38 protein-coding genes and 1 tRNA gene are annotated in these 56,431 nt (G+C 63.6%); 23 read left to right on the forward strand and 16 right to left on the reverse strand.

Translation table 11 applies throughout. The annotated features are described in order from the left end of the window. Window positions 1-117: 117 nt before the first annotated feature. Window positions 118-193: transfer RNA gene (locus GXY35_01200), tRNA-Asn, on the reverse strand. A 352-nt stretch (window positions 194-545) separates the two neighbouring features. Here GXY35_01200 and GXY35_01205 point away from each other — a divergent pair. The 3 genes from GXY35_01205 (at window position 546) to GXY35_01215 (ending at window position 3,329) form a co-directional block, all read left to right on the forward strand. Then, the gene (locus GXY35_01205) at window positions 546-929 is read left to right on the forward strand and encodes an acyl-CoA thioesterase (protein ID NLW93216.1); all 384 of its coding nucleotides are present in this window, start codon (window positions 546-548) and stop codon (window positions 927-929) included. A gap of 223 nt (window positions 930-1,152) precedes the next feature. After that, on the forward strand, window positions 1,153-1,827 hold the full coding sequence (locus tag GXY35_01210) for a flavodoxin family protein (GenBank protein ID NLW93217.1): 675 nt from the start codon (window positions 1,153-1,155) through the stop codon (window positions 1,825-1,827). Window positions 1,828-2,090: 263 nt separating this feature from the next. Then, entirely contained in the window at window positions 2,091-3,329 is a 1,239-nt protein-coding gene (locus GXY35_01215) for a glycoside hydrolase family 18 protein (GenBank protein ID NLW93218.1), read from the forward strand. A gap of 18 nt (window positions 3,330-3,347) precedes the next feature. Here the strand turns inward: GXY35_01215 and GXY35_01220 are convergent, their stop codons facing one another. Next, on the reverse strand, window positions 3,348-3,959 hold the full coding sequence (locus GXY35_01220; GenBank protein NLW93219.1) for a LysE family transporter: 612 nt from the start codon (window positions 3,957-3,959) through the stop codon (window positions 3,348-3,350). Window positions 3,960-4,082: 123 nt separating this feature from the next. On the opposite strand from GXY35_01220, the gene GXY35_01225 reads away from it, so the two are divergent. The 3 genes from GXY35_01225 (at window position 4,083) to GXY35_01235 (ending at window position 5,855) form a co-directional block, all read left to right on the forward strand. Next, on the forward strand, window positions 4,083-4,640 hold the full coding sequence (locus tag GXY35_01225) for a sigma-70 family RNA polymerase sigma factor (protein ID NLW93220.1): 558 nt from the start codon (window positions 4,083-4,085) through the stop codon (window positions 4,638-4,640). Then, complete coding sequence (locus GXY35_01230; protein NLW93221.1) at window positions 4,637-5,149, forward strand: hypothetical protein; 513 nt, start codon at window positions 4,637-4,639, stop codon at window positions 5,147-5,149. Before GXY35_01225 ends, GXY35_01230 begins: the two co-directional genes overlap by 4 nt. A gap of 124 nt (window positions 5,150-5,273) precedes the next feature. Beyond that, window positions 5,274-5,855, forward strand: coding sequence for a periplasmic heavy metal sensor (locus tag GXY35_01235; protein ID NLW93222.1), 582 nt, complete (start codon window positions 5,274-5,276; stop codon window positions 5,853-5,855). A gap of 189 nt (window positions 5,856-6,044) precedes the next feature. Here the strand turns inward: GXY35_01235 and GXY35_01240 are convergent, their stop codons facing one another. After that, window positions 6,045-6,887, reverse strand: a complete 843-nt coding sequence (locus tag GXY35_01240; protein ID NLW93223.1) for a mechanosensitive ion channel family protein — start codon at window positions 6,885-6,887, stop codon at window positions 6,045-6,047. Further along, entirely contained in the window at window positions 6,871-7,701 is an 831-nt protein-coding gene (locus tag GXY35_01245) for a hypothetical protein (protein ID NLW93224.1), read from the reverse strand. Before GXY35_01245 ends, GXY35_01240 begins: the two co-directional genes overlap by 17 nt. A gap of 237 nt (window positions 7,702-7,938) precedes the next feature. Here GXY35_01245 and GXY35_01250 point away from each other — a divergent pair, with 237 nt between their 5' ends. Beyond that, window positions 7,939-8,343 carry a GIY-YIG nuclease family protein gene (locus GXY35_01250; GenBank protein NLW93225.1) on the forward strand — a complete coding sequence of 135 codons (405 nt, stop codon included), beginning with the start codon at window positions 7,939-7,941 and terminating at the stop codon, window positions 8,341-8,343. Here GXY35_01250 and GXY35_01255 read toward each other — a convergent pair. The 4 genes from GXY35_01255 to GXY35_01270 are packed head-to-tail and all read right to left on the reverse strand — an operon-like array spanning window position 8,297 to window position 12,483. Continuing rightward, window positions 8,297-9,520, reverse strand: a complete 1,224-nt coding sequence (locus tag GXY35_01255; protein ID NLW93226.1) for a glycosyltransferase — start codon at window positions 9,518-9,520, stop codon at window positions 8,297-8,299. The genes GXY35_01250 and GXY35_01255 overlap by 47 nt on opposite strands. Next, complete coding sequence (locus GXY35_01260) at window positions 9,495-10,193, reverse strand: hypothetical protein (protein ID NLW93227.1); 699 nt, start codon at window positions 10,191-10,193, stop codon at window positions 9,495-9,497. Before GXY35_01260 ends, GXY35_01255 begins: the two co-directional genes overlap by 26 nt. Next, window positions 10,190-10,993 carry a trehalose-phosphatase gene (gene otsB, locus GXY35_01265; GenBank protein NLW93228.1) on the reverse strand — a complete coding sequence of 268 codons (804 nt, stop codon included), beginning with the start codon at window positions 10,991-10,993 and terminating at the stop codon, window positions 10,190-10,192. The genes GXY35_01260 and otsB overlap by 4 nt, the downstream gene beginning before the upstream one ends. An 11-nt stretch (window positions 10,994-11,004) precedes the next feature. Beyond that, a complete protein-coding gene (locus GXY35_01270; protein ID NLW93229.1) occupies window positions 11,005-12,483 on the reverse strand; it encodes a trehalose-6-phosphate synthase in 1,479 nt (492 codons plus the stop codon). A gap of 197 nt (window positions 12,484-12,680) precedes the next feature. Here GXY35_01270 and GXY35_01275 point away from each other — a divergent pair, with 197 nt between their 5' ends. The 4 genes from GXY35_01275 (at window position 12,681) to GXY35_01290 (ending at window position 16,652) form a co-directional block, all read left to right on the forward strand. Next, complete coding sequence (locus GXY35_01275; protein ID NLW93230.1) at window positions 12,681-13,436, forward strand: class I SAM-dependent methyltransferase; 756 nt, start codon at window positions 12,681-12,683, stop codon at window positions 13,434-13,436. Continuing rightward, window positions 13,433-15,403, forward strand: a complete 1,971-nt coding sequence (locus tag GXY35_01280) for a SpoIIE family protein phosphatase (GenBank protein NLW93231.1) — start codon at window positions 13,433-13,435, stop codon at window positions 15,401-15,403. Before GXY35_01275 ends, GXY35_01280 begins: the two co-directional genes overlap by 4 nt. Before the next feature lie 81 nt (window positions 15,404-15,484). Beyond that, a complete protein-coding gene (locus GXY35_01285; GenBank protein NLW93232.1) occupies window positions 15,485-16,297 on the forward strand; it encodes a hypothetical protein in 813 nt (270 codons plus the stop codon). 181 nt (window positions 16,298-16,478) lie between these two features. Beyond that, complete coding sequence (locus tag GXY35_01290; GenBank protein NLW93233.1) at window positions 16,479-16,652, forward strand: hypothetical protein; 174 nt, start codon at window positions 16,479-16,481, stop codon at window positions 16,650-16,652. A 23-nt stretch (window positions 16,653-16,675) separates the two neighbouring features. Here GXY35_01290 and GXY35_01295 read toward each other — a convergent pair whose 3' ends face one another. Continuing rightward, the gene (locus GXY35_01295; protein NLW93234.1) at window positions 16,676-18,616 is read right to left on the reverse strand and encodes a hypothetical protein; all 1,941 of its coding nucleotides are present in this window, start codon (window positions 18,614-18,616) and stop codon (window positions 16,676-16,678) included. A gap of 226 nt (window positions 18,617-18,842) precedes the next feature. Here GXY35_01295 and GXY35_01300 point away from each other — a divergent pair, with 226 nt between their 5' ends. Further along, a complete protein-coding gene (locus tag GXY35_01300; GenBank protein ID NLW93235.1) occupies window positions 18,843-21,119 on the forward strand; it encodes a hypothetical protein in 2,277 nt (758 codons plus the stop codon). Here the strand turns inward: GXY35_01300 and GXY35_01305 are convergent. Then, window positions 21,086-22,030 carry a proline iminopeptidase-family hydrolase gene (locus GXY35_01305; GenBank protein NLW93236.1) on the reverse strand — a complete coding sequence of 315 codons (945 nt, stop codon included), beginning with the start codon at window positions 22,028-22,030 and terminating at the stop codon, window positions 21,086-21,088. The two genes, GXY35_01300 and GXY35_01305, sit on opposite strands and share 34 nt — an antisense overlap. A 323-nt stretch (window positions 22,031-22,353) precedes the next feature. Between GXY35_01305 and GXY35_01310 the strand changes: the two genes are divergently transcribed. After that, a complete protein-coding gene (locus GXY35_01310) occupies window positions 22,354-22,560 on the forward strand; it encodes a cold shock domain-containing protein (GenBank protein NLW93237.1) in 207 nt (68 codons plus the stop codon). A gap of 72 nt (window positions 22,561-22,632) precedes the next feature. Here GXY35_01310 and cysK read toward each other — a convergent pair whose 3' ends face one another. The 4 genes from cysK to GXY35_01330 form a co-directional block, all read right to left on the reverse strand. Next, complete coding sequence (gene cysK, locus GXY35_01315; protein ID NLW93238.1) at window positions 22,633-23,565, reverse strand: cysteine synthase A; 933 nt, start codon at window positions 23,563-23,565, stop codon at window positions 22,633-22,635. Between the two features lie 35 nt (window positions 23,566-23,600). After that, a complete protein-coding gene (locus tag GXY35_01320) occupies window positions 23,601-24,899 on the reverse strand; it encodes an aminotransferase class I/II-fold pyridoxal phosphate-dependent enzyme (GenBank protein ID NLW93239.1) in 1,299 nt (432 codons plus the stop codon). An 89-nt stretch (window positions 24,900-24,988) separates the two neighbouring features. Further along, window positions 24,989-25,363 (reverse strand): Rrf2 family transcriptional regulator, encoded by a 375-nt coding sequence (locus tag GXY35_01325; GenBank protein NLW93240.1) that lies wholly within the window; start codon window positions 25,361-25,363, stop codon window positions 24,989-24,991. A 183-nt stretch (window positions 25,364-25,546) separates the two neighbouring features. Further along, a complete protein-coding gene (locus GXY35_01330; protein NLW93241.1) occupies window positions 25,547-30,382 on the reverse strand; it encodes a hypothetical protein in 4,836 nt (1,611 codons plus the stop codon). 336 nt (window positions 30,383-30,718) lie between these two features. Here GXY35_01330 and folP point away from each other — a divergent pair, with 336 nt between their 5' ends. Next, on the forward strand, window positions 30,719-31,525 hold the full coding sequence (gene folP, locus GXY35_01335) for a dihydropteroate synthase (GenBank protein NLW93242.1): 807 nt from the start codon (window positions 30,719-30,721) through the stop codon (window positions 31,523-31,525). A gap of 121 nt (window positions 31,526-31,646) precedes the next feature. Further along, window positions 31,647-33,260, forward strand: coding sequence for a radical SAM protein (locus GXY35_01340; GenBank protein NLW93243.1), 1,614 nt, complete (start codon window positions 31,647-31,649; stop codon window positions 33,258-33,260). A 73-nt stretch (window positions 33,261-33,333) separates the two neighbouring features. On the opposite strand, the gene GXY35_01345 is transcribed toward GXY35_01340, so the two are convergent. Further along, a complete protein-coding gene (locus GXY35_01345) occupies window positions 33,334-33,546 on the reverse strand; it encodes a hypothetical protein (GenBank protein ID NLW93244.1) in 213 nt (70 codons plus the stop codon). 197 nt (window positions 33,547-33,743) lie between these two features. Then, complete coding sequence (locus GXY35_01350) at window positions 33,744-34,151, reverse strand: pyridoxamine 5'-phosphate oxidase family protein (protein NLW93245.1); 408 nt, start codon at window positions 34,149-34,151, stop codon at window positions 33,744-33,746. Window positions 34,152-34,923: 772 nt separating this feature from the next. On the opposite strand from GXY35_01350, the gene GXY35_01355 reads away from it, so the two are divergent. The 8 genes from GXY35_01355 to GXY35_01390 all read left to right on the forward strand — a co-directional run. After that, window positions 34,924-37,509 (forward strand): PAS domain S-box protein, encoded by a 2,586-nt coding sequence (locus tag GXY35_01355; GenBank protein ID NLW93246.1) that lies wholly within the window; start codon window positions 34,924-34,926, stop codon window positions 37,507-37,509. A gap of 36 nt (window positions 37,510-37,545) precedes the next feature. Next, entirely contained in the window at window positions 37,546-38,949 is a 1,404-nt protein-coding gene (locus tag GXY35_01360; protein NLW93247.1) for a sigma-54-dependent Fis family transcriptional regulator, read from the forward strand. A 1,360-nt stretch (window positions 38,950-40,309) separates the two neighbouring features. Next, window positions 40,310-51,697, forward strand: a complete 11,388-nt coding sequence (locus GXY35_01365; GenBank protein ID NLW93248.1) for a hypothetical protein — start codon at window positions 40,310-40,312, stop codon at window positions 51,695-51,697. A 59-nt stretch (window positions 51,698-51,756) separates the two neighbouring features. Beyond that, the gene (locus GXY35_01370; GenBank protein NLW93249.1) at window positions 51,757-52,131 is read left to right on the forward strand and encodes a hypothetical protein; all 375 of its coding nucleotides are present in this window, start codon (window positions 51,757-51,759) and stop codon (window positions 52,129-52,131) included. A 99-nt stretch (window positions 52,132-52,230) separates the two neighbouring features. After that, on the forward strand, window positions 52,231-53,103 hold the full coding sequence (locus GXY35_01375; GenBank protein NLW93250.1) for a hypothetical protein: 873 nt from the start codon (window positions 52,231-52,233) through the stop codon (window positions 53,101-53,103). A 107-nt stretch (window positions 53,104-53,210) separates the two neighbouring features. Further along, window positions 53,211-53,942, forward strand: coding sequence for a DUF1566 domain-containing protein (locus GXY35_01380; protein ID NLW93251.1), 732 nt, complete (start codon window positions 53,211-53,213; stop codon window positions 53,940-53,942). A gap of 105 nt (window positions 53,943-54,047) precedes the next feature. Next, window positions 54,048-54,431: a hypothetical protein gene (locus GXY35_01385; GenBank protein NLW93252.1), complete on the forward strand. Its 384-nt coding sequence runs from the start codon at window positions 54,048-54,050 to the stop codon at window positions 54,429-54,431. Window positions 54,432-55,221: 790 nt separating this feature from the next. Then, window positions 55,222-56,431 (forward strand): DUF2341 domain-containing protein (locus tag GXY35_01390; GenBank protein NLW93253.1); only part of this gene is annotated, 1,210 nt, incomplete at its 3' end.

A 56,431-nucleotide genomic window follows, 5' to 3' on the forward strand; every position in this document is an offset into this window, starting at 1 on the left:
GCGGTCGTGTCCGGTAACCGCATCGAGCTCGCCCTGCGGGGAAATCCGCCGGGATTCCTTGCAACGGAGCCGGAAAAAGCGATGGCGCAGAGAATGGTGTTCTCTGCGCCATCAAAGTGGCTCCCCGGGCAGGACTCGAACCTGCGGCACGGTGGTTAACAGCCACCTGCTCTACCGACTGAGCTACCGGGGAATGCAGCCGTCGCTCGTTACTGGTTTCTCTTGTCTAGGGAAAACGGATGTCAGAGAACGGACAGAGTATAACAAAGGGGGCGGGGGGATGGGAAATCAATGCTATCATTTGGCGCGTGGGGTTTGAACAGCGCCCCGCAAAGGAGGGGGATCGAGGGGGAAGACGCCCCTGATGAATTGGAACAGGACCAGCGGGCGGACTGAGGTCAGCCCTGTAACAAGGGGCAGGAAAACACATCGGCGGACTCGAGACCGCCCCGCGGGGGACAAGGAAGGATAGGCGGCCTCGCGGCCGCCTTGCAGATGCGTTGTATTCGGGGGGCCCGGAGGGGCGTGGAGAAGGGGCACGCACGATGTACGTCACGACGATAGAACCGCGGTTCGGCGACGCGGACGGGATGGGGCACATCACCAACACGGCGCTCCCGCTCTGGTTCGAGCGGGCGCGGAACAGGGTCTACCGGGTCTTCAACCCGACACTCGACCTGACGAGGTGGAACCTCGTGATGGCGCGCCTCGAGGTCGAGTACAAGGGGGAACTGTTCTACGGGCGGGACGTTGAGGTGAGGAGTTCGGTCTCCCGCATCGGGGAGACGTCGTTCGACGTGGCGCAGGAGGCGTGGCAGGACGGCGCGCTGCGGGCGACCGGGAAGGTCGTTCTCGTGCAGGTCGATCCCGCCGAGAGGAGGCCATCGCCTCTCCCGCCCGACATACGCGAGGCGCTGCAGTCGCTCTGAAATGCCCCGGTCATCCGCCGCAGTTCCGGCTCATCAGGCGCGAACCCGGAGGCGGCGTCGACGCACGGGGCCCGGGGCCGGGCTTTCCGTTTGCCGTTTGCGGGCAGGTTGCCGGGATGGCTTTTAAAATGCAGCGAATCTCCGGGCGCTTTTCAGCCGGCCGAGAGATGGTTCAGCCCAAATGTCCGCGCGTTCGCCCGGCGGTTCGGACAGGAGGACCGCGATGAAGATCGTTCTGATCCACGGGAATCCCAGGGCGGGCGGCTTCGTCCACGGGTGCATCGACCTCGTCGCGGGGGAACTGGCTCGGGCGGGCGCGGAGGTGACGGTTGTGCGCCTCGCCGAGAAGCGGATCGCGGAGTGCACCGGCTGCTTCGCCTGCCTGCGGGAGGGGGCGTGCATCCACGAGGATGACATGGGCGGCATCATCGCCCTGCTCAGGGAAGCGGACGGCATCGTCACGGGGGCATCCGTCAGGAACGGCTATTTCCCCGCACTCTACAAGCGCTTTTTGGAGCGCATCACCTACCTCGTCGGCTTCCGCCGCGACCTGAAGGGGAAGCCGGTTCTCGCGATCGGCGCCGTGGGGATGGCGGGGGGGAAGAAGCATTTGGGGAGGGTGCTCACCCTCCGAGACTTCCATGCACTGCCCGCCGGATACCTCTTCTTCCGCACGGGGATACCGGGGACGTTGAAGGCGGAAGATGCCGGCGAAACGCTCCGCCTCGCCGCAGCGCGCTTCCTGCGCACGGTCGAGACGCGACCGAGGCCGAATATCCTCCGGCGCGCCGGATGGGCGCTGGACGACGCCGTGATGCGCCGGTTCATGTTCCGGAACGACCCGGACGGGGTCTACGCACACGTGGTTCGCGTCTGGCGGGAAAAGGGCCTGATGTAGCGGCGGGCGGCGCACCGTTCTCCTCCGTCGCGCCTGGTTCGTTTCCCGCGCCCGAAAAGCCGCGGCCCCGGGGGATCCTCGCCGCACTCGGGCCGCGGCGGCGAGGGCGCCGGCGATGGCGGTCCGTTCTCCCGCGCACGGAGACGGGAAAACCGGGGGAGCGAGAGGCGCGGAACGAACAGGCGCCCCTGACCGCCAATGCACCGGAGCCATTGCCGAGGGATGGATTTTATGCTACTCTTATCATTGAGAGGGCGCTTGCTGTGGATGCCTCCCGGGCATCGCCGATCAAGGCGGCATATGTCCCGATTTTCATGAAAGGGACTAGCGGCTTCCTTTCGCTCCTCTCCATCCTGCTCCTCGCCGCACCGGTATCCTTTTCGCACGCCGAGTTCGCGCGCGTCGGGTATATCAACAGCGCCTCGTCAGCGTGGGAGAATTACACCCAGTTGTTCGATCACACCTACACGCACATCATCACTACGTTCCTGATCCCAGACGGCACCGGTGCGATCGACCCGTACGATGCCGCCAAGCCTGTTGTGGTCGAGGAAGGCGATAATCCTTTCGGCATCGTGCTCATCAATAGGGCGCAGGCGCAAGGATCCAAAGTCCTCGTCTCGATCGGCGGCTCCACGGTGTCGTACAAGGTATATACGGATATCGCATCCGATCCGAATGCAAAGGCGAACTTCATCGCCAACGTAATCGACTTCGTTTCGACGTATGACTATGACGGCGTCGACGCGAATTTTGAAGGGTGGGGGGGGGGAACAAAGGCCGCGGATCGGGACATCGTGGACCAGTTGATCCTGGACCTCGCCCAAAACGTGAAGGATGCATGCCCCGGCGCGCTGTTCACCGTCACCCTCGCGCCGCTCTATTATCTCCCGGCGAGCCCGAGCGCCACGGTGGTCAACTCCGATCTCATAGACATGGCCCATCACATGAGCTACGACTTCATGAGCCAAAAGTACCCGCCCAACGGGCCTTTTCGGATGCCCGGGAGTGTGCTGTGGCTCGCGTGGGACGAGGGGACGGTGGAAAGGTCGGTGTGGGGGGCGTTCAGCTATCTCTATGCAAAGGGGTATAATCTATCGAAGATTACGGGCGGCATCCCGTTCTACCTGACAGATCACTCCTCATGGGACAGTGTGCGCAACGACACCGACTGGTCCCTCGTCAGTCTGCACGCCTCCTATCTGGAGAAACAACACCCTGCCGACAGCCGCTGGGTCAACGATCCGGAGGCAATCGAGGCGAAGATCGCGGAGTACAAGAAGATCGGGCTTTCGGGCGTGATGGAGTGGCAGGTGGGCAAGGAGGGGACGACGGGCGACCTCAGCCAGGCGCTCTACGACGCCGCCACGAAACAGGATCCCCTGGTAATGCCCCTGACAATCAACTTCATGCCGCCCCTTGCCGATTGCCCCGGCTCGTACAGGCGCGACAGCGGCGGCGCGTACGGGTTGAGGGGCGACTACGGCTGGCAATCGCACTGAGCGCCACACCGGCTTGCCTCAGCCGCGCAGGACACCGAGGAGCGTCAACCCTTCCCTGATCAACACGAATCCGAAGATCGCGAGCAGCGCCCCGAGTCCGCGCATCAGCCAGCGGTAGGCGCGGCCGCCGAACCAGCGTTCCACGCCTCCCGCGGCCGCCGCCGCGGCCGCCTGCGCCCCCACGAGACAGACGTAGAAACCTCCCGCGAAGGCGAGCGCCGCGGCCGGCCGGCGCTCCCACCCGCTGCGCATCGCCGGCGCGCCGACCGTCATCCAGAATAGGTACGGGTTGGGGCTGAGCAGATTCACGATGACGCCTTTCCGCAGCGACTGCGGGGCGGCGCGGAGGAGCCGTTCGGCGCGCGGCGGCGTCCGGAGATTGCGGCAGCCGAGACGGAGCAGGTAGGTCCCCCCCGCGGCGGAGATCAGGCCGAGGATGAGGCGCGACTCCGAGAAACGCGAGAGGACGAACAGAGAGGCGAGGACGATTGGGATGTCGGTGAGGATCGGCACGAACGCGACCTTCAGCCCCTCGCGGACGCCGTGGGCGAGGGCCTGGGAGACGACGAGCGCCAGGAGAGGTCCCGGTGTGAGGCCCGCGGAGAGACCGAGCGCCGCGCCGATGCCCAGTGACGCCGCCAAGCCCTGTCCCAACGCCCGTCCTCCCCGGGATGGTATACTGAAAGTCGGAATTAACGGGATGCCCGGGGAACTCTTCTTCCCCGCGGCGCGTCAAAGATAGCAAAGGGAGCGATGCAGCCGCCACCGAAAGAACTCCTCATACGGGCGTCGGAGGGCGACGCGGAGGCGTTCGAGCAGATCTACCGTGCGACAGCGGACTACGTCTACACCATCGCCGTCGGGATCACCGGCAACCGGGCCGACGCGGAGGAGGTCGCGCAGGACGTCTTCGTGAAGGTCCACCGGGGACTCGGGAGGTTCCGTTTCGAGGCGTCGTTCACGACGTGGCTATACCGGATCACTGTCAACCGCGCCCTCACGGAGGCGAAAAGGTCCGGGCGGCGGCGCGCGCGGCGGGCCGAGTTCGACGACGGGATGGCGGTCGAGGATCCGCGCAACGCGACGCGCGAGACGGTCGAACGCGAGGAGAACGAAACGCGGGTGCGGTTTCTCCTGAAGGGGCTCAGGCCCGAACAGCGCGCGTGCATCGTGATGCGGGAGATGGACGGGATGCGGTACGGGGAGATCGCGCGGGCGCTGGGCGTGAAGCTCAATACGGTCCGATCGAGGATACGGAGGGCGCGGGAGGCGCTGTGCGCCCGCGCGCGGGCGGGGGGGGGGATGGAATGAACTGCGAAAAGGCGCGGGGGCTTCTCGCGGCGGACTACACGGACGGGGAACTAGACGCGGCGGCGCGGGCGGAGGTCGAGCGGCATCTCGAAGCCTGCGCGAAGTGCCGTCTGTTCGAGGAGGAGCTGCGCCGGCTGGCCGTCGAGCCGCTGAGGAGCGCCACGCGAATCGCCGCGCCCGCCTCGCTCTGGCCGAGGGTGCTGCGGGCGATCCGGCGGGAAGAGGAACGGGGGGTGCGCGCAACGCTCCGCCGCGCATGGCGCGTGCTCCGTCTCCCGGCCACCGCCTACACCGCGGCGTCCGCGGCGGCCGCGGTCATCGTCGCCGCCGCGGTCTTCCGGGGTCTGTACGCCCCGCCGAACGGTTCGCGCGCGGCGGCGATCGACGCGGAGGAGCTGCATGCCTACCTCGATGAGCAGTATTCGATCCTCGCCTGCGAAAGCCGGGGCGGGTCTGCGGAGAGCGGCGAGGCGGGGTTCGGCACGCTCGTGGAGGAGTACCTGATGTGACGCGGAACTTTCCGCTGCCCCGGTTCGTCAAAGGGGTATAATGGGGCGGCGCCTGGCCGCGCCGTCCGTGCTGATGGGACCGCGCCGCGGCTTCACAAAAGCGGCACAACGAGAGGGGGCAGAGATGAAGGCACGACTGATCGGTACACTGTTGTCGATTGCGGCGGTTCTGCCGCTCGCGGCGGCGACGGCGTACACGCAGCCTGTGCCGCCGCCGGAAAAGGACGCGCCGGCGGTGGCCCCGGCGACCGGGGAGGAGACGCCGCCGCTTCCCCCCCCGGAAAAGGAGGGCGGATGGAGGATGGGGAGACGACTCGGCAGGCAGCAGTTGAAGGAGCTCAATCTGACCGCCGAGCAGCAGGAGAAGATCGACGCGCAGCGCAAGGAGCAGAAGGCCGTGATGCGGGTGGTGCGCGACGCGCTCAAGGCCAAGCACGAAGAGCTCCGCGCCGAGATCGACAAGGAGAAGTCGGATCCGGCGAAGATCGAGGGTATCGCCGCCGAGCTGAAGAAACTCGAGGCCCAGCGCATTGACCAGGAAGTCAAGGGGATCCTCAGGGTGAAGGAGACGCTGACCCCCGAGCAGTTTAAGAAGCTCAGCTCGATGCGCGAGGAGCGCAGGGCGGGGAGGCGTGGCCGCATGGGCAGGGGGCCTCGCGGCCGCGAAAAGGGCGAGCGGCCCGACGAGGCGCCCGTGGCCGATTGACCGGGTGCCGGGGGCGCACCCGATAGCCGAGAGCACTGAAGCAGACGGGGGATACCGTACCCGGACGCGGGTATCGTATCCCCTGTCTCGTTCCTGAACCGTTCATCGCGATCGGGTCGTCGAATTCGGGCGCGGCGCCCCGGCGGATCGGGCACCGTGCGTCGTTCCGGCTGCCCGAGGGGGGAGCGGTCAGGCGCCGAGAGGGATCCCGACGGATGCCAGGCGCTCATGAACCAGGGCGAGGAGGCGGGGGCGCATCGTGGCGGCTTTCCCGAACCGGGCCCGCGCGAGTAACGTCAGCTCGGTGTTCCGACCCACGACGCCGGTGCCGGCGATGATCTGCCACGGCTCGACCAGGTTCGGCAACAGGGCGACGGCGTCCCGTCCCAGTCCATCGAGGATCTCCAGCGCGCGCGGGAGATCCCCGGTGGCGACCGTCATCGTCACGGTCAGGGTCGAGAACCTCCCGCGGCTGAAGTTGCGCACGGTGCGGATCTCCCCGTTGGGGATCACGTACATCTCCCCCGACGGGGCGCGGAGCAGCGTCGCCCGCAGGGTGATGGATTCGATCATCCCCTCGACGCCCGCGATCTCGACCTTTTCCCCGACGGCGTAGGTGTCGGCGAAGATGAATCCGACGCCGGTCAGCACGTCCCGTATCACCGGCGCAGCCGAGAGGCCGAACGCCGCGCTGAAGAGACCGATGACCCAGACGAGCGTGTCCACGCGGATGAAATGCGAGGCGGTGATGAAGGTGGCGATGCCGAAGGCGAGAAAGCTGATGAGGCCCGAGATGAGCGCCTCGAGCGTCCGCTGCCGCTCGGGCGTCGCGGCGCGCACGCGGGGGGTGAGACTCCGGAGACGCACCATGTGCGCGGCGAGGCGACCGGAGAGCCGATGGGCGAGCCATGCGCACAGGTAGATGACGAGGATCGCCGCCCACGGCTGCACGCGGGGGAAGGACGACGCGACCGCCGCGCCTTCAGCGGCGGCGGCGCGGCGTATGAACAGAGCCTCAAGGAACGCCGTCATCGTCGTCGTTTGTTGCCGGTGCGAAGGCGCCGGCCGCGGGTGACATATCCCGATTGGCTTCCCATCCGCCCCCGAACGGGCTTATCTTGTCGGAGACCCAGGTCCCTGAAAGCGTCCCGTCGACGGCTCTCCCCTTGAGGATCAGGTCCTGGGCGCCGGGCGTGGAGGGGGAGTCGAGGAACAGGGTGACGGTATCGAGGTCTATGAAGCCGAGGATCGAGGCCTCCTCGAGCTCGTCCTTGCCCGAGAAGGTCCCCTCGACGATGAAGTTGTCCGGGTAGCGCGCGAGCGTCATCGTGCCCGAGCCCAGCTCATCGAGCGTGACGTTCCAGGTGCCGTCGATCAGTATCGAAACCAGTCCCGAGGCGAGGTAGAAGCGGGCGCGGGCGAAGCATCCGTCGATGGCCTTCGCCTCGGCATCCGCGACGTTCGTCACCGCGGTTCCCGCGGGGAGAAGCGCGAGCAGCGCCTGATACTCCCCCCGGGCCAGCCCCCAGGGGATGTCGATCGAGAGAAGCGTCGCGTCCACGGCCCCGGGAAGGCCCGGGACCGCGAGGGCCAGGGGGAACGGCCCCGGCGCCGGCGTCCCGGCAAGCGACATGAAGTAGAGCCCCCCGCCGGGGGCGAGGACGACCGCCCAGGCGTCGAAAGCGCCGGGGATGGCGTCGGCGTGGCCGGTCACCCGCAGCCCTTCACCGGCGCGGTAGACGGTGTAGTTGGTTGCGACCCAGACCGTCGCCTCGCCGGGGGCGGCGCCGCACAGGGTCGCGAGCAGCAGGGCGGTTCTGCAAAGAGCGGCGACGGGCGTTTTCACGGTTCTCCCTCCGATATGGATTTCGCCACTGCGTGGAGTCTCAGGGATCCGATCACGCACAAGCATACCGCATATGCGGTTCGGACGCGAGCGTTTCCACACAGGCGGTCCCTCCCGGCCGGCGCCAAGCGGATACCCGGCGCAGGCGCCTGCTCGGGATCCGATCTGAACGTTCCGGCGCGAACGTTTTGTGGAATCCGGTGGCGTGTGGCACCATATTGAAAGGGGAGGGAAAGGGTGAAAACCGGATGGTGCGTGTATATCCTCAGGTGCCGCGACGGGACGCTGTACACCGGCGTCACGAACGACCTCGACCGGAGGCTGCGGGCGCACGAAAAGGGAACGGCTTCCCGCTACACGCGTTCCCGCGGGCCGGTGGCGCTGGTCTATCGCGAGGCATCGCGCGGCAGGTCCCGCGCCCTGCGGCGGGAGGCGCGGATCAAGCGGCTGAACCGGGTGGAGAAGCTGCTCCTGATCCACGCGGGACGCGGCGCGCTCCCGTGCAGGCACGAATCCGCGGGGGAGGATGCGCACCGCGCGCGCGGGGGTCTCACGAGAACTCCCCGCGCGCGCCCGCCCGCCCGCGGCGGGGAGGCTACAGGTAGACGACGTCGCCGGGGGAGAAGAACGAAAGGAAGGTGAGCAGGTAGTCCCGCACGTGCCGGGTGATGAGGAAGTTGTTCTTCACGTGCTCCCGCCCGTTCGCCCCCATCTTCACCGCGAATTCCGGGTTGTTCAGCATCTGCTTGATCGCGTAGGCCGCCCCCTCGATCGAGCGGCTGAGCAGGCCCGAGTATTTGTGCGTGACCTGGAGCGGGATCCCCCCCACGTGCGAGGCGACCACGGGCTTTCCCTTCCAGAGCGCCTCCGACACCGTGAGCCCGAACCCCTCCCTGATCGACTTCTGGACGAGCACGGTGGAGGCCCGCTGGAGGGCGTTCACCTCGATGTCGTTGTGGGGAAGCAGGAGGATGCGGATGTCCGGGTCGTTCGCCGCGCGCTCGCACACCTCGCGGTAGACCGTCATCCCCTCCGGGTCGTCCACGGCGGTGCCCCCCGCGAGGACGAGCCGGCAGTCCGTGTACGGCTTCACCAGCCGGTACGCCTCGATCACCCCCAGCGGGTCCTTTAAACGGTCGAAACGGGAGATCTGGGTGACGAGCGGCTTGTCGGCGGGGATCTCGTACTTGGCCAATACGGCATCGATGGTTTCCCGCGGAAGTTCCCGGTTCTTGTCGCTCAACGGGTCGATGGAGGGGGAGATAAGGAACTGGCGGATCGGGAGCGGGTGGGCGAAGCGCGGGGCCGAGAAGATGGCGGCGTCGTAGCCGACGATGAAGTCGTGGAGGAAACCCCAGAGCTTCGGATCGGGGGCGGAGACGTCGACGTGGCAACGCCAGATCCATCGGTTCCCCCCCTTCTTCCTGATCAGGGCGATCGGCTGCGGATCGTGGATGAAGACGATGTCGCCGCGGATCTCCATCGTCTCGATGTTCCGGCGGCTGGTCTCCATGAAGATCTCGAAGTCGGTCTGGGTGATCTCGACCCCTTTCCCGTGGAGCGAGTTGTGGAACTTCTTCGTCACGTCGAAGAACTGGTTCCCCCCCGTGATGACGTCCCAGCGCGCCTGCACGCCGAGTTCCGTGAGGATCGGCAGCATCCGGTTGAGGATCTCGGCGACGCCGCCCCCCATCGCGGTCGAGTTGACGAACTGGACGCTCCTTCCCTCCAGCCGGCTCGCGAGGAAGCGCAGCTCGTCGATGGTGGAATCACCGACGATCGGGGCGTAGTCGTCAATGTGCGGCGTGGTCGGTGTCATCGTGTTCCGCGATCCTCCTGGAGACGAGGGCGACGAGTTTCTTGCGCAGCTCCTCGAGCGTGTAGGTGTACGGGTCGAGCGCGGCGATCCGCTTCGCCAGCTCCGGCTCCCCGAGCGAATCCTCGAGCCAGTGGGAGAAGTCGTTGGTCTTCTTGGCGAGCCGCAGGCGGGCCTCGAAGATATGGAAGTAGATCGAGTGGATGCCGACGCGCCGGAGCGCCTCGGCGAACTCGCGGAGGTTCCAGACGACATACGGGGCGGGGAAGACGAAGCTGACGGCCTTTATGAAATAGAACTCCTCGCCCGGCGCCGCGCGCCGGAGGGCGGCGTTGGGCGTCCGGGCGAGGTGCTCCTCGACGACGGCGACGATCCTGTCGCGGAGGGCGGGGAGGTTCGAGAAGCGGATCGTGTCGATGCTCGCCAGCTTCTCCGCCAGCTCGTCGTCCCCCATCGACTCGGCCGCCCAGTAGGCGAAGTCGTTGGGCGGCTCGGGCGAGAGGTGCTGGTGCTGCTGGAGGAACCGGTGCGTGTGGTGGTAGACGCAGGAGTCCGAGGCGTTTTTGAGGATCTCGAGGAAACGGGGGAAGGTCGACGCCGAGAGGCCCGTCAGCTCCGAGAGGTGGAGACGCGTGTAGAACCTGAACGGCTGCGCGGCGCGCGCGGGTTCATTCATCGGCTGCAGCTCCTTTCCGCGAGGAACAGATCGAGAAACCGCCTGACCTCCCGCGTGTCACGGAGGCGGTAGCGGGCGTCCGACCGCCGGGCGTTCCCGACGCGCGCGGTGATCCTGCGGCGCCGGAACGACCGGAACGCGGCCTCGTCGGTGAGGTCGTCGCCGATGTAGACCGGGACAAGACCCCGCGCACCGCTGCGCCGCCGCAGGCGCTCCTCGATCCAGAGCACGGCCGAGCCCTTGTCCCAGTCCGCGGGGGGGAGGATTTCCAGGACCATCTTTCCCCGCTTCAGGCGCACGGCGCCGCGCCTAACGGCACCGGCCGTGGCGTCGCGCAGCAGCGCCTTCACGCGCGGCCGGTTCCCGGCCGCGACGAGGCGGTAGTGGAGGGCGCACGAGCAGCCCTTGTCCTCGATCAGCGCCCCGGGGATCCGCCCCGCCGCGCGCGACAGCGCCCGACGGACCTTCGCCACCGCCGCGCGTCCCTCCCGGGACGCGAAGACGGCGCGCCGCATCCCCGGCCCCTCGATCTCAAGCCCGTGGCAGCCGACGTAGACGATCCCGCGGAGGCCGACGCGCCTCCGCACGTCCCGGAGGGCGCGCCCGCTGACGATCGCGACCGTCACGCCGGGCGCGGCCGCGAGGCGCCGCAGGAGCGCCCGGGTCTCCGCCGGGCACGACGCCCCCGCGGGGGTGCGGGCGATCGGGGCGAGCGTCCCGTCGAAGTCGAGGAAGAGCGCCGCGTCGCGCCCGGCGATCCGCCTCCGCACCTCCCCCCATGACCGCAGCAGGTGGCGCACGGGATCTCTCCTCACTCGGTGAAGTCGAAGCGGAGGAGTTCCGAGATGATCTTGCCCGCCCAGCGGAAGATGTTGTTGACCTGGACGGTCCCGCGCAGGCGCGCCATCCTCCGCTGCCGTTCCGCCGGGGGCATCGTCAACGCCTCGTGGAGCGCGTCGCTCGTCTGCTCCCGGTCGTACGGGTTGATCAGGACCGCGTCGACGAGCTCGCGCGCCGCGCCGGTGAAGGTGCTCAAGACGAGGACGCCCTGCTCGTCGGTGCGGCTGGAGACGAACTCCTTGGCGACGAGGTTCATCCCGTCGTGCAGCGAGCTCACCAGGCAGACATCGGCGACCCGGTAGAGCGCGAGCGCCTCCTTCAGCGACAGGTGCCGCCGCGCCAACCGGATGGGGCTCCATCCCTCCGTGGAGTGTTTCCAGTTGATCTCCTCGATGCGCGCGTTGATCTCGTCGTTCAGGTCCTTGTATCTCTGGATGTGGATCCGGCTGAGGTGCCCCATCTGGAGGAAGACGACCTTCTCCTTCAGCTCGGGGTGCTTCTCGAGGAGCCGGTCGACGGCGAGAAGCCGTTCGGGGATCCCCTTCGTGTAGTCGATGCGGTCGAGACCCGCGATCACCGCGCAGCCGTCGAGCCCGAACTCCTCCCGGAGCGAGTCCCTGAGCGCGGCGCAGTCGGAGGAATCCGCGAGGCGGCCCAGGCCCTCGAAGTCGACGCTGATCGGGTAGGGACGGATGAGCGTCTCGTGCCCGCCGCGGGTGACCGACTGCCGCTCCCGGTCCAGCTTGCACTCGATTTCGCGGTCCAGGACCTCCATGAAGTTGTTGCAGTGGTAGCGGGTGTGGAAGCCGATCAGGTCGTTTGCGAGCAGCCCCTCGATGATCTCCCTGCGCTGCGGGCAGATGCGGAACGTCTCGTGCGCGGGCCATGGGATGTGCCAGAAGTGCGCGACGATGAGCCGGCTGCCGGCGCGCTCCTTGAGGTACCGGGGGAGGAGGCAGAGATGGTAGTCCTGTATCCAGACGAACGCCTTCCGGTCCCCCACCTCTTCCATCACGGCATCCGCGAACCTGCGGTTCACCTGCTTGTAGTAGTCCCAGTCCTCCTTCCGGAACTCCGGCCGGTTGAAGACCATGTGGCAGAGCGGCCAGAGGGCCTCGTTCGAGTAGCCGTAGTAGTAGGCGTCCTCCTCCTCCTTCGTGAGCCAGACCCGCCGCAGGGTGTAGCGGGGCTCCTCGGGGGGGACGGCCAGCGTGCCGTCCGGCCCGGTCACCCGGCGGTCCGCGTCGCCGTCGCCGACCGCCACCCACGTCCCGCCGCAGGCCTTCATCACCGGGTCGAGGGCGGTGATGACGCCCCCCGCGCCGCGCCGGCACTCGACCTTGCCCCGCGCGAGGACGTGGACGTACGGCTGCCGGTTCGAGGCGACCACGAGGAGGTAGTCGCCCAGCTTCTCACGCACCAGCCGCTCGATGCTTTCCTTGGTCCACATCGGACGTCTCCCCTCGGGCACCTCGGCCCCGCACCTATCCCGTCCGGGTACAGACGGATGATAGCATCATCCGAAGATGCGCGCAAGCCGCTGGTCGGATAGTGCTTGCTTTTGAAGACGCCTGCGCTACCATGTGAAACGCCTTGCGCGACGCGGGCGCGCGGCGTATGTCCCCGCGCGCCGGGGGAGGGAACGGGATGAGTCCGCGCGGGAGCCACTGGAAGGCGGCGAGGAACGCGGAGGCTTTCGTGAAGGGGCGGTCGGCGGCGATCCCCGGCGCCGCCCTCCAGGCCGAGATCATCGCCCGGCTGATCGAAACGTGGCGCCCCGGGGCGGAGAGGGTCCTCGACCTCGGTTGCGGGGACGGGATACTCGGCGAATTGGCGCTCAGGCGCTGTCCCCGCGCCTGCGTCTGGTTCGCGGACTTCTCCGAGCCGATGCTGGCCGCGGCGCGCCGGAGGCTCAAAGGGGAGCGGCGCGCCCGGGTCGTCGCCGCGGACTTCGGGACGCGGGCCTGGATCGCGGCGGTGGGGGAGGGAAGACCGTTCGACGTGGTGCTCTCCGGTTTCGCGATCCACCACCAGCCGCACCGGCGGAAGCGCGCCCTCTACGGCGAGATCTTCGACCTCCTCGCCGGGGGCGGCCTCTTCCTGAACCTCGACCACGTCAAGCCGCCGACGGAGGCGGTCGAGGAGCTGTTCACCGGTCTCTTCGTGGACCGCCTGTTCCGCCTCTCCGGCTCCGGGAGATCGCGCGCGGAGATCGACGCGGAGTACCGTTCCCGCTCCGACAAGAAGGAACGGCTCCTCGCCCCGCTCGAGGCGCAGTGCCGCTGGCTCCGGGAGGCCGGCTTCAGGGATGTGGACTGCTACCTCAGGGTGCTGGAGCTGGCCCTGTTCGGCGGCAGGAAGCCCGCCCGGCGCGCCGGCGCGCCGCGGGGGCGGCGCCCGTGAACCGGTCCGGGGGGATCGCCCTCAGGCTCGCCCTCTCCATCCTTTCGAGCTGCGCCTTCATATTCGCCGTCATCTTCTCCTACCAGTACGTCGTCTCGCGCCGCCTCATCCCCTGCAAGATCGAGGAGAACGCGAAGAACCTCGCCCTCCGCACCGCCCAGAGGATCGAGACGGTGATCCAGTCGGTGGAGAAGGTGCCGAACACGCTCGCCCTGTCGCTGGAGCACGCCGCCTACACGCGCGACGAGCTCCTCGGCCTCGTGCGCGGCGTGGTCGAGACGACCCCCGAGATCTACGGCTCGACCGTCTCCTTCGAGCCGCACCTGTTCGAGCGCGGGGCGCGCTGTTTCGGCCCGTACTACTACAAGCGCAACGGGGAGATCGCCTTCGCGTGGCTCGACGACAAGTACGACTACTTCAGATGGGACTGGTACGCGGAGCCGAAGAGGACGGGGCGGCCGGTCTGGACCGGCCCGTACTACGACGAGGGCGGAGGCAACATCATCATGGCCACCTACAGCGTTCCGTTCCACCGGAGCGCGGGGGGCGGGCGGAGGTTCGCCGGCGTCGTGACCGCGGACGTCTACCTCTCCTGGCTGGAAGAGATCGTCTCGGGGATCAGGATCGGGGAGACCGGGTACGCGTTCCTGATCTCCAGGGACTCGACCGTCGTGACGCACCCGAGGCGCGAGCTGATCATGAAGGAGAAGCTCCTGGATCTCGCCGCGGAACGGGGCGACGCGCAGATGGAGAGGATCGCGCGTGAGATGATGCGCGGGGCGAGCGGCTTCCTCCCCGCCCGCAGCATCGTCACGCGGCGGCCGGTCTGGATCGGCTTCGAGCCGATCCGTTCCACCGGCTGGTCGCTGGGGCTGAGCTTTCCGCGCGGCGAACTGATGGCGGACGTCACCCGGCTCAGCGCCGCGGTCCTGCTCCTCGGCCTGGCGGGGTTCGCGGCGCTCCTGGCGGTGATCGCCGCCCTCGCGGGCACCATCACGCGCCCGCTCAGGGAACTCGCCGCCGCAACCCGCGGCGTCTCCGGGGGCACGCTGGACTTCGCCCTTCCCCCGGTGCGACGCGGCGACGAGGTGGGAGGTCTCGCCGCCGCCTTGGCGTACATGCGGGACTCCCTCAAGACCCACATCCGGGAACTGACCGAGGCGACCGCGGCGAGGGAACGATTGGAGAGCGAGCTCGCCGTCGCCAGGAGGATCCAGGCCGGGATGGTGCCGGCCGAGGTCCCGCCGTTCCCGGGAGGGGAGCGCCTGGATCTGCGCGCGATCCTCGAGCCCGCGCGGCAGGTGGGAGGGGACCTGTACGATTTCTTCGTCCTCGACGACGGGCGCCTGTGCATCGTCGTCGGCGACGTGTCCGGCAAGGGGATTCCCGCCGCCCTCTTCATGGCCAGGACCATCACGCTCGTCAAGGCGGCGGCCCGCGAGGAGCGGAGCCCGGACGGGATTGTGGCGAAGGTCAACGTCGAGCTCTGCCGCCGCAACGAATCGTGTCTCTTCGTCACGCTCTTCTGCGCCATCGTGGACGCCGTGCGCGGGGAGCTCTGCTATGCCAACGCGGGGCACAACCCCCCGCTTCTCGCCCGCCGCGGTGAGAGGGCCGTCTTCCTGAGGGGCGGCGAGTGCATCGCGCTGGGGGTCGAGGAGGAGGCGGCGTTCAAGGAGGCAACGGTTTCGCTCTCCGACGGCGACACGCTCTTTCTCTACACCGACGGGGTCACCGAGGCGTTCGATCCCGAGAGGCGGATGTTCTCCGAGCCGCGGCTGGTCGAGGAGGTGTCGGCCCGCGCCGGGGATTCGGCGGCGGAGCTCGCGGAGGGGATCCTGCAAAGGATCAGGGAGCACGCCGGGGACGCGCCCCAGTCGGACGACATCACCATGGTTGTGCTAAAATACGGTGTGTGCGCGGCGCGGGGATCCTCCCCCGACGGGGGGGCGCCGCCGCCCGGCTAGGCGGGGGGGGGACCGGGCGCCGCGCGGGGTGCCCGGCGAGCGTTTGAGAGAACGCCGTCGCGGAGGAAGGAGGATGCGGCGATGAGCGGGGCGCGGTTGAAGCGGCTGGGCGTCACGGTGGGGATCGTTGTGCTCGCGGTGCTGCTGGTGCTCCTGTTCGCGCCGGGGCTGCTCATCTGCCCGGCGGTCGGGAAGGCCGGATCGCTGGCACTCGGGGTGCCGGTGCGGCTGAAGGGCGCGGGGCTGAGGATCTTCTCGAGCTCGGTGGATCTGAGGGGGTTCGAGGTGGGCAACCCGGAGGGGTACACGACGAAGAACGCGATCGAGGTGGGGCAGATCAACGTGCGCGCTCCGCTGACCCGCCTCCTCCGCAAGGTGCCCCGGATCGAGTCGGTCGTCATCAAGGAGCCGGCCATCACCCTCGAGCAGGGCCTCACCAGCTCAAACCTGTACGAGCTCCTCAACCGCACGTCGAACGTGCAGGAGGCGGGCCCCGAGATGAAGGTCGTGATCGGCAGCCTGCGCATCGACGGGGCGAAGGTGAGGGTCGTCCCCAGGATCGCGGGGATGCCCGCCGCGTTCGTGCCGCTGCCGCCGCTGGAGCTGAAGGAGCTCGGGGGCGAGGGGAACCAGGGGGTGACGATGGCGCAGACGCTGGCGTTCTCCCTCCAGGAGATCATCCGCTCGACGGTCGCCAACGGGGGCGGCCTGATCTCGCCGGAGCTCGGCGCTTCGCTCACCTCCGGCCTCGACGCGGTCAGCGGCGCCGGCCAGCAGATCACCGGGGCGGTTTCGGAGGCGGGGACGCAGGCGGTCGGGGCTGCGCGCGGCGCCGTGAAGGGTTTGTTGGAGAAGGCGGTCGGGATCACGGGGGCCGCGGGCGACGGGAAATGAGCGGTGTGCGGCTTTGTACCGTGTGACGTTGCTCCTCCTGCCGCCGTATCCACCCGCGCCGGCCGCGCCCGGCGAATGAATCCGGCAGAGAACCGGGAATGAGGGGCCGCAGGGGACCTGAGCGAACACCGCGGGACGGCGCCTCGCCTCCCTCACCCCCCGGGAGCGGCAGGTCCTCGCCCTGGTCGTCTCCGGGAATCTCAACAAGCAGACCGCCGGCGAACTCGGGATAGCCGAAAAGACGGTCAAGGTCCATCGCGCCAGGGTCATGCGGAAGATGAAGGCGTCCTCCCTCGCCGCGCTCGTCCTCCTCGCGACGAAGAGAACGGCTTTTCAGGCCGCCGACGAGAAGTAGCCGGCCGGCCGATCGCCGCAGGGTCACTGTTCGCCGGCTTCGATCTTGACGAAGCTGATGCGCCCCGGATGGACGGCGCACCGGAGGGGCGCCTCCCCGCCGCCCGGCAGCCGCACGCTGAAGTCCACCAGCCCCCCCGCCTCCTCCGTCTCCTCCGGCACAAGGCCGGTCCAGCTGAAGATCTCGTCGTGGTTCGGGATGAGGGGGGCGGGGTTCAGGAGCTGGACGCGCCCGCGCAGGTTTTCGAGAAGCCGGGGCCTCTCGGCGTGCGAACTCCCGAGGAGATCCCGGACGCCCGGCACCATGTCGGTCACGTCCAGCAGCCGCGCCTTCTCCCGGAGTTCCGCGACCACGCCGGTGTCCTTGAAATGCCCGGTCCAGATGATCGTGCGGCTGCCCTCGTTATAGTAGCGGCCGCGGATCACCAGGTCGTCGGAGGCGTCCTTCCATCGGACGTCGGACGCCTTCAGACGCGCGTCGCCCAGCACCACCTCGACCATGAACTGCCGGAACAGGTCGCCGTCGCGGGCGAGGTCCCTTTCCAGCGATGCCCAATCGCCCCTGATGAAGTTCAAAACGAAAGGCCAGGCGGGATTGTCCTCCACCATGTACGCCGCCCCATGGCGTCTCCCCGCGAGCCCCCAGAACGACTTCTCGGGGAGATGCATCAGCTCGAGCGGCGCCACCGGCAGCTTGGGGAGGGTGGCGCGCCTGACCTCGTCGAGACGGGCTTTCCCGTCCGCATCGTGCGCCGTTTTGAAGGCGGCGAAGGTGTGGAGGCTCAGGTGCGCCGCCGGCTGGTCCACGAGCCCGTCCCCCTGCGCTCCGTTGGCGCCCACGATGGAGAGGATCTCCGTCGGGGCGAACGGGTAGCGTTTCCGGTGCGCGTCGGCGGAGAGCCTCTCCACCCGTTTGAGGTGCTCCTCCGTGCCGAGCTCCGTCTGCAGTATCTGCCGGTACTCCCTCCCGATGACGCGGCGCACGAACGGCAGCCACTTCGCGAGGTTGACGGTGTCGTTGGCCTGCGGGGAGCCGAAGAGAGAGCCGGCGCAGCTGATGAAACGCGCCTCGACGTCGAGGAGGGAGCGGTACTGCGCGTAGGTGACGAAGAACTGGCGGTTCTTCTCCTTCTCCTCCGCCGTCCGGGATGCGCGCTCGGCGGCGTAGGCCCTGATCCTGCGGTAGCGCTTCGGGTAGTAGGGGCTCTCGACCCCCTCGAACCTCTGCACGCCCGGGTACTTGCCGGACGGGTCCGTGAGGTAGCCGAGGAACTCCTCGTACTGCGTGACGAGCTTCTTCTGCGCGCGCTCGTACAACCGCCTGAGCGGGGGGCTCGACTTGAAGAGCTGTTCGTTCTGCGACCTGATGTTCTGGATCGCGATGAAGTCGTCGAGGGCGTTGATGAACAGCAGAAACTCCGGGTCCTTCCGGAGCGCCTCCCACTCGTCGCCGAACGCCGTCACGGTTTCGCGGTACTCCTCCTTGAACGAGTGGAAGAGGCGGTTGGCGAGCTGGGCGAGGAGGACGCTCCCCTGGCTGTAGCCGATGAGCACCAGCCGTTTCACCGGCGGGGCGCCGCGCGCGAGGCGCCGCTCGTTTTCCGCCTCGAACTCCCGCGCCAACGCGGGGCCGACGCGCGTCCACGCGAGGCCGTGCTCGGAAGAGTAGAGGGCGGCGTGCTGCGCAACCGGATCCCCGGAGGTGTCGTAGGCGAGGATGCGGCAGGGGATCCCCTGCTCCGCGAGGAGCTCCACCAGGCGCCCGAAGTGCTCCTCCTGCCTGATCCGAAGCCCGGGGATGCGCAGGCCGGGGATGGCGAGGACCAGCGGCGCATCGGGGGCGGGGGCCGCCGGGTACAAATCGATCCGGGGGGGCGGGCTGACGAGGTCGAGCGTCGTGCAGCCGGCGCCGAAGGCGAGACAGGCGGCGGCCCCCAAACGGCGGAGAAGAGGCGGCGTGTCCACGGTGCGGTTCTCCGAGCCGGATGAAAGAACGATAGCTCTCCGCGCGGGTGCAGTATACTATGGGCTGCGGCGCGGGGCACTTCTTTTCGCGCCCTGTCGCGGACACTGCGGGCACCCGGCACGGCGCACGGGCGCCGCGGCGTGGCTCGCCCCCGGCGAGGCGGCCGGACGCGCATCGTGTCCGGCACGAACGAAGCGTTCAAAGGGTGACGCGCGGAGGAGGAAGATGAGACGGTGCGCCCTGGTCTGTTGCGCGGCGGCGGTGTCGGCATGGGCGGCGATCGGGCTCGCGGAGGAACCCGCCGCAGCTCCCGGAGCGGATGAACCCCCGGCCGCGGCCGCGCTCGCGTGGCCGCGCGAGATCGACGCCCCCAACGCGACGATCGTCGTCTATCAGCCCCAGCCCGAGACGTTCAAGGGCGACAGATTGACCGGCCGGGCGGCGGTCTCCGTGACGCCGAAGGGATCGACGGAACCGGTCTTCGGCGCGGTCTGGTTCGGCGCGCGCGTCTCCACGGACCGGCACGCGCGCACGGCGACGATCCTCGCGATGGAGGTCGCGCGCGTGCGGTTCCCCGGCGCGAGCGCCGCGCAGGAGGAGAGACTGGCCGGGATCCTGAAGGACCGTCTCCCCACCGCGCCCCTCGCGTTCCCGCTCGACAATCTGCTCGCGGGCATCGCGCTCGCCGAGAGGGAAGAGGCCGCAACCGCCGCCCTGTCGACCGCCCCCCCGAAGATCATCTTCTCCTCCGTGCCCGCGGTCCTCGTCGTTCTCGACGGGCAGCCCCGGCTGAGACCGGTTGAAAACGGCCGGTTGATGCGCGTGGTGAACACCCCGTTCACCATCCTTCTCGACCCCGACACAAAGGCGTACTACCTGCGGGGGGGTGATCGCTGGTACACCGCCGCCGACATCGCGGGCCCGTGGGCCGAGTCCGTGCACGCCCCGGAGGCGATCGTCGCCGCTGTCCCCGGGACCGCCGCTTCAGCCGGCTCCGCCGCGCCCCCCGCCCCGCATATCGTCGTCGCGACGGAGCCGACGGAGCTGATCGTCACAGACGGCCCGCCTGAATGGACGCCGATCGGCGGGAACGAGCTCCTGTATCTCGGCAACACCGGGAGCGACGTGTTCATGGAGATCGGGTCGCGGCGCTGCTATCTCCTTCTCGCCGGGAGGTGGTACCGCGCGGCGTCCCTGGACGGGCCGTGGGCGTATGTCGCCTCCGACGCGCTCCCGGAGGCGTTCGCGAAGATCCCGTGCGACTCCCCGAAAGGGGGCGTCCTCGTCCATGTCGCGGGGACCGCGCAGGCGAACGAGGCGGTCCTCGACGCACAGATCCCGCAGACGACGACGGTGCAGCCGGGCCCCGCGGAGCTGACGATCTCCTACGACGGCGCGCCGCGGTTCAAGGGGATCGAGGGGACGGAGATGCGCTACGCCGTGAACACGGCGGACGCGGTCATCCAGGTGCACGACGGGTACTACTGTTGCCGGGACGCGGTCTGGTACGCGGCGATGAGCCCGACGGGGCCGTGGGCGGTCTGCACGAAGGTGCCGAAGGAGATCTACACGATACCCCCGAGCTGCCCCTTGTACCACGTCCGCTATGTCAACGTCTACGGCGCGACGTCCGATGGGGTGTCCGTGGGCTACCTTCCCGGCTACACAGGCAGCTATGTCTACAACAACACGGTGGTCTACGGCACCGGATACGCCTATCCGCCGTGGAGCGGCGCGGTCTACATCCCCGCCCCTATGACGTGGGGGTTCCACCCGGTTTACACCCCGTGGTACGGCGAATGGGGCTATGGCTGGGGGCCCTGGCACGGCGAGAGCAGGGGATGGGTGAAGTGGGGGGACGGAGAGGGCGGCTGGTGGGGGCCGAGCGGCTACCACCCGGTGAGCTGGAGCGCGCACGACGGCCAGCTCACCGTGAACGGAAAGACCTACAACGTCAGCGGGTTGCGGGACGGCAACATCTATCGTCGAAACGAGCGTCCGGCGCCCCCCGCCCACCCAGAAGGGAAGGCGGCGCCCGGGGGCGCAAAGGTCGCCGAGGGTCTTGCGAACGATCTCTTCGCGGACAAACACGGCGACGTGTTTCGGAAGACCGGGGATGGATGGGAGCGGCGAGGGCGGGATGGGTGGACGAAGAGTTTCGCCCCCACGGCCGACACGGCCGGCGGGAAGCCCGGCGGGGTTGTCCGGGGGGAGCTGACGCAGACCGGCGAGCGGGGTTCCGCCCGATCGTCCGCTCCGGGGGGCCGCGGCCGCTCACAGCCCCCGGCGGATTTCAGCAAAGGCGATTTTTCACGGACCGGGCGAAGCCTCGACCGCCCGGAGCTCGATGCGCACCGCTACGCGCGCCAGAGGGGAACGGAGAGGGCGGCGGAGTTCGACCGGCATTGCGCGCATTTCAACAGGGGCGGTTCCGGGCGAAGCCTCGGCGGGCGGGGCGGAGGCGGTGTTCACGGAAGAGGCGGGCGCGGCCGGAGGCGCTGACCGCGGATGAGGGGCGGGTCGACGCGGTCGAGGAGGCCCCGCACGAGGGCGAGATATTCGCCGGTCTTTTCGAGGTGGTGGTTGTGCGAGGCCTCCTCGAGAACGGCGAGTTCCGACCCCGGGAGCATCCGGTGGTAGAACGCGGTCGTCGCGGGCGCCGCCTCGTCGAAGCGGCCGCAGGTGAAGAGCGCGGGAAGCCGGAGTTCCCCGAGCCGCTCCGCCCCCTCGAACCGTTTCAGCGAGCCCCGGATCGTGAATTCGCTCGGCCCCCACATATGCTCGTATACCCCGCGGCCCATCCTCTCGAAGGTCCGGTTCAAGCATTCCGGCCATGGCTCCATCCGGCAGAGGTGGCGCCGATAGAAGGCCATCATCGCATCCAGATACCGCGGGGAGGAAAAATCCTCCGCGTCCTCGCACTCCGCGATGTCCGCCTGTGTCTGTTCGGGAAGGAGGGACAGGTACCGCCGCTGGTCCGCCGCCCACCTCGACGCGCTCAGGCAGGGGCCGGACAGGATCAGGCAGGCCACGCCTTCCGGTCTCCGCGAAAGAAGGTAGTCGACCGCCAGCATCGCCCCCCACGACTGGCCGAGGAGGCAGACGCGCAGGAGGCCGAGAGACCGGCGCACCGTCGCGAGCTCCTCCACGAAACGCTCGAGCGTCCACAGCGACCGGTCCTCCGGCCTGTCCGAATTGCCGCCCCCGAGCTGGTCGTACAGGACGACGGGTCTTCTGTCGGCCAGCGTCTCCAGCGGCTCGAGGTAGTCATGCGTGGCGCCGGGGCCTCCGTGGAGCGCGAGCAGCGGGATCCCCGGCGCTTCGGGGTTCACGATCCGGTACCAGACCTTCCCGCCCGGAACTGGGATCGTGCCCTCCCGGATCGTCCTGTTCCCGTCCACCGCATCCCCCATTCGCCGTCATCTCCGCGCGCGCGGAGAGACCCGTACATTGTAGGACACCCGGCGGGCGGGGGCAAAAGGGATTCCGGCGGCGGACAAGGATCGCAGAAATTAGCTGCAGAAATTAGTTGTTGACGCCCCGGAGGCGTGTGCTAGACTGTGGACGGTCAGAATGAAGCTTGGGTATTATAGGTTGAGTAATCTATGAACCGCGAGCCGGCTACTTGACTCGCGGTTTTTCCACACCCAGGGCGGTTCTGACCGGCAGGGAGGCTGCGGCGCGTGCGCCGCAGGAAAACGGTGCCTCCCCCGTGCAGAGAAGGAGTTTAGGTACAATGGCACGAGGCACAGTGAAGTGGTTCGACGAGCGGAAGGGCTTCGGTTTCATCACGCCCGAGAGCGGTGAGGATCTTTTCGTCCATCACAGCTCGATCCTGATGGAGGGGTTCAAGACCCTCGAGGATGGCGAGGCGGTGGAGTTCGACGTCGCCCCCGGTCGCAAGGGCCAGCAGGCCATCAATGTGCGGCGGCAGTCTGCCTGACCGCGTGCGTTGACAATCACAAGCCCCGTCTCCCCGAAAGGGGGGACGGGGCTTTGTCGTTTCTGCGTCCGTTCAATCGCGTTCCTGGAAAAGCCAGGTGGAGAGGTACCGCTCCCCCGTGTCGGCGAGGAGCGTGACGATCGTCTTCCCCGCCGATTCGGGACGCTTCGCGACCTCGATCGCCCCCCAGATCGCCCCGCCGCCCGAAATCCCGGTCAAAATCCCCTCCTCGCGGGCGAGCCGGCGGGCCATCGCCCCCGCGTCGAGGTGGCCGACGCGCACGACCTCGTCGATGACGGCACGGTCGAGCACGCCGGGCACGAACCCCGGCCCCCATCCCTGTATCTTGTGCGGGCCGGGCGCGCCACCGGACAGCACGGGCGAGTCCGCGGGCTCGAGCGCGATCACCTTCACCCCCGGTTTCCGCTCCTTCAGCACTGTGCCGACCCCCGTGATGGTCCCCCCCGTGCCGGTCGCCGCGACGAAGATGTCCACGCCGCCGTTCGTGTCCGCCCAGATCTCCTCGGCGGTGGTTTGCCGGTGGATCTCGGGATTGGCGGGGTTCTCGAACTGCTGGGGGACGAAACTCCCGGGCGTCGCCTTGTGGATCTCCTCCGCCTTCGCCAGCGCGCCCTTCATCCCCTTGGCCCCCTCCGTCAGCACCACCTCCGCGCCCAGTATCTTCAAGAGCTGCCGGCGTTCGACGCTCATCGTGTCGGGCATCGTGAGGACGAGCCGGTAGCCCCGCGCCGCGCAGACAAACGCGAGGGCGATCCCCGTGTTGCCGCTCGTCGGCTCGATGACGACCGTCCCCTCGCGGATCGCCCCGCGCTTCTCCGCGTCGTCGATCATCGCCACCCCGATCCGGTCCTTCACGCTCCCGAGCGGGTTGAACGACTCGAGCTTCGCCAGCACCGTCGCGCCCGTCCCCCGTGCGATCCGGTTGATCCTCACCAGCGGCGTCCTGCCCACCGTTTTCGTGACGTCGTCGAATATCCCGCCCATGGCCGGTTCCTTCCTCGCGGCCGTTCCGCCGCCGTTCACGCCGTCGCCTTCTTCAATGCCCCGTCGATATCCCGGATGATATCGTCCGCGTGCTCGAGGCCCACCGAGAGCCGGACGAAATCCGGCGTCACCCCGGTCGCGCGCTGCTCCTTCTCGGAGAGCTGGGAGTGCGTCGTGCTCGCCGGATGGATCGCGAGGGTCTTCGCGTCGCCGATGTTGGCCAGGTGCGATACGAGCTCGAGCGAGTCGATGAACCGCCTCCCCGCCGCGAGCCCGCCTTTGATCCCGAAACCGACGATCCCCCCCGCTCCGCCGGGGAGGTACCGGGCCGCGCGCTCCTTCTCCGGGCTCGAGTCGAGGCCGGGGTAGTGCACCCAGGCCACCGCGGGGTGCCTCTCGAGATGGCGCGCGACGGCGAGGGCGTTCTCGGAGTGGCGCGGCATGCGCAGGTGGATGGTCTCGAAACCCTGAAGGAGAAGGAAGGCATTGAACGGGGAGAGTGCGGCCCCGAGGTCGCGCAGGAGCACCACGCGCGCCTTGGTGATGTAGGCGATGTTCCCGAGGGGCTTCAACGCCTGCGCGAAGTCGAGGCCGTGGTAGCTCGGCTCCGGCCCGGAGACGAGGGGGAATTTCCCGTTCGTCCAGTCGAACCCCCCCGAATCGACGATGAGCCCCCCGATCGAGGTGCCGTGCCCCCCGATGAATTTGGTGGCGGAGTAGACGGCGATGTCCACCCCGAATTCGAACGGCCTCAGGAGATACGGGGAGACGGTGTTGTCGAGGATGAACGGAATCCGATGCTCGTGCGCGATGCCGGCGATCGCCTCCAGGTCCGCGATATCGAGCTTTGGGTTCCCGATCGATTCGGCGTACACCGCCTTCGTCTTCGGGCCGATCGCCGCGCGGAGGGCGCCGAGGTCGTTGGATCCGACGAAGCGGACCGCGATCCCCATGCGGGGGAGGGTGTAGTGGAACAGGGTGTAGGTGCCCCCGTACAGGTTGTCGGCGGAGACGATCTCGTCTCCCGCCCGGGCGAGCGTGAGGATCGAGAGGGCGATCGCGGACTGGCCGCTCGCCACTGCCAAGGCGCCCACGCCCCCGTCGAGGGCGGCGATCCTCTTCTCGAGCACCTCGGTCGTGGGATTCGTGATCCGCGTGTAGATGTTGCCGAACTCCTTGAGCGCGAACAGATCCGCCGCGTGCGTGGTGTCGCGGAACTGGAACGAGGTGGTCTGGTAGATGGGCACCGCGCGCGCGCCGGTCGTCGGGTCCGATACCTGTCCGCCGTGCAGGGCGAGGGTCTCCGGCTTCAGTTTCGGGTCGAGCGTGCGCATTGTCCGATCCTCCCTGGTGACGTCCTATATCCGGCACATCGGCGCATCTTCGGTGCAATCCCCGCCCCGCGCGACCAGGTCCTTGAGCGTCACGAACCCGGGGAACGAGGATAAGCGTTCCCGAATCCCTTCCAGACGGTTCCGGTCGCGCAGCGGGAGACCCCCGCGCGCGAATCGGGGTCCCGCACGCAGTCGGGGGGTCGCATATCCCCGTCGAGCAGCTCCACGATATTCTCGAGGGCGATGTCGGCGGCCTGTCTCCCGAAACGATAGCCCCCGTGCGCGCCGCGGCGGGTGCGCACGAGGCCCGCGGCCTTGCGCGGGATGATGATCCAGCCGAGCTGTTGTCCGGAGATTCCCTGGTTCCGCGACATATCCTTCAGGAGGACCGGATCGTCGTTCCGGTGAAGCCCGAGTTCGGCCATCAGCCGCACCCCGTAACGCACGCGCGTTGAGAGCGTCATCCCGCCTCCCGACAATACACTACAAAGTCGATGGCGACAATAAAGACTATCGCTGCACGGGTGGGCAACGCAAAGGAATAGACGCGGGTTCCCGGACAAGATTCGACGGCGCGGATCGGGAACGGGTCCCGGTATCCGGCTCTGCGGCAGTCGCCGGGCCGTGCGGGGCGCAGTCGGTACGGGTCAGTGCCAGCCGTAGATCAGCACGCCCTCCGGCCCGATGTGTCCCTCGGGCGCCGCTCCCCGGTCGTTGTAGCCGAATGACACGGGGAGGGGAACGGAAGAGGGCTGGAAATTGATCCGGAGGCCAGATGGGCCGGGATACGCGAGCTGCGCGTCTATCGCCGCAGCGGGCGCGGGCACCGCGTCTGCGAGCGCCCTCACCGCCTTGTCGTCGTACCACTCGGACGCGTATATCGAGTGGCTGAAGGAGACGGCGTAGCTCGTCCCCGCCTTCAACCCCGAAAGCGCGTACCTGCCCAGCGCGTCTGTCGAGACGCCGAAAAGCGAGATCTCCTGCGCCGTGTCGTAGGCATAGACCCAGGCCCCCTCCAGCGGCGTCCCGCTCCCTTCCTCCGTCACCGTCCCGGCGATGCTGACGCCAACCTCCAGCACCGCGTCGATCCCGGTCGAGGACGCGTTCACCTCCGTCGCACCCGTCCAGTCGCCGGCGTCGTTGTACCACTCCGCCGCGTACGCCCCCGCGTGGTCGATGAAGACGACCTTGTAGGCGCTTCCTTCGTCCAGCGCGGTGATGCGGTACGCCCCCGTCGCGTCGGTATCCGCGGAACCGCCCCACTCGCCCGTGGCGCTCTCGTAGGCCTCCACACGGATGTCGGCCAGCGGATACGTCCCGTCTGTCACGACGCCCTCGATCGTCCCCCCGAACCCGAGCGCCGCGTCTATCGCCGTGGCGGGCGCGGCCACCCCGTCGGCGATCGCCCACTCCGCCTTGTCGTCGTACCACTCCTCCTTGTGCGGCGAGTGGCTGTAGGAGAGCTTGTAGCTCACCCCCGCCTTGAGGCCCGCAAGCACGTACCCGCCCAGCGCGTCGGTTGAGGTGTAGCACACGTACGCATTGTGCGCCGCGTCATAGGCCTGGACCGAGCACCCCTCGATCGGCGTCCCGGTTCCCTCCTCCGTCACCGTGCCGGCGATGGTGACGCCCCCTTCCAGCACCGCGTCGATCCCGGTCGAGGACGCGTTCACCACCGTCGCGCCCGTCCAGTCGCCGGCATCGTCGTACCACTCCGCCGCGTACGTCCCCGTGTAGTCGGTGAACAGGACCTTGTAGCTCATACCCTCGTTCAGGCCGGCGATGCGGTACGCGCCCGTCCCCCAGTCGGTCCACACGCTGCCCGCCTGGTTCCCCGTGCTGATCTCGTAGGCGGCCACCAGGATGTTGCCCAGCGGGGCCGTTCCGTTCGTCACGACGCCCTCGATGGCCCCCCCCAGCCATAATGCGGCGTCAATACCCGTCGCCGGCGCCGCCACCGCGTCGGCGAAGACCCAGTCGCTCTTGTTGTTGTACCACTCGTATCCGTGCGGCGAGTGACTGTAGGAGAGCTTGTAGCTCACCCCCGCCTTGAGGCCCGACAACACGTATTCGCCCAGCGCGTCGGTTGAGGCATAGCACACGTACGCATTGATCGCCGTCGTGTCGCAGGCCTGAATCGAGCACCCCGCGAGCGGTATCCCGGTTCCCTCCTCCCTCACCGTCCCGGCGATGCTGACGCCCGCCTCCATCACCGCGTTGATCCCGGTCGAGGACGCGTTCACCACCGTCGCACCCGTCCATCCGCCGGCGTTGTTGTACCACTCCGCCGCGTACGTCCCCGTGTAGTCGGTGAACAGGACCTTGTATCCCTTGCCTTCCGTCAGACCGGCGATGCGGTAGGCGCCCGTCGCCCCGTCGGTGGAGACGCTGCCCACACTGTACCCCGTGCCGCTCTCGTAGGCGGCCACCTGGATGTTGCCCAGCGGGGCCGTCCCGTTCGTCACGACGCCCTCGATGGTCGCCCCAAGCCACAACGCGGCGTCGATACCCGTCGCCGGCGCCGCCACCGCGTCGGCGATATTCCAGTCGTCCTTGTCGTTGTACCACTCGTACCTGTGCGGCCAGTGGCTGTAGGAGAGCTTGTAGTTCACCCCCGCCTTGAGGCCCGATAACACGTATCCGCCCAGCGCGTCGGTTGTGGTATACCCCACATTCATCTGCCGCGCCGTGTCGTGGGCATAGACCGAGCACCCCCCGAGCGGTATCCCGGTTCCCTCCTCCGTCACCGTCCCGGTGATGCTGACGCCCCCTTCCAGCACCGCGTCGATCCCGGTCGAGGACGCGTTCACCACCGTCGCGCCCGCCCATCCGTCGGCGTCGTTGTACCACTCCGCCGCGTAGGTCCCCGTGCTGTCGCTGAACTGGACCTTGTATCCCCTGCCCGCGATCAGACCGTTGATGACGTACGCCCCCGCGGCGTCGGTGTACGCGCTGCCGCCCCAGTTCCCCCCGCCCTCGTAGGCGACCACCTGGATGTTGGCCAGCGGGGCCGTCCCGTTCGTCACGATGCCCGCGATGCTCGCGGGCGTCGGCGTGGGCGTCACCGTCGGCGTGGGGGTCACCGTCGGCGTGGGTGTCACCGTCGGCGTGGGGGTCACCGTCGCCGTGGGCGTCACCGTCGGCGTGGGCGTGGGCGGAGAGCCAAGCTGCGCGTCTATCGCCGCGGAGGGCGCGGCCACCCCGTCGGCGAGCGCCCACTCCGCCTTGTCGTCGTACCACTCGGACGCGTGCGGCCAGTGGCTGAAGGAGACGGCGTAGCTCGTCCCCGCCTTCAACCCCGAAAGCGCGTACCCGCCCAGCGCGTCTGTCGAGACGCCGAAAAGCGAGATCTCCTGCGCCGTGTCGTAGGCGGAGACCCAGGCCCCCTCCAGCGGCGTCCCGCTCCCTTCCTCCGTCACCGTCCCGGCGATGGTGACGCCAACCTCCAGCACCGCGTCGATCCCGGTCGAGGACGCGTTCACCTCCGTCGCACCCGTCCAGTCGCCGGCGTCGTCGTACCACTCCGCCGCGTACGCCCCCGCGTGGTCGATGAAGACGACCTTGTAGGCGCTTCCTTCGTCCAGCGCGGTGATGCGGTACGCCCCCATCGCATCGGTATCCGCGGAACCGCCCCACTCGCCCGTGGCGCTCTCGTAGGCCTCCACACGGATGTCGGCCAGCGGATACGTCCCGTCCGTCACGACGCCCTCGATCGTCCCCCCGAAGCCGAGCGCCGCGTCTATCGACGCGGCGGGCGCGGCCACCCCGTCGGCGACCGCCCACTCCGCCTTGTCGTCGTACCACTCCCCCTTGTGCGGCGAGTGGCTGTAGGAGAGCTTGTAGCTCACCCCCGCCTTGAGGCCCGCAAGCACGTACCCGCCCAGCGCGTCGGTCGAGGTGTAGCACACGTTCGCATTGTGCGCCGCGTCATAGGCCTGGACCGAGCACCCCTCCAGCGGCGTCCCGGTCCCTTCCTCCGTCACCGTCCCGGCGATGCTGACGCCCCCTCCCATCACCGCGTCGATCCCCGTCGAGGACGCGTTCACCACCGTCGCACCCGTCCAGTCGCCGGCGTCGTCGTACCACTCCGCCGCGCACGTCCCCGTGTAGTCGGTGAACAGGATCTTGTAGGCACTCCCTTCGCTCAGGCCGGCGATGCGGTACGCGCCCGTCCCCCAGTCGGTCCACACGCTGCCCACACTATACCCCGTGCTGATCTCGTAGGCGGCCACCAGTATGTTGCCCAGCGGATCCGTCCCGTCCGTCACGACGCCCTCGATGGTCCCCCCCAGCCACAGTGCGGCGTCGATGCCCGTCGCCGGCGCCGCCACCGTGTCGGCGAAGTGCCATTCGATCTTGTTGTTGTACCACTCCCCCTTGTGCGGCGAGTGGTTGTAGGAGAGCTTGTAGCTCACCCCCGCCTTGAGGCCCGACAACACGTACGCGCCCGTCGCGTCGGTCGTGCTGTTGCCTATATACACGTTGTGCGCCGTGTCGTAGGCCTGGACCGAGCACCCCCCGATCGGTATCCCGGTCCCGTCCTCCGTCACCGTCCCGGCGATGCTGACGCCCCCTTCCATCACCGCGTCGATCCCCGTCGCCGACGCGTTCACCACCGTCGCGCCCGTCCATCCGCCTGCGTCGCTGTACCACTCCGCCGCGTGCGTCCCCGTGTAGTCGGTGAACAGGACCTTGTACCCCTTGCCCTCCGTCAGACCGGCGATGCGGTAGGCGCCCAAACCGTCGGTTGACACGTTGCCCACACTGTACCCCGTGCCGCTCTCGTAGGCGGCCACCTGGATGTTGGCCAGCGGGGCCGTCCCGTTCGTCACGACGCCCTCGATGGTCGCCCCCAGCCACAATGCGGCGTCGATGCCCGCCGCCGGCGCCGCCACCGCGTCGGCGATGTTCCAGTCGTTCTTGTCGTCGTACCACTCGTACCTGTGCGGCCAGTGGTTGTAGGAGAGCTTGTAGCTCACCCCCGCCTTGAGGCCCGACAACACGTACCCGCCCAACGCGTCGGTTGTGGCATAGCTCACACTCATCTGTCGCGCCGTGTCGTAGGCATAGACCCAGGCCCCCTCCAGCGCCGTCCCGGACTCTTCCTCCGTTACCGTCCCGGCGATGGTGACGCCGGCCTCCATCACCGCGTCGATCCCGGTCGAGGGCGCGTTCACCTGCGTCGCACCCGTCCATCCGCCGGCGTCGTCGTACCACTCCGCCGCGTACGTCCCCGTGCCATCGCTGAACTGGATCTTGTACCCCTTCCCGACGACCAGGCCGTTGATGGCGTACGCCCCCGCGGTGTCGGTGTACGCGTTGCCGCCCCAGTTCCCCGTGCCATCGTAGGCGACCACCTGAATGTTGGCCAGCGGGGCCGTCCCGTTCGTCACGACGCCCTCGATGCTTTGCGCGACGGCGAGAGAGGCGGTGGCGATGAGGGAAAAGACGGCGAACAGCGGACTCAGTGGGCGCATGCGCACGGTTCGGTTCTCCTCAGGGCTGAAGTTGATACCTCCCGGGGTATGGAACCCGGGTGCATCCCATCCATTGCATGGAACGCTGAAACTCGACAGGGTCAAAGTGTCAGTAAGTGATAAAGGTTGCCATATGCAGGATGCAAAAGCAAGTGCCGCCGATACAATATTTTTCGCCCCGCCGCGCCGCACCCTGCGGAGGATTGGGATGCGCCACCTCCCGTGACCGCAGGTTGACAGAATCTTGGACAGGCGCTACAAGGATAGGTGCGGCGTGCCGGCGGATACTGAGGAAATGGGGGCGAGCGATGCGCCGCCGCGGAGGGTCCCGTGAGGAGTGAGCTGCGCCTGCCTGTCATCATCGGCATCCTGAACGTCACCGCGGACTCGTTCTCCGACGGCGGGCGCTACCTCGACCCGCGCGCGGCGGTCGAGAAGGGGCGCGCGCTCGTCTCGGAAGGGGCGGATATCGTCGAGGTGGGGGCGGAGTCGAGCAATCCGGACGGGGCGCGGGTCGACGCCTCGGAGGAGGTCGGGCGCCTCGAGCCGGTGGTCGCGGCGTTGAAGGGGGAGGGGGTGCGCGTCTCCGTCGACACGCGGAAAGCGCGGGTGATGCGGCGCGCCCTCGCCCTCGGCGCCGATATGCTCAACGACGTCACGGGTCTCAGGGACCCCGCGGCGGTCAAGGCGGTCCGGGATTCGGACGTTCCGGTCGTGGTGATGTTCGCCCGCAATCGCGGTCCCCGGGCGGAGAAGACGGCGCGCCGCGGGGATACCGCGTTGGAGGAGGCCGGCGCGTTCTTCGAGGAACGCCTCGCCTCGTTGAAGGCCGCCGGCATCCCGCCGTGCCGCCTGATCCTCGACCCCGGGATGGGGTTCTTCCTGGGCGGCACCCCCGAGCCGAGCCTCGCGGTCCTGCGCGGACTCGCGACGCTCCGTCGATTCGGCCGCCCCCTCTGTGTCTCCACCTCCCGGAAATCGTTCATCGGGGCGGTGCTGGGCAGGCCGGTCGGCGCGCGCGGGGCGGGGACGCTGGCGACGGAGCTCTGGGCGTGGCTCCACGGCGCGGAGTACATCCGTACGCACGAGCCCGGCCCCCTGCGTGACGCGGCGCGGATGCTCGCGGCGATACGCGCGTCCTCCCGATAGCCGCCGCGGCGGCGGATCGTGTGCTATACTGCGGCTGATCATTATTCGAGTGCGCGCGCCGCGTGCGCCGCGGGCGGATGGCCCACCCGCGTCATCTATGCGCCCGCACACGGGAGACACGATGCGGGTGGTGCTGATCGCCCTGTTCCACTACGAGAGCTTCGCCCTGAGGTCCCTCTTCTCCTACCTGAAGGCCCGCGGCATCCCCGTCTCGTTCATCGGCTTCAAGCGGATGCGGCACAAGGCGGCCAGGACGCTGAAGAACGACTTCATGGAGATGTACGATTGCCACACCGAAACCACCCAGGAGGAGATCGAGGTCCTCCTCGCCGAGCTGGAGCGGCTCGGTCCGTCGCTGATCGGCCTTGGGGTACAGTCGTCGCAGTTCCCGCTCGCCTGCCGGGTCACACGCGCGATCAAAAAGCGTTTCAGCGTCCCGGTGATCTGGGGCGGGGCGCATCCGACGATCGATCCCGAACGCTGTATCGCCGAGACGGACCTGGTCTGCGTGGGGGAGGGGTTCGAGCCGCTCCGGCAGCTCTCGGAGCGGATCGAGGAGGGGAGGCCGTACCGCGACATCTCCAACATCTGGGTCAACGAGGGCGGCGCCGTCACGAGAAACGAGTCGAGGCAGCTCATCGACGACCTCGACCTTCTCCCGTTCGCGAACTACGATCCCGAGGACAAGACCTACATCGACGACGGGCGGATGCAGCCGGAGCGGAACATCGACTACTTCGGCTACGGGTTCACGGACAATCCGCGCAAGACCATCCACCAGACGATGACGTCGTTCGGCTGCCTGATGAACTGCTCGTTCTGCGTCAACGCCCTGACGCACGAGCGGTTCAGGCGGAGGAGCGTCGAACACGTGCTGCGCGAGATCGAGGAGGCCGCGCGGGAAAACCCGGGCCTGAGGATGGTCTTCTTCTGGGACAACATCTTCCAGGTGGGCAAGAAATGGTGCCTGGAGTTCGCAGAACAGTACTCGAAAAGGGTGCGCATTCCGTTCTTCGCCTACTCGCACCCGCTCTTCATGGAGCAGGAGACGCTCGTTGCACTGCGCAAGGCGGGATGGAGCGTCACGGTGATGGGGCTCCAGAGCGGGAGCCATTCCGTACGGAAAAGGATCTACAACCGGCGCGAGACGAACGCGCAGATCCTCGTCGCCGCCCGCCGCCTCGATGCCCTGCGGGCGGTGAAGAGTCTGCACGGGGTGTTCAGGATCTACTACGACTACGTGAAGAATAACGTCCTGGAGACACAAGGTGATCTGCGGGAGTCGCTCGACCTCATCCTCTCCTTGCCGAAGAATTTCATCTTCCAGGCCTTCAACCTCTCCTTCTTCCCGAACTACCTGCTCACGCGTGTGTATCTCGAGAAGGGGTTCATCACGGAGAACGACATCGAGGGGAACAGCACCGCGTCGGGGAACGACTGGATTACGTCGTTCGACAAGAGGAGGGAGTACCGCGGCTTCCTCAGGATACACGAGTACTACTACCTGCTCTTCTCCCTCGCGCAGTTCAAGCTCTTCCCGAACACCCTCGTCCGGTGGATGGAGCGGAGGGGGATCTTCTTCGGCCGCCTGCGGTCGCTGCACCTGCTCTGCCGCACCGTGCGTTTCCTCGACCTCTATTTCAGGCCGTCCAACTACGTCTGGCTCTTCGCGATCCTGCGGATGGTCTCCCTGCGCCTGAAGTACCGGCACGGGGCCTTCGTCCGCCTCCGTTAGCCCACCATCCGGGGGGGCGCGATCCGGCGTTTCAGGAAAGGGAAGCGGCGCGCCCGCCGCGTATCCCCGCGCCTCAGAGCCCGCCGCGCCTGACGCGCGGCCGCCGGCCGCGTTTCCTCTTCGCGGCCACCTGGAGGGGCGTGCCGAACAGCTCGAGCTGATCGGTGTTTTCCGGGCAGCGCGCGCAGCGGGGAAAGCCGCCCGCCTTCCTCGCCTCGCATATCTCCCGCTGGATCAGGTACGACCCGCCCGGGCACCTGATCAGATCCTCTGTTCGCTCTTTCACCGCCGCCTCCCCCCTGGCGACGAAAGGCCGGCAATTCGTCGCGCGCGCGGCACACGCGCCCGATCCCCGCGGCGCGGATGCGCCGGCCCTCTGGGCGCGATGCGCCTCTTCTTGTCCCCTCCGCCCGCCCGATCCGGAGAGTGTCCGGGGCGAGTAAGGGTATAACCTGTTGCAGCAAATAAAGCTGTATACATCGCCTACAGGGGGATCTCGCGGTATTCGCCGAAGCCGGGCGGCATCCACCTCGCGCGCACCGGGACGATCTCGATGAGGACGAATTCGGGGTCGAACTCGTCCTTGAAATGCTTCCGCACGTGCGGGTTGAGCGCCAGGAGCTCCCGCTTCTTCTCCGGGCCGCCGGTGATATCCGCGCGCCCCTCCACGCGGAGCTGGTACTTCCTCGCGTCCAGGAAACAGACCTCGACGCGCCCGTTCTCCGCCAGCTCCCTCGTCTTCCCGCTTGTACGGAACGTCGAGCTCAGCAGCCTGAAGCCGTCCGTCACCACGAACGCCATCGGGCGCACCCGCGGCTGCCCGCCGACGTCCGTCGCCAGCATCCCGTATCCCGCCCCTTCGATGATCCTCCTCGCTTCGTCGTCGGTCATGACCCCTCCCTTGCCCGCACGTCGTAAATATTTTGTTATCATACCACGATATATCCGATAGTGCAGGATTCCAATACCTCCACCCTGCGTCCGCGTGCTCGCCGGCGGTCGTCGAGCTTTGCATCCCGGATCTTTTGATTTTTGTGCTGTTAGTAAAAGTTGAAAAGTGCACATCTTAAGATTTAAAAGTGCACACCATAGAGATCGGTGTTCTTGAGTTTCCGGACATCGATGAGCCGGTCATCGCACTAGAACCTGAGTTCGGACACTGCAGTCCCCACGGGGTAGATGCGGACGTTGACCTCGTCTCTCGGGGACGCGTCATTGACCCTGATCTGTATGCCGTTATATGGAAACCTTCCGGTACTCGTTGACGATCCTGTTCATCGTAGCGCTGGAGAAGCTCCTTGACCCGGGAATCCGTGAACCGCTTGTGAATCTGTGCCATAACATCCTCCTTTCGAGGCGTGGATTATGGCACTTTCCAGATGTGCACTTTCAACCTTAAATCCTTGAAAAGGTGTGCACTTTTGGATCTTAAATAACACTTTTGAATTTTGTGCTTGATCTCACACCGCAGGTATCTCGTATCATCTTCTGTAATTCGTATATCGACGGCATAGATCGTTTATGGAACCGTACGACCTATCGGCGCGGACGAGTCGAATCCGCTCCATGATGCGGGGGACATTGAAGATGTTCGGGTCCTCCCGTGGGATGTCCCCCATGCACGCCGGAGCGTGACGCGCGACGGCGCCCGGAAAGGAATCTGATGAGAAAAGCGAAGGCGTCGAAGCCCCGCCACCTCACCGGCAAGGAATCCGCGGCCAGGTTGAAGATGCTGGGGGACCTGATCGATACCGCCTCGATATGCATCATGACCACGGACAGCTCGGGAAGGATCACGAGCATCAACCGGGCGGGGGAAAGGCTGTACGGCTATCGCGCGGATGAACTTCTCGGCAGGGATGTGAGGATACTGTTCTCCGAAAGAAACCCGAATCCCCTCATACGGATGATGGACGAGAAGCGCCTGAACGGTGAGAGCTGGGAGGCCGAAGTCTGGAGGAAGAAGAAGGACGGGTCCGAGATCCGGACGTGGCTGGCGACCACCTACCTTCTCGACGAGGACGGGCGGATCCAAGGGGCGTTGGGGATCGCGCGCGACGTGACCCGCGAGAAGGAGGTCGAGGAGCGCCTGAGGATCCTCGGCGGGCTCATCGAATCGGCCTCGATATGCATCATGATGACCGACAACGAGGGAAGGGTCACCAGCATCAATCGCGCGGGCGAGCATCTGTACGGGTACCGCGCGGACGAGATCATCGGGAAGAACGTGAATGTCCTCTTCTCCGACAGAAATCCCAGGGCCCTCATCGAGAAGATGAACCAGAGCAGAATCAGGGGGGAGAGCTGGGAGGCGGAGGTCTGGAGGAAGACGAAAGACGGGGGGGAGGTCCTGACGTGGCTCTCCACCTCGTATCTTTTTAACGAGGCGGGGCAGATGCGTGGGGCCCTCGGTATCGGGCTGGATATCACGCAGGAGCGCGAGATCGGCGCCAGGCACGCGCGCCTCAGCGATCTCATCAACACCGCCGCGATTTGCATCATATCGATAGACCGGGAGGGGATGGTCATGGCCATCAACCGCGCGGGGGAGAGGATGTACGGCTATCGCGCGGACGAGATTGTGGGCAGGAACATCTCCCTTCTCTACTCGGACAGGAACCCCGACGCGCTGATACGGGAGCTCGACGAGAAGCGCATACGGGGGGTGGATTGGGAGGCGGAGGTCTGGAGGAAGAGGAAGGACGGGACCGAGATCCTCACCTGGCTCTCCACGTCGTACCTGATCGACGAGGAGGGGAAGATCCAGGGGGCGCTGGGGATCGCGCGTGATGTGACGGCGGAGAAGAAAAACCAGGAGCGGCTGGAGTACATGGCGCACCTCGTGGAGAGCATTTCCCATTGCGTCCTTTCCACCGACGAGGGCTTCCGCCTGAAGACGATAAACAGCGCAGGGCTCAGGATGTTCGGATACGGAGAGGGCGAAATGGCCGGAACGGATCTCTCCTCGCTATTCGCCCCGCGAATCGCCAAGGACGTCCTGAAGTCGATCAAGGAGAGCGCGGCGGGCAACGGCTCGTGGGAGGGGGAGTCGTGGGGGCGGAGGAAGACGAGGGTGGTCTTCCCCATATGGCTCTCCCTGGTATGCCTCTTCGACTCGAGGGGCAAGGTGAAGGGGGCGGTGGGTTTCATGCGCGACATAAGCGCGGAGATGGAGTCGCGGGCGAGGTTGGAGCTCCTTGGGCGGCTCGTCGAAAGCGCCGCGCATACCATCGTCTCGACGGACGAGGAGGGGAGGATCGTAAGCATCAACAAGGCGGGGGAGGAGATGTACGGGTACAGCGCGGCGGAGCTCATTGGAAAGAAGGTGAGGATGCTGTATTCGGAGCGGAATCCACCCGCTCTCGTCGCCGAGCTGGCGCAGAAGGCGGCAAACGGTGAGAGCTGGGACGCCGAGATATGGAGAAAGATGAAGAACGGCGGCGAGGCCCCGACGTGGATATCGACGTCGTACATGCGTGACGAATCCGGCTCGATCAGGGGGGCGCTCGGGATAGGGAGGGATATCACCGACAAGAAGGTCGTCGAGGAGAAGCTGCTCCACTCCACACGGATCGCGACGATGGGGGAGATCGCGGCGGGGATCGCCCACGAGGTGAGAAATCCGCTGACGAGCGTCAAGCTCGGATTGAACAATCTCGCAGAGATCGTGGGCTCCAGGGCGGACGCGAAGTCCGTCGTCGACGACCTCCTGACGGAGATCGAACGGCTGGAGAAGGTGGTATCCAACCTCCTCACCTTCGCCAAGAAGAAAAAGGAGGGTCGCGAGAGGAAGGACATCAACGAGCTGATCGATCGCGCCCTTTCGTACGTGAAGGCGGACATAGAGAAGTTCGGCATCGACGCCGTGAGGCAGTACGATTCCATCCTCCCCCCCGTCGAGATCGAATCCGACCAGATGCTCCAGGTGTTCCTCAACCTGATACTCAACGCGGTCCAGGCGATGGATCAGGGGGGGCACCTCGAGCTGCGGACGCGTTTCATGAGCGGCCGGGGGCCGCGGGGGGAGATACAGAAGAACATCATGATCGAGGTGAAGGATACGGGGAAGGGGATACCCGCAAGGGACATCCAGCGCATCTTCAGCCCGTTCTTCACCAGCAAGGAGAAGGGGACGGGCCTCGGATTGGCGATGTCCAAGCGGCTCGTGGAGGCCCACGGGGGAACGATAGGCCTGAAGAGCAGGGAGGGGGAAGGGACGATGGTCACCGTCCTTCTGCCGTGCGACTAGCGCGAGCGTCCGCGCGCGCCCAAAGGAGCGTGTTCCATGAAACCATCGATCCTGATCATCGACGACGAAGACAAGATCCGGCGGTTCCTCGGCGAGCCGTTCACGAGGAGGGGGTACCGCGTCTCGACGGCCGGCACGGGCAGGCAGGGCCTGGAGGTCTTCAGGAAAGAGGAGCCCGAAATCGTGATCCTCGACATGAGGCTTCCTGACGTGGACGGGATGCAGGTCCTCCGGGAGATACGCCGGGCCTCCCCGGAGCATATTGTGATCATGATAACCGCGTACGGGGAGATACGCTTGGCGGTGGAGGCGATGAAGCTGGGGGCGTTCGACTACCTGACGAAGCCGTTCGAATTCGACGCGATCAATATCGTCATCGGCAAGGCGTCCGAATACCTGCGGATGAAGAACGAGATCGCGTGCCTCAAGCGGGAGAGCGACCTCTCGGGCTACGAGGATATGGTCGGAAAAAGCAAGAGGATGCAGGAGGTGTTCAGGAGGATCGAGGAGATCGCGTCAAGCCCGGCGCCCCTCATCTTTCTCAACGGGGAGACCGGGACGGGGAAGGAGCTGGCGGCGAGGGCGATCCACAGGAAGAGCGCGCGCGCCGCGGGCCCCTTCGTGGCGCTGAACTGCACCATACTGGACGAGCGCCTCCTTCAGAGCGAGCTCTTCGGACACGAGAAGGGGGCCTTTACCGACGCCACGGAGACCAAGAAGGGGTTGTTCGAGGTCGCCGACGGCGGGACGATCTTCCTGGACGAGATCGGCGACATCACCCCCCTGATCCAGGCGAAGCTCTTGAGGGTTCTAGAGGAGAAGAGCTTCAGGCGCCTCGGCGGCACGAAGGACATCAGCGTGGACGTGCGGATCGTCATCTCGACCAACCGGGACCTCAAGGCCGCGGTCGCCGCGGGGCATTTCAGGGAAGACCTCTATTTCAGGATAAACGCCCTCCCCATCGTCATGCCCCCCCTCCGGAACCGGGGGGAGGACATCCTCATCCTGACGGAGCATTTCGTCCGCAAGTTCAATCTGCAGTTCGGCAAGGACGTCCGGAAGCTCGCCCCCCAGATCGCCGAGCTGTTCGCGAGGTATCAATGGCCTGGGAATGTCAGGGAGCTGAAGAACGTGATGGAGAGGATGGTCCTTCTCTCCAAGACCGAGGAGCTGCTCCTGAAGCATGTCCCGCATGAGATCTTCGTGGGGGACGGCACGCAGACGGCCTCCAAGAAACCCGTGTATTTCGGGAAGGAATACTCGGCCGCCAGGGACGAGGTCCTGAACGGCTTTGAAAAGGGTTTCATCGTGGAATACCTCACCCGGTGCGAAGGCAACGTCTCGAAAAGCGCGAGCGTTGCGGGAATGGACCGGAGCAGCTTCCAGCGCATGATGAAGAAGCATCAGATCGAATCGGAGAGTTTCCGCCTGCACGGTTGATCCTCCCCGCTGCGGGCCTGGGGTGCCGCAATCATGCGGCGCCAGGTCTTTGTATCTATCTGCCGTACCCCGAACAAGATACGGATATTTCCTATCACCCGCCCCCCATATTCCGCCGCACGCATACAACACCTGCGTCTTTTGTCATCCATCCAGTTCCCGGTGCTATTGTCCTAACATACACGCATGGAATATGAAGCGATATAATTGCTTCTGCCTTGTGCGCTGGCACGGAGTATGCACACACTTCCATTTGAGTCCGGTATATGCCCGCGGTTTCAAAGAGCGTGTGTCGAGCACAAAGCGGTACGGGGCGCATTTCAAGGCACGGACGCTCCGTAGGGAGTCCCGGGTCATCCGACACGATACGCGGGCGCTGGACGAGAGGTGCGGTTGGCGTATGGTGTACCGCAAAGTCGATAGGGCTGAGAAGGTTAAGGCTGTGCTGGCCGTTATGGGGGGGGGCCGCGCGTCCGTCGCGGCACGTGAGTCCGGCATGAGTCGCGGAACACTTTATAGATTGGTGTCTCAAGCGCGGGCCTTGATAAAAAAATCATTTTGCACATCGTTCAATGCGGAGGGGAGAGAGAACGCTAGATTGCGGGGTTGCATAAACAGCCTCAGAAGGGAAGCCGCTTCGATAAGGCACAAAATCGATAAATACGAGGCGGAATTACTGGAGGCGAACAAAAAGATAGAAATATTCCGTCAGCTAGGTCGCCCGGCGCGGTGCCGCAGTTGCGGGTGCGAGAAGATTTACCGAAACGGAAGTTATCAGATCAGTCATTCGAATTTTTGTAGAAGCCTTGAAAAGCAAAAAAATGGAAAGATTGAAGTGAAGCACTTTATTTGTGCGGCCTGCGACGAGAGCATGTACGTCGTCGATCCGGTCCACAATATTTTTCGTATCGAGTCTCAACACGGCAAAGACAGAAGTATTGTGCATCAGAGAGGTGCGAAAGCCGCTTCTCTGTTGTGTCGGAAAGGGCAAAAGACCGCCTAACTCTAATATGCTGTAAAGGAAAACATAGCATCCACAGGGATTGCGGCAAGACTTGAGAATGGGGTCATCTATTGAAGAACGCCGATCTGTGGCTATGGTGCGAAGATCGTCCATAATGTCGCAAGAATTTATTCGGGGATAAATTAATAACAAATAGTTGCTTGAGGTATGGGTTCGGGGTATATAGCGAATAAAACAAATGAATGGCTTTATATACGATCAGTACTGTCCCAATATAGCTACAACAGCATCAACTGATTATTGACAACGACCTCTGCGGATTCGTGATCATGTTGCACAAGTATCTGCAACGACGCGGATAAACGAGGGTATCGGGCCTCGCAGGTCGAGCAGCATATGGAGCTTCACGGTCCCCTTGCGCCGCCTGCAACGAGCCCAACGGAAGAGGGAGAGGCAGAGGTCGATCGTGGTGGAGTTGAGGGCATACACCGTCTCATCCAGCTCCACGCCGAATTCCTCGTCCGCATAGAGCCTTTGGGCAAGATGGATCAGTGTCTGTGTAAAGTCGGCGTAGATACGTCAGCCGCGGGTCTCGTTGGCATGAGCGAGGGTGTTGAAAGGGGGGGGCAGGTGATCCGGTTTGGCTACGCGATTTTTGCGGCCGCAGCAGTTTGTTTCAGCTCCTTATGTGGTCTCGCACATTCTGATGACAGTCCCCCCTTTCCGGCGGATGCCGCCCAGGAGCGCGATCTCGCGCTTATCGACGCTTCGCCACTCATCAGCGGCGAGTGGAGCACGTTTATACCGGGTCTTGAGGGGACTCAACAGCACGAACAGTTTTCGCTCTCCGGCGACGAGGGTGAGGTCAGCATGGGGCGCAGCGAAGTGGAGATCAATGGAGAGCCGAGCCTGGAAGCCTATTCGGAAGTGGAAGCCTTGGCTGTCAACTCCTCCTCTGCCGGGGAGAACGACAGGGGAGATGTGGGGCAAACCCGCTCGCAAGGGTATAGCTGCAGACTGGGAACCGGATACGACAGCCAGTGGAGCATTACCGGAGAGACGGACGTTATTTGTCCCGGCGAGAAACCTTACTTCGGCCAGGAATGGACGAATATCGACGGTGGATTTACCAATACCGTAACCTGGTATCAGCCGGACGGTTCCTTTTCATGCGACGGAAGCTCCTATATACCGAGCGCCAGTGATATCTATGGGCCGGGCTATTATTGGCTCTATTACCGGAACATATGGTGGTTGAACGGAGCGACGACCCCCGGTCGATGGAGAGTGACCGGAAGCGGAGGGGGCAGCGGTACAAAGCATTTTACGATCCGGTATTGGCTCACGGACCACGCGATGTGCACCTCGGGCGATGGGAGCGGAAAGACTACCTCTTTCCAGAGTACGGACGCCGGCGCATACAACTGGGTGAGGGTGAATGATTTAACCGCCGGGGCGACGATAACATGGGAATGGTATTATCCGAACAGCTCCCTCTATACCACCACGACGGGACAGTGGCCGGCTCCGCCGGGAAGATATCACGAAAGTGCAATGGCGAATTGCATGTTATACATTGCAGGACACTCACCGGAGAATTACGGGGGGACGTGGACGGTCAAGGTATATATAGACGGAACCTACCTCTATACGGATTCGTTCACAATTCAGGTCATCCCGCAATACAATGCCGAGGTGCGCGATATCTGGTTCGATCCGGATGCCGCATCCCTCCATGCGGGGGACTCGGGCCGCGTCTATGCGCAATATAAGAACCTCTCAAACGTCGGTGCGACGCTCGATGCGCGGATCATCGTCAGGAAGCCGGATGGGGCTTCATCCTACGCGTATTTGGACAACTGGGCCTTCGATCAGGGGCAGATCCGAAACATGTATTGGGACGGCTACGCTTTCGACCAGTCAGGCCAATACACGGTGACGGCGGAAATTTACGACGGGCAGGGGCGGGAGAATGGATGGCCGAGTTCGCGTAGATACGGTAGCCTTGTCGACTATTTTACGGTTGCGGCCGCAACGTACACCGCCGAAGTGCGCGATATTTGGCTCGATCCTTCGAATCTGGTGAAGGGACAGTCGGGTAGGGTATTCGCCCAATATACAAACGAATCTTCTTCATCCGCGACGTTCGACGCGCGGATCATTGTCTACAAACCCGACAGCACAAGCCGCTACTCGTATATAGATAATTGGGCGTTCGATAAGGATCAGGTCAAGAACCTTTATTGGGACGGCTATACTTTTGATCAGACGGGAACCTATGAGATCAAAGCCGAGATCTACGATAGTCAGGGAATGCAAGCGGGGTGGGCGAGCTCGCATCGCTTCGGCACGCGCACGGAATCGTTCCTTATCGGCGCTCCTTCCTTGGACGGACAGGTGGAGGATGTATGGCTCGATCCCGCCGATATCAAAGCGGGACAGAGGGGAGATATTCACGCAAGGTTCAAGAATCTATCCAATGGCTCTGCGACGTTCGATGCCCGGCTCATCGTGCAAAAACCTTCGGGGAACACGACCTTCGGCTCCGTGGACGATTGGGAATTCGGTCAGGGGCAGGTGCAGAACGCGATGCGGAGCTACTTTCTTTTCGACGTGGAAGGCCGCTATACGGTTACGGCCGAACTGTACGACCAGAATGGGATGCAATCGAATTGGGCGGCCTCTCACAAGCTGGCTTTCCGCACAGAAGAGTTCTCAGTAAGCGGTCTTCCCACGCCCACCCCGACTCCGCCGGGCAAACTTTTCAACGCGAAGACGGAGGATATATGGCTGAGTCCGACCTCCGTTGCGAAGGGTGGAACGGCCGATGTATATGCCCGCTTCCATAATATCTCCCGCATCGACGGTCCCTACAGCGGCGCGGCGACGTTCGACGTTCGGATCGTGGTGCGCAAACCGTCAGGGCAGTCTTCGTCGGGGTATGTCGATAATTGGTCTTTCACCGCGAATCAGGCGCAAAACGTTCTCAAACCGAGAAATCATTTCGATGAGGAGGGGACCTACACCGTTACGGCTGAGATCTACGATATCGGGGGCTTTCAGGCGAATTGGGCGGCGGCGAACCGCCTCGATTCCCTCTCCAAGACATTCTCCACCATTCCTGGTACCCCTACGCCGACTCCGCCGGCCAAGCTTCCGGTTGTTCTTGTGCACGGCATAAACGGACAGGCGGCGAATTTCGGCGCCCTGAAGGAACTGATCGAGGGAGAAGGATATACGGTGTACTCTTTCGAGTATTCGTGCACCAATACCCCCGACAGGCCGGGGAAGGGCACAAAGACGATTCAAGATTGCGCCGCAGAGTTGCGAGATTTTTTGGCGGCGTATCCAAAGGTCGATATCATCGCCCATAGTATGGGAGGATTGGTGACTCGATCGTACAGGGCTGGCCTTGATTTGAGCGAGCAGAATCGCACGGAAAGCGTTCTGAAGGCGAGAAGGGACCAGATCCGGAAATTTATCATGCTCGGCACGCCGAACTTCGGCTCCAATAGATTGCTTGAGCTGGGTATCGATATCTGGAAGCTGGAAAGCGATGCGGACGATACGCTTCACGACCAGTTGAAATGGGCGAGCTACCTTACCTGGCTGGTGAACATGAAGGATCAGCCCGAACCCTCTGAGGATCTTGTGATTGCCGGCATATACGACGGCATCATACGCGACCATCACAGCGGAAACGATGGGGTTGTATGGATTCAAACCGCAAATTATGACTGGAGATACGATGTGCCGTGCATCTACGTCGATTATGAGCATATGACGACATCGATATTCGATCATTCCGCCAGGGGTATCGCGAGAATCGATTCAGCCTCCCATCTCTCATGGTTGGCTATCAAAGATTGGCTTGCCGGGCGGTGTCCGACGCAGAATGATCCCGTCCCCTCCTACAATAAGGGGATGATTGTTCTCGGAGCCGTTGACGGGTCCTCCGAACCGATCCCGATCAACGTGCGCGAGGTAGGAGATTTCACGGGGCCGTTCCTGACAGAAAACGACAGCCATATCTGGTATCGGCCATGGCCGTATCTCCCCGAAAGGGACTATGCCATAGAGGTAACAAGGCGGGACGGATCGGATCCCAGGGTGATCAACACCGAAGTCGTCGCGGGCCGCACCACGTTTATTGTGCTGGATTATACACAATCGGGCACTCCTACAGCGACACCCGCTAGCCCGACTCCGACGCCTCCCGGGGGACAGCAATCGCTCGATGTGGGGCCGTTTAAGATTTACGCCGACTATATTTACGGCGGAAGCGGTTGGCCAAAAACGGCAAGTGGAAATGTGAACCTCAACCACATCTTGTATTCGACGGGGAATATCGAGATCGCGAAAAACTCGACCGCCGTATACGAGATCTCCGGAAACGGACGGCTGTACGTCAACGACATCCCGATCCCCGGTCTCGGGACGGTTCACGACCTTACGATGTATGAGGGATCATTCAGCTATGTAGTGGATGGGAACGGTCTGGCGAAGAGATCATTGAATGGAGCGCTCAAGTATCTCAAGGTTGCGGGATTGGACGCGTATATCAACTCGTTTATATTCTTGAACGACGGGGTAGAACTTTCGGCCGATCTAAAGTTCCCCGGTCGGGATGGTTTCGTCGAGGTTGGGCGGCTGCTCGTGACAAAGAGCGGCGGAATGAGCATGACTGGGAAAATAAGCGTCGGGGGAATCGATATGGAGATTAACTCCCTCTCCATAACATCGGACAAGATTACCCTTCAGAACGGTACGATAGTGTTTCCGGAGGCGTTTTCTCCTGGCGGAATAGATTTCAGCCCCGCGGCGAGGAGCTACTCGCCGCTAAACAGTTCCTGCACTGCGTTCGATTTTTCGGCTGTCTCGGGGACAGAATCTTCATCGGAAGAAGACATAGAATGCAGCGATGGCGTTTTTCAAAGAACGGGAGAAGTTAGGAACATCGAGGGGCTCGTCGAAAGCGACATCCAGTACAGGGGCAGCCTGGTGGCATATCTGAGCCGGGTGCCGATGAATGATGAAGACGGCGATTCGATCGGAGATGCGCGTGAGATAGACGTCTGCGTGGTGGGGGAGAACGGAGATTATGAATTCGACTCTATCCCGGAGGCCGATTATCGCGTGAAGTGCACAGGGCGCGTAACCGTTGCGATCCGGGGATTGGAGATATCCGCCTCGGGGTTCCGCCTCGCGGAAGGAGAGATTACTAATATCCCGGATCTGGAATATGCAGGGATCGTGTTGCACGTTGGGAGCCTTGCGTTAAGCACGGAGCCGGTGTCCATAGTCTTCAAGGACACGAGCATCGAGCTTCCGCAGGATATGGGTGGAGGGACTCTGGATCTTGGGCTGTTGAGAATCACGGACGGCAAGGTGGATATCGAAGGGGCGATCCGGGACATTAGGTTTAATGTTCCGGGCACCAGATTCACACTGACGATCGAAGAGTTGGAATTTGATAACGTACGCGGACGGTTCACCGGCATGGGGAGATTGAGCATCCCTTCATTCCCGGATATTCGGGCGGGGGTGAGTTTCGATAGGCACGAGCTCTATTGGATCCATGCCGAGGTGCAGGAATTGAACGTGCCTATTTATGCGGTGATCTTTCTCCAGCGCATCAGCCTGGACGTGGCGGGACTTGAGGCGGGGCCTCCGCCCGTGGTAATCGTCGCGGAGGCCGGGCTAAGCATCGGCCCGACCTGGTCGGTTCCGCTTACGGGCGAATCGGTGGTGCTTCTTGGCGCAGATCCGATCGCGCTTACCATTGACACGAGCGATTATGTGCAACTCTCCGGCGCCCTGACGCTCTTCAAGCCCTCGGAGGGAACGATGCAGGGGAAGATATCGTTCCTCCTATGGGATTGGAGCTACAATTTCTCCGGGTTCGATGTGGCGTGCGCTGCTGCGGGCATGAGCAAGAGCCGAGGCTTCCATGCGGAGGCATACGTAGACATCATCGATATCCTGAAGGAGACAGGGACGTTCAACGTTGATCCCAAGAAGAACGTGAGCGGGCATGGTTGCGGGACTATTGAGGTACCCGAGGTGGTGCCCGTGATCGGAGGGGCTCAACTCGGCGGATTTGAAACGGTGCTCACGAACAACTATCTCGCGGGGGAGGGCTGGATCTCAGCCCTGTTGAGTCTCTCCGCCAAGTTCAACTATGACGGTGGCATTCAATTCGGGAGCAATCTCGAAGATCTTGGCGTGACGGTAATCGCGTCGGCCGCGATCGAGGGACTCACGACGCCCGAACAGATGGCTGCGTCTCCGTATTATTCGATCGATGTCCCCGACGGTCTCGAGAGGGCCATATTCAGGTTTGCATGGAGTCCGAACACGGATACCGATGTCAGCTTGATCAGGCCCACGGGCGAGATCATTTCTCCGGCCGCGGCGCCGAGAAGCTCCCCCTACGCCAATTATCTGAAAGACGCGGCGCACCATGAAGCGTGGTACGTCGTCAAAGAGCCCGAACAAGGGGCATGGCAGTACCGGCTGACGAACCGTGCTATCGGGGATCTGACCGTGGAGCTAATTGCGGTAGACGAGCCGCCGACGGTGGAGATGGCGGCCCCGAACGCGCAATCAGTGCAGGGAGTCAAGACGAGCGGGGACAGCATTCGGCTTGCGTGGGACGCAGAAAACCTCTCCGGAGGGGAGACGATAAGTCTCTATTACGACGTAAATGACAGCGGATATGACGGAACGCGTATTGCTTCCGGCGATTTCGCCGCACAAGGGTATTACGATTGGGTGATTGACTCGAGCGTTCCGTCCGGTCGGTATTTCATTTATGCCATGGTAGACGATGGAAGGAGTATGCCGCGCGGCTCCTATATGCCGGGCTGGGTGACGGTTGAGAATCCTGATTCGCCGCAGACGCCGAGAAACGTATCCGTGCAATCGGCCAGCGGTTCCGTTCTCGTCAGTTGGTCCGCGAACGAGGAGGAGGATCTCCTTGCCTATGTCATCGAATGGACGGATACGCCGACGGAGCTCTCTTTCGATCACAGGCTTGCCGTGGGGCTTGCCACGAGCTACACGCTTGACCAGCTCGACAACGGCCGCACCTACAAGGTGCGCGTAAAGGCTGTGGATAAGGACGGGAATGAAAGCATGCCGTCGGAGGCCCACCTTGTAACGATTAATATGGAGACGAGCAATTATTCGCCGGAGATCGTTTCACAGCCGGTGACAAGGGTGCGCCAGGGGACCGCATACCGCTATCAGGTGACGTGCAGCGATAAAGACGAAGGCGATACCCTCACCTATATACTGGAAGATGCCCCGGCGGGGATGACAGTCGACGGCAACGGACTTATCCAATGGATTCCGGGATTGACGGATGTGGGGCGGGTGAAGGTGAGCGTAAGAGCCGAGGATGCCCTCGGGTATGAGGCGAGGCAGGAGTACCACCTGGATGTCTATAACGACTATATGGTCAACATCGCGCCGGAGGTTGTTTCCATCCCGCCAGGCGTTGCTGAGGTAGGGAAAGAATATTCATATCAGGTGCAGGCAACCGATCCGGACGGTAATCCACTTCAATACGTTCTTCTGGCCGCGCCGGAGGGGATGGCGATGGATGCCCGGGGTTTCATTACGTGGACCCCTACCCAGTCCAATACCGCAGGAGATAACCTGGTTGCGGTCAAGGTGCTGGACGGTCATGGAGGAACGGCATCTCAGTCGTTCACCGTCTATCTGAGCTGGTTTTCTTCCTATGACGCGGAAGCGCAGCAGATATGGGCCAACCCGTTGGAGATCAAGGCGGGCGACACCGGCGAGATATACGCGAGCTTCAAAAACCTCTCGGACCTTGGCGGGCCGGAGAACGGCGCGGCGACATTCGACGCGCGGATCATAGTGCAAAAGCCCGATGGTTCGTCACGATACGCGTATGTGGATACCTGGTCATTTGCCGCTGGGGAAGTGAGACATCTGTTGTGGGACGATTACGTGTTTGACCAACCCGGTACGTATAAAGTTACGGCGCAGATATTCGACAGCGAGGGGTACCAATCCGGTTGGAGCTGGTGGCGCCGCTATGACTCCCTCGACCGGACGCTGAGCATTGCCGCCGTTGCGACCCCGACTGCAACCGCCACGCCTCCTTCCGCGCCCACCGCCACGCCGACGCTTCCTCCGGCGCAGACGGCGACTCCGCCCGGAAGCTATCCGGACGTGCGCATCGAGCCGATGTCTCTCGATTTTGAATATCCTGAAAAACCGGTTGCGCGCAATTCGAAAACAAACGACCTGCAGGGCTCAAAGGCCGCAGGCATTGAAATCTCGGCCGGTCTTGAGGACGAGCCGAGGTACGAGTGCGTGCTAACCTCCGGTTCTTATACGATGAGCACAAGCGCCGGCAATACGTGTAGGATCGAGATGGACGGATACGATCCGATGGCCTCGCCGGGCGATCCGATGCTCCCTCATAAAATCTATCGCCTGCTCGTCCCGCCGAATGTGGATATTTCGACGGTGAGGTTGAGCGTAATAGAGGAGAGCATCAGCCCGGTCGCAAGCAGCAGCGCATGCGAAATTGAGCCTGCGCCGCCGATCGCGACGTGGGACGGTACGGCTGTCGTATACATGTGGGGTGAGGGGAAACGCGTGGTGAACGGGAGAAACCTGAACGTATACGAGACCGACGCGAACTATCCCGCATCGAACATCGAGATTTCCTCGACCGGCGAGATGCGCCAATGGAAATACATCGAGGTCGATTACCGGCCGTTCCGATATAACCCTGTGCGTGAAAACCTCAGTTTTACGAAAGGGATGCGCATCACCGTTTCCTGGAAAGCGCCCCTCAAAACGAGTATCTCCTCGTTGTCGAGACGATTGGAGGACCGGGCGATGGACCGAGAGGCATCTTCGATGTTCCAGAACTACGCGCAGTCGGCGTCGTGGTATACGCCATCGAGGAGAACTCTCTCCGAAGCCGGCGGCGAGAAATATAATTATGTGATCATCACCTCGAATGCCATCAAGAATGGTAGCGCGAAGCTTAATGATTTTGTGGCGCATAAAAGGACGCTAGGCTTCACTGTTGCGGTGATTACGGAGGACGCGTACGGCTCTCTCTCCGGCCAGGCGCCGAACGGACGTTCGGAGAAGATCCGGAAGTGGCTTAAGGACAACTATGTTTCCCTGGGTATCAAATACGCGCTCCTCATCGGAGATCCGCGCACTGACAGCGCGGACGTTCCGATGAAGATGTGCTGGCCTAGGCATAACACGACCTGGGAAACCTCTTACCTGGACGGCCCGACGGATTTCTATTACGCGGAGTTAAGCGGCGATTGGGATAAGGACGGAGACGGCTTCTTCGGCGAGTACGGCGACGATACGGGTTCGGGGGGGGCGGACAAGGCAGCGGAGATTTACGTGGGACGTATCCCCGTGTACAACGGAAATTGCTCCCCCCTGGACTCGATTCTCCAGAAAACGATCGATTATGAAACCGCTGCGGGAGACCTATCATGGCGGCAGAACATCTTGCTGCCGATGGAGCCGTCGGATTCGAGTACGCCCGGCTGGCAGCTCGGGGAGGGGATCAGGAACAACTTCGCGACGGCGAACGGGTTCGCGGCGGAACGGATCTACGAGCAGCAGTACGGCATAGATCCTCCGCCTGAAAGAACGCCGTGTAATCAGGGAAGTGTTCTCGACGAGTGGCAGAACGGTTACGGCATGGTGACCTGGTGGACACACGGCTCCGCCACGTCGGCGGCGGACGTCTTTTCGACCTATGTTTGCTCGGATCTGGACGATACCAGGCCGTCCGTGGTCTTCCAGAATTCTTGCCTCAACGGGCAGCCGGAGACCACGAACAATCTCGGCTACAGCCTCCTCTTGCATGGCGCGATAGACACCATATCGGCGACGCGCGTAAGCTGGTATAACCCGGGGGCGTGGGATCTCAGCGGCTCTAACTCCGGCATGGCCTATCGTTTCACGGGAAAGGTGCTTGACGGACAGGGGATCGGGCAGGCGCTGTTTGCCATGAAGCTAGGGGAATCGTCGTCGAGCGCCGAGTACTGGATGAACCACGTCGTGTTCAATATGTACGGAGACCCGTCGATTACATTGTCGAGCGGCAAGAACTTCACCATCTACAACGACGGAAATGCTCCGCTGGAAATACAGGGGCTGAGTGCCCAAAATTCCGCGGCGTGGTGTAAGATTCAGAGGGCGGAATTGATCCCCTTCACCGTTCCCGCGGGGGGGGCATCTCTTGTGACCGTTCGCGTGGATCGCAAGGGACTCTCGGGCGGAACGTATACCGACAGGCTGCTGGTGTCGTCGAACGATCCGGATGAGAGTCCGTACCCGGACGCTGAGAACATTACGCTTCGCATCATCTCCGGCGCCAAACCGGATCTCATCGCGGATAGCCCTGCCCCGGATGACGGATTCTCGCAGCCTCCATTCAATCCCGGACAGTCGGTCGAGTGGTATGTTAGCGTATACAACACGGGTGAGGGAGATGCCGGAGGCAGCACGCTGGCATACTACCTGGGAACGAGCCCGGCCGATTATTCGCGGCAGATTGCACACGTATCGGTCGAATCGTTGTGGTCGGGATCGAGCTCGACCAAGCATAAGCCCTATGTGTTTACCGAGAGTGACAGGGGCGTGCGTTATCTCAATGTGCGTGTGGACAGAGATGGCGTCGTTGCGGAGGAATTCGAGAACAACAACAAGGCGAGCTACGGCCCGTTTCACGTAGGGGAGGCGTTTACGCCTACGCCGTCGCCGACGGAGACGGCGATACCGTCTTCGACACCGACAGTTGCGCCGACGGCGTCACCCACGCCATCCCCCAGTTCTCCCACCGGCACGCCGACGCAGGTGATACCACCCACGGCCCCCCCCATTCCCACCATCACGCCTACGCAAGCCCCCCCTGGGCATGTGTCCCATGTGGTGAAAGGAAAGGTTATCAACGCGGACGGGACTTCGCCGGAACAACTCCTCTTCATGGCGCATGTGACAAGCAGGCCGAAGGACATCGTCAGGATGGGATCGACGGGAAGCGTGTATGCGGATGGATGGTGGCAATTAGACGCGGCTAGCTTCGTCTCAGGGTGGGCCGTCGGAGAAATTCTCCACATCAATATGCTCAATCCATATAACGGCCAGAGCGGATCATGGGAATACACATTGGCGTCGGAGAATCCTCAGGTAGTCGAGGAATACCGGCTCAATGACGTGATCAAGGACACTACGTATCTCATGAAAACCGCCAGGACGGGCCTGAATGCGATCACTCTCATGGAGTCGACAATCGTGCAACCCGGCGGAACGACCACGGCGGAGGAGCTAACGCGCCGGATTCCCAACTGCTCCGTGGTATACCGCTGGGTGTCGGAGACGCAAAGCTACGACGGCCATGTAAAGGGATTGCCCGTCAATAACTTCGCGGTTACTGCATTCGAACCGTATTTCGTTTCGGTAACAACGGGATGTGAATGGACCCAGTCCGGAGTTCTCGGAGGGTACCTGCCGTATTTCCATCTTATCACCACCGACGAGACGGATCTAAACGCCATCGTTTATCCGCCGGACATGCTCCATCTCAAGACGGCGGAGGAGCTGGCGCAAGACATAGACCATTGCAAGGTCATCTACCGGTGGAACGCTGAGACGCAGGCGTTCGAGGGACATGTCAAAGGCTTGCCGGTCAACAACTTCAAGCTCAAGGCGTGGGAGGTATACCTGGTCTCCGTGGACGGCGAGGCATATTGGCCGTGATTTCAAGGCTCCTCTGTGCCATCAGAGGGATGCTGCGACGGATGGAATGAGGGGGAAAGATGAACAAGCTGATGGCGATGACTTTGCTTATGATGCTGGTGGTATCTATGCCGGTCTGGGCGGGTAACCCTCATACGGTGTGCGGCAAGGTCTTCGACGCCGTTAAGACCATGCCCGCCGACGGGACCATACGCTTGAAAGCCTACATAGCGGGCCGGCCCGACGAGATATTGACGGAGAAATCCCCCGGCTCGGGCTATCAGAGCGGTTGGTTCCAAGTGGTGGTTGGCAATTTTCCCAATCGCTGGAAGGTCGGAGATGTCCTGATAATAGAATTTACACACAATGCCACGGGCGCCAGCCGCGTCGTGGAGCATATACTGACCTCGCAGGACCCGGAGCAGATCGGCGATATAGTACTCCAGAGGAAATGAGCCGCATTGAATATTCGGCGCCTGCGGCATAAAGGCAATAAGACTCTGCTCTCCTGAGATGAGGCGGGGCGGGCGGGAGGAGAGAGCTTGAGAAGCGCGATGAACAGCATGATATGCGTGATTGTGCTTATGGCGCCCTCTCTCTACGCGGGTACGCCGCATACCGTTTGCGGCCGCGTCTTTAATTCCGACGGGAGTGTGCCCATCGACAGTTCTGTCTCCTTTACCGCTTTTATCGAATCGAGACCCAAAGACCCGGTCACGCAGGATACCACCGGCTGCGGTTACGCGAACGGGTGTTGGCAGGTCAATGTCGGAAATTTCAGCACTGATTGGGGAGTGGGCGATGCATTGAATGTTATATTTGTGAGTTCGCAAGGAGAAGATGGAAGTACCGCGCATAAGCTGACGGTGGAGGATCCGGAACCTGTTTCCGACGTCATCCTGGCGCCTTCGCAGACCACTCCTACGCCGGTAGAGACTCCGGAGGCGACGGCAACGTCTGCGATGACTCCTACGATGACTGTGACCCCCTCTCCGACAAATACTCCGACGGAAACTCCGACAATGCCCCCGGAACCCACCGAATGTCCTTTCATACTGGATGTGCGAGTCAATTTTCAGCCGGAAACGGCGTCGGTTCCCGACGGCTATAACGAGGATTGCGGTCGGGAATACCCCGAAGGTTCGAAAGCGGATGGGAACGACTTGGAATATGGTTGGGTGGTCATCGATACGTTCGGGTCTAAAGCGAGTATCCCGACTGTCGCGTTGATGCTTCTTCCGCGGTTGGAGCCGGATATGATCTTTGCCATGCATCCCGGCTTTACGCGGGGAGGGGAGGATAGGGCGGTCTCGAAGGATGGGGAAACTACCCGTCAATCGGTCATTTACGCGCTCCTTACACCGTTTCGTTTCGCCGGGTCCCGAAATATGCAAGGAGCAATCCAAAATAGAGGGAGGGCAAAGTGAACAGAATAGCAGCGGCAACTGTTAGTGTAACATGCTTGGTATGGTTGGCGGGTCTTGTTTCCGCGGGGAGCATCGATTCTCCGGGGGCGCCGTCGGCGGGGAGCGGGATGTATACGCTCCAGAACCTCTATGAGTATCTTATGAACGGTACGGCCCTTACCGTGACCGGCAGCTTTCAGAATCCGACGGCAGGCCCGGCCTCCTCGACAAAAACAATGAGGCAAATCGGGGACGATATCAAGGCATTGCTGGATCAGTGCGATGCCACCGCGGCAGATGTGAAATCGGGGAAGAAGTTTTTTTGCGCGGCGGCGGGAAGCTGGGGGGTGCAGACGGGAACATGGGTAACTGTGACGCCGACGCATACGGTAACCCCCACTCCCACCATAACCCCGACGCCGACCCCGACGATGAACTGGTATGAACAGTATGGTCCGAGCGGCACGGGCGATGTAGTACAGATCGGCACTATGTATATCGCATGTGATGCGAGAGGAGTCGGCTGTTACGGGGGCTTATATTTGACATTCGACGGTGCCACGGCCTGGAGCAATGCATTGGAATGGGCCGGGAAGAGCGACTGGAGACTGCCGAGTTATGCGGAGATGTGCGAGATAATGGGAGCGGTTTATAGTGGTTCATTTACCTACTCGCCCGATACTTATATGACAACCGATTCATGCGGTCCCGACTCAATTTATTGCGTGCGCTTTGATTGGCCGCTTGGGATCTGTGTTACAGAAGAGGAAGCTGAGGACCCTGACTTTCCGGAATATAACGTATATTGTAATTCCAAGTCGGCTGGCGCTCAAGTTCGTGCCGTGCGCAGCGTGGACTGATTCTCGATTCAGGATGTCGCGATTCATGGTGCCTTTGGAGAAGCAGCGGAGATCAGAGTATGAGAGTGCAAGGTTTCTTGACCGGGAGCGGTGAGGAGGAATGACATGAAAGGCTTTAGAGTATTGACATTCTGTGCGCTATTCAGTTCCAGCGTGTTCGGAACGGCCGTTGCGGGGAGCATCGATTCTCCGGGAGCGCCGTCGGCGGGGAGCGGGATGTATACGCTCCAGAACCTCTACGATTATCTTATAAACGGCGCGCCGTTGAGCGTGCAAGAAAACTTCCAGGAGCCCGTTTCAGGTCCCGCCCCCACGATGAAGACGACCAAAGAGGTAGGCGACGCGGTGCAGACGCTGTTCGAGGCATGCGATACGGATCCGATGGATGTGAGGCCCGGGAAGAAATTCTTCTGCACGCTCCCGTGCATGTGGGGCGTAAGAACGGGAGGAACACCCGTTCCGGCATGCACGGCTACTCCAACGCCGTAGCAAACGTCGACGGTTACACCCGGTCCGACGAGCATGCCCGATGGCTGGTACATCCGATACGGGCCGGGCGGGGAGGACAAAGTGGTACGGATAGACGATATGGCGGTCGCCAAATGGACGAACAATGAAGGGACGGACAATTTCGGTCTCAAGGCGTGGCAGGACGCGATAGATTGGGCGAACGTCATGAATTGGCTGAGCAGGGACGAATGGCGGATGTCGACCGAGGAAGAGCTGGTGGCCATATGCGGGTCGAAGGATGATATGGGAGGATATGCGGCTGCCCGATATTGGTCCGCCACGGAGGATGATACATATAACTCGGTCAACGTCTATTTCGACGGTAGACCATGTCAGTCTAATTACAGCGGAAAGTCAGACACCTGCTTTCTTCAAGGATATAGAGTAACGGTATGGCAGCCTCATTATAGAGGACGTTTCTGGAGAAGAACAATGACTCAGGAATGCTGCTGGACAAGCGATTTCAGCGGCTCATGGGGCAATGTGCCCATGCGGAAATGGCAGGAGCCTTGCGCCCCGTATTAGTATGACCCCTTCTATCCTTGTGACGACAGTACCAACGAAGGGTATTTGGACATGCCGATCCGGCAAGGAGGGGCCACTAGGTAAGGCCCATCTGCGATGTACAGTGAAAATTCCGCCCTCGTACGCGAATGGGGGATTTGTATCGATAACCGGCATCTGGGGAAGGAATTGAAATAGGGAATGTTATAGCGGAGGAAGGCAAAGACCGACGGATTAGCGCGAGAATGAAAAACGGGGGTATCAAATGAACAAAGCATTGTATCGGATGGGACTGTATCTTTGCGGCATTATATGCACTATGCCATCGGCGTACGCCGGTCTCCCCCACAGCGCTATCGGTCCGCTTTACAACCACGATAGCAGTGTGCCTGCGGATAATGACATTACCTTCGCGGCATATATTACTGCCAGGCCGTCGGATATTCTGACGCAGAATGATGACGGCTGCAGTTACGAGGAAGGATACTGGCAAGTCAACGTCGGGAATTTCGCCAATAATTGGAATATCGGAGATATTCTGCATGTAGATTTTCTACATATCCATGGGGGGGACGGTTCTCTTAATATTCAACTGACATCCGATGATCCTGATATCGCGGAACCGCTTTATCTTTCCATTCCGCCCCCCACCGCAACCCCTACGATCACCCCCACGCCCACCATAACCCCCACGCCCACCATAACCCCGACTCCGACCGAGACAGCCACGCGAACGCCGACTTGCACCGCGACCTCGACACCCAGCTGTACTCCCACGCCGACAAATACAGCGACGCAAACCACGTCCCCAACCGAGACGCCGACGGAAGCGCCAACGGCGACGGAGACCCCGAGTAGCACAGCAACCCCTGCTCCGGGTTGGTATGATCTTGACTGGTCGTATCGCCGTTCTATTACGATAGACAACAGCGGCTACATCTCCCTCCTTTCGGATTATCAAGTCAGGGTCGAGATAACGTACGATCCGCAAATGAAAGCGGATTTTTCTGACCTGCGCTTTACGGATAACGATGGAATGACCCTCCTGAATTATTGGGTGGAGAGTTCGACATCTTCAACCCAAGCGGTGGTGTGGATAAGGGTTCCAGCCATTCCGGCAGGAGGAGAGAAGACAATATATTTGTATTACGGGAATGAAGGGGTGAGCACGCTTTCTTCCAGAAAAGATACGTTTGCGTGGTTTGATGATTTCTCCACTGATACGTTGAGCAGCAATTATACCCTGTCGGAAAGCGGTCATTGGGAGGAGGATGACCCTTATGAGGACCCTGACTGGGATGAGGACCCCTGGGATGAGGATCCTATCTGGGTTCCGGATGGGTCCATTACCTATGATTCAGAAAATCAAAGAGTGAGAATAGATTCGGGCGGTCCGTTTCTCAATTCGATTCTGTGGTATAGCATGGCGCAATTCGACACGGCGGAAGTCAAATATGATCTACTGAAGGTTGTAA

It is taken from the genome of Chlamydiota bacterium (genome assembly GCA_012729785.1).
Classification (GTDB): Bacteria; Auribacterota; Tritonobacteria; order UBA1439; family UBA1439; genus UBA1439.

Excerpts from the sequence above, each read along its gene's own strand:
- GXY35_01205 (NLW93216.1), top strand. The coding sequence starts at position 546 with ATGTACGTCACGACGATAGAACCGCGGTTCGGCGACGCGGACGGGATG.
- GXY35_01210 (NLW93217.1), top strand. The coding sequence starts at position 1,153 with ATGAAGATCGTTCTGATCCACGGGAATCCCAGGGCGGGCGGCTTCGTC.
- GXY35_01225 (NLW93220.1), top strand. The coding sequence starts at position 4,083 with ATGCAGCCGCCACCGAAAGAACTCCTCATACGGGCGTCGGAGGGCGAC.
- GXY35_01230 (NLW93221.1), top strand. The coding sequence starts at position 4,637 with ATGAACTGCGAAAAGGCGCGGGGGCTTCTCGCGGCGGACTACACGGAC.
- GXY35_01235 (NLW93222.1), top strand. The coding sequence starts at position 5,274 with ATGAAGGCACGACTGATCGGTACACTGTTGTCGATTGCGGCGGTTCTG.
- GXY35_01240 (NLW93223.1), bottom strand. The coding sequence starts at position 6,887 with ATGACGGCGTTCCTTGAGGCTCTGTTCATACGCCGCGCCGCCGCCGCT.
- GXY35_01255 (NLW93226.1), bottom strand. The coding sequence starts at position 9,520 with ATGACACCGACCACGCCGCACATTGACGACTACGCCCCGATCGTCGGT.
- GXY35_01260 (NLW93227.1), bottom strand. The coding sequence starts at position 10,193 with ATGAATGAACCCGCGCGCGCCGCGCAGCCGTTCAGGTTCTACACGCGT.
- GXY35_01270 (NLW93229.1), bottom strand. The coding sequence starts at position 12,483 with ATGTGGACCAAGGAAAGCATCGAGCGGCTGGTGCGTGAGAAGCTGGGC.
- GXY35_01275 (NLW93230.1), top strand. The coding sequence starts at position 12,681 with ATGAGTCCGCGCGGGAGCCACTGGAAGGCGGCGAGGAACGCGGAGGCT.
- GXY35_01285 (NLW93232.1), top strand. The coding sequence starts at position 15,485 with ATGAGCGGGGCGCGGTTGAAGCGGCTGGGCGTCACGGTGGGGATCGTT.
- GXY35_01300 (NLW93235.1), top strand. The coding sequence starts at position 18,843 with ATGAGACGGTGCGCCCTGGTCTGTTGCGCGGCGGCGGTGTCGGCATGG.
- GXY35_01305 (NLW93236.1), bottom strand. The coding sequence starts at position 22,030 with ATGGGGGATGCGGTGGACGGGAACAGGACGATCCGGGAGGGCACGATC.
- GXY35_01310 (NLW93237.1), top strand. The coding sequence starts at position 22,354 with ATGGCACGAGGCACAGTGAAGTGGTTCGACGAGCGGAAGGGCTTCGGT.
- cysK (NLW93238.1), bottom strand. The coding sequence starts at position 23,565 with ATGGGCGGGATATTCGACGACGTCACGAAAACGGTGGGCAGGACGCCG.
- GXY35_01320 (NLW93239.1), bottom strand. The coding sequence starts at position 24,899 with ATGCGCACGCTCGACCCGAAACTGAAGCCGGAGACCCTCGCCCTGCAC.
- GXY35_01325 (NLW93240.1), bottom strand. The coding sequence starts at position 25,363 with ATGACGCTCTCAACGCGCGTGCGTTACGGGGTGCGGCTGATGGCCGAA.
- GXY35_01340 (NLW93243.1), top strand. The coding sequence starts at position 31,647 with ATGCGGGTGGTGCTGATCGCCCTGTTCCACTACGAGAGCTTCGCCCTG.
- GXY35_01350 (NLW93245.1), bottom strand. The coding sequence starts at position 34,151 with ATGACCGACGACGAAGCGAGGAGGATCATCGAAGGGGCGGGATACGGG.
- GXY35_01355 (NLW93246.1), top strand. The coding sequence starts at position 34,924 with ATGAGAAAAGCGAAGGCGTCGAAGCCCCGCCACCTCACCGGCAAGGAA.
- GXY35_01360 (NLW93247.1), top strand. The coding sequence starts at position 37,546 with ATGAAACCATCGATCCTGATCATCGACGACGAAGACAAGATCCGGCGG.
- GXY35_01365 (NLW93248.1), top strand. The coding sequence starts at position 40,310 with ATGGAGCTTCACGGTCCCCTTGCGCCGCCTGCAACGAGCCCAACGGAA.
- GXY35_01370 (NLW93249.1), top strand. The coding sequence starts at position 51,757 with ATGAACAAGCTGATGGCGATGACTTTGCTTATGATGCTGGTGGTATCT.
- GXY35_01375 (NLW93250.1), top strand. The coding sequence starts at position 52,231 with ATGAACAGCATGATATGCGTGATTGTGCTTATGGCGCCCTCTCTCTAC.
- GXY35_01380 (NLW93251.1), top strand. The coding sequence starts at position 53,211 with ATGTATACGCTCCAGAACCTCTATGAGTATCTTATGAACGGTACGGCC.
- GXY35_01385 (NLW93252.1), top strand. The coding sequence starts at position 54,048 with ATGAAAGGCTTTAGAGTATTGACATTCTGTGCGCTATTCAGTTCCAGC.